Here is a 57,671-nt window from a genome sequence, read left to right on the forward strand (position 1 = left end):
ACAATTACAAAAAAAAGATATTTTCCAAAATCCGGTTAATTGACAGTTAACAGAGTCAAACCGATAATAGTTGCCATCAGGACATGAACGACATTAATAACAAACGTTATATTACCGGATAAATAAACAAAAATTATCTCAGGTAAAAATGTCGCCTGAATAATATTAATAATGTTTTTTCAAGTAATATATGAAAATGGTTTATTAATGGTTTAGGTTCATATTTATATATGATACATATATCAGTGTATTAAATTTATCAGCCCCATTTTGAATAATGACATCATAAAAAGATGTTATTTACGGGCGAAACTCACTTTAAGGCTTAATTATGAAACTCAATAATATCTTACTGGCATCATCTGTTATTACTGCGCTGTCTTTATCTTCATTTGCTAATGCGGGTCCGTTAAGTGATACCGCAAATATTAAATTCAGCGGTTCTTTTCAGGATGAAACCTGTGCTATTACAGTGGATGGATATGATGCAGAAAAAGCAACAGCGAATGTCTTATTAGGAAGCCATAAAGGTTCTGATTTAGCGGCTGTTTCTTCTGTAACGCCGGCGGTTAAGTTTTCTATGAATTTTGCAGCATGTGGCGGTATTTCTGTTGCACAGGTTAAATTTGTCGGCGGACAAAGCACTGCGGGTATTTTCGATGTAGCAGATAAGAATAAATCTGTTGTTGGTATCGGATTAAGTAAAACAGCCGATGGTACCGATTATTTCCAGACCGGCGCTGTTGTTGACCGTGTCGATATTAAAGATGGTTCAGCGATGAAGGATTATTTTGCCCGTTTCGTGAAACTCTCTGATGAAGAAATTGAAGAAGGCAATACCAGTGCAACTGTTCAGGTTGATGTGACCTACGGCTGATATACCCTTATTCATTCAAACTACAGGTTCGTTGGCTGAATCTTGAATGACGTTGGGTATACACCACCTAAGATGAGGGGGCTAATCACCATTAGCCTCATCCTTTCTCTCATAAGGCGAAGACAATGCGTAAATTATTTCCTGTTTTACTGACGGCTATGTTCTCATTTATTTCAGTGTCATCTCACGCAGGCGTAACACTGAGCGGTACCCGTATGGTGTATGACGGCAAACAAAAAGAATCTTCTGTCACAGTGAATAACCCGGATAAAACACCGTATCTGATTCAGTCATGGATTACGGATGCCGGTAAAGAGCAGGCAGCTCCGGAGTTTGTTATCACGCCGCCGTTATTTCGCCTCGATGGTGAGAAAAAAAATGCATTGCGGGTTGTGCTGACGAAAGACACATTAGCGCAGGATCGCGAAACACTGTATTGGTTAAATGTAAAAGCCATTCCGGCATCTGATCCCAATGCCAAAGATTCATTATTAATTTCAATTAACAGCCGGATTAAACTGTTTTACCGTCCTGCGGGATTAAAGGATTCAGATGCAGAAAGTGCCTATAAAGAGGTTACATTTTCTGTTCAGGGTAATCAGCTGACAGCAAAAAACCCAACGCCTTTTTATATTAATCTGGCAGAGCTTAAAATCGGAAATAAAGAGATTGAAGATGCCGGTGTTATTGCCCCTTTCAGTACTGAAAACTGGACATTATCCGGTCATGCAACATCGGGCACTGTAACCTGGAAAGCAATTAATGATTTCGGCGGAAAAACCGAATCAAAAAATGCGGCACTATAAATACAGTATTACCCCGGATAAATAAAAACATTAACCATACCACTACGTTATCCATTAATTAAGTCAGATTGAAATAAATAAAATGAAAAAACAATTAATGACATTACCGGAAAATAAAATACGGATGGGTAGCGTGCCGGGTAAAACACGGTTTTTATTAAATCCGGTTGCCCGCTTTATTACCGTAACTATTGCGGTACTGATGAGCACAACACACTTCGCACAGGCCGATGATTATTTTAATCCGGCGGCATTAAATAATATCAATGACGAGAATGTCGCTGATCTTGTCAACCTGGAGCAGTTCTCTCAGTCAGGAACACAATTGCCGGGTGATTATTACGTTACAGTTGTGGTGAATAATCAAAATATGGGTAGTGCCACGGTTCGCTTTATTCAGAATGAAAAAACGCAGGCATTAGTGCCGGTTGTGACGAAAGCAATGTTAAAAGAGTGGGGCATAAAAACAGATGCTCTGCCCGCATTTAAAGAATTATCCGATGATGAAGAGATTTCGGACACGGATGCCCGTATTCCTCAGTCACAGGCGCATTTTGTCTTTGAGCAGCAGCGCTTAAACCTGAGCATTCCACAGGCGGCGATGAGTCAGGAAGCCCGCGGGTTTACCGATGAATCACAGTGGGATCAGGGCTTACCGGCATTTTTGCTCAATTATACTGTTAATGGTGCGAAAACCTGGTATTCCCGTAGTAACAAATCGCAGGAAAACCAGTTTGTCAGCCTGCAAAGCGGCGTCAATCTTGGTGCATGGCGTGTCCGTAATTTCTCGACATACAGCCGTAACGGCGGAGAGAGTAACTGGTCGAATGTGAAAAACTATGTTGAGCGCAATGTTCAGTCTCTGCATTCCCGCCTGACCCTGGGTGATACGGCAACATCCGGTGATGTGTTCGAATCTGTTCCTTTCCGGGGAGTACGGATGTCATCTGATGATGCGATGCTGCCTGCCGGTCAGCGTGGTTTTGCCCCGGTTGTCCGTGGTATTGCGCAGAGCAGCGCGCAGGTTACTATTCGTCAGAATGGCTACGTTATTTATCAGACCTATGTGGCTCCCGGTCCGTTTGAAATTGCAGATCTGTACCCGTCTTCATACAGCGGTAATCTGGATGTGACAATTGAAGAAGAAGATGGCCGTGAGCGTACATTTGTGGTGCCGTTCTCTTCATTAGCCATGATGCAGCGTGAGGGCAGCCTGAAATATTCCCTGAACCTCGGTGAGTACCGTACCGGCACGGAAAATACCAAAGAGCCGCTCTTTTTTGAAGGCTCCGCTGCATACGGTATGCCGCTCAACACCACATTGTACGGCGGCACAATTTATTCGTCTGATTATCAGGCGTATTCTCTGGGCGCCGGTCTGAATTTAGGTCGCTTCGGTGCATTATCTGTCGATGCGATTCACGCTGTCACCACACAGACTGCGCGTGATGAAAAAGAAAAAGGGCAGTCATACCGCTTTCAGTACTCGAAAAGTATGATGCAAACCGGCACAACGCTGGCGCTGGCAGGATATCGCTACTCAACGCAAGGGTATTACGACTTTGCAGAGGCGAATGAAAATAATGGATTAAGTGCCCGTTATAACAAACGCACCCGTATTCAGGCCGATGTCAGTCAGTCCCTGGGTGATACAGCCGGCAGCCTGTATTTCTCTGCATACCAACAGAACTTCTGGGGGCAGGACGGGGAAGAGCGTACGGTTAACACCGGTTACAGCAATTCATTCCGCCGGGTGAATTACAGCGTTGCATACACCTATACAGATACCCCGGCAACGGATAAAGCGGACCATCAGTTTGCCGTGAATATCAGTATCCCGTTGGGTGGCAGCAATAATTATTCGCTTATCAGCAGTATGACGACGTCCCGCGATGGCGGAACTACTGCGATGGCAGGTTTCAGCGGCAGCGCACTTGAAAATAATGCACTGAGCTATTCGGTTCAGCAGGGCTATGACTTCCGTCAGCACAATAACAGCGGAAATGCCGGGCTCTCTTACCGTGGTGAAAAAGGTTTTATGAATGCCGGTTATAACTACGGAGACAACAGTCAGCGGGTTAATTACGGCGTGCAGGGGGGCGTAGTGGTTCATCCATACGGCGTGACACTCTCTCAGCCGCTGGGTGAAACCATTGCTCTGGTCCGGGCGCCGGCGCTGCGGGTGTTATCGTTCAGAACAAAAATGGCGTAAAAACAGATTCCCGTGGCTATGCCGTTATTCCTTCAGTGACTGCCTATACAAAGAATGATGTTGCATTAAATATTAACGGGATGGATGAGAATGTTGAACTGATGAACAACAGTACAACGGTTGTCCCGACACGCGGTGCGGTTGTATTAGCAGATATGCAGACCCGCATCGGCTCACGTCTTCTGCTGAAACTGACCCGTCAGGGAAATGCATTACCTTTCGGCGCAATAGCCTCAGATGCAGACAGTGATAATAGTGGGATTGTGGATGAAAACGGTGTTGTTTACCTCAGTGGTATGCCGGACAGCGGCAAGGTCAATGTGAAATGGGGCTCGCGTCCCGATGAGCAATGCACCGCAGATTACGCGCTGACCGCCGGGCAGTCAGAGCAGATTGTTAAGCAGGTCACGGCGCAGTGCCGGTAATTTTGAAACAGGAAAACAACAGATGAAAACAGTGAAAAACAACAGAACAATCAACCTGATGATTATCGCCGTGATGATGCAGGGAATGACCGCGGGGGCTTATGCCGCAGGACGCTCTGTTTCTCTGGATCTGGGATCACATACCTTTGAAGCAGGTGAGGTGGGTGATTTACAGAACCGTTTTCTGACCGATTGGGCAGAAGGCGGGACCGATACCAATATCTGTACAACTGACGGGCAGTATCAGAAACCGATTCAGGCCAGATTTAAGCGGGCTGATAATGCCGGAACAATCGCTGATCCGGTAACCGGTAAAACGCACACCATTCAGAAAACAAACATTGATGGTATCGGGCTGATCGCTTTTACCGATGCCGCGTATGGTGCGGGTAACCGCAGCAGCCGGACAAATTCCCCGGTAAGCAGTACCTGGACCGATATCAGTAGCCCGCAAAGTGGCGCAGAAGCAAAAGAGGGCTCACTGACCCGCTGGGGTTACCGGCTGGTGACTATTCCGGGAAAAGCAAAGCCCGGTACATACAATCTGAATCGTGATTTTAGTGAAGTTGCTGTTGCCTGTAACGGATCTCAGGGAACAGATACCGGTACTGTTCAGTTATCAGGCAAGGTCACTGTCCGTGCACCAACCTGCAAATTTCCTGATATCCGCGGAAGTATTGATATAAATATGAAATCGTTTGACTGGGCTGAAGTGGATAAAATGGCCTATAGGGAAACCTTTGGTGCGTCGGATGTAACCTGGAAGGTGCACTGTGATTCTCAGGCTATGCCAAAAGTGATGTTTACGGATAGGAACAATCCGGGCAGCTGGAGCGAGTATATTACGCTGACAAACCCGTCGGCACCAACAACCGCACAGGGTATCGGTTATCAGGTCGGGCTACATGGCAGTTCCCGCGGTTATTCGATGGGCACATTTTATGATATTGCTAACTCAGTCTCTGATAGTGGTAACTATTTTATGGTATTAGCCTTCCGGTATATAAAGGTAGCAGACAAAGTCAGGCCGGGTGAAGCGAATGCCATCCTTGATATGACAGTCACTTACCAGTGAAGAACAACAGAGTGCTAATGATGATAAAAAAAAACACGTATTTCATTTATCTTATTTGTGACGGCAGTATGCAATATGACCATCAGTTTTGCTGAAACAGTTGAAGTCCGGATCAACGGTCGGATCACCAGCAATACCTGTGAGCTGAAAACACCGGATACTCATGTTCAGTTGGGACATTGGTTTACCCACAGTCAGAGCGGGATTGGCAGTGGTGTTAATTCAGTTTCACCGGCAGTACCTTTTGCGCTGGAATTCAGCTGTCCGTCCGGTGCCGGCGTTAAAGCAAAACTGGACGGAAACCGCTATTCCCCTGATAGTCAGTATTACATCGGATTAGATAAAGGTGAAAACTCAGCAAGAGGGGTGGTTATTGAAGTTCATCACGAGAAATCATCAGGAAGCTGGCAGTCAGTTCGTTATGATTCGGCGATATCCCTGATAAGTAAAAGTTCTTCAGGAACAAATAAAGCTGAAATGAAGGCATTTTATCGCCAGGTTGATCCTCAGATTACCGGCGGTAGTGGCAACTCCTCAGTCACGATGACACTGGAATACCAGTAAAATACTATACCCTTATTCATTCAGGTTGCAGGTTCGTTGGCCGCACTCAGCCTGCCTGCATCCCGAATGACGTTGGGTATATATTAAATAATAACATTGGCTAATATTATGATGAATAACGCAACACAAAATGAACTCTATACAAATATACTGGCAGGGGAACTGCTCAGACAGCACCGCCGGACTGCGGGTTTAACCGGTTGTGAACTGGCTGCCCGTTGTGGTATCAGTCAGCAGCAGGTTTCCCGTTATGAGCGTGGTATTACTCAAATTACGGTCGATACTTTTCTGATGTTTTGTGCAGCACTGAAAATTGAACCGGGTTTATTTTTTCAGACATTACAGCAGCTCAGTGCGGCAGATAAGCAACTGGTCAGATATATGAAGAAATAAAAGGTTGTTTAATGAACAGTTGTGAATAATATTGATCGACTGTGAAACGACAACCAATCAATATTAATCATCACTCAAAATTATGCTATAAACAAAGGTATATAAAAAAGAGATAAGTGAATAAATAACCGGATAGCTATTCTGTGCTTATTTATGAATAAGTCATCTTGATTAGTACTGAAAATAATAAATTTGTTTATTTTATCGGCAGATTATCCACGGAGAGGATCCCAGATTTGCTGAAACCGTTTTGAGTTGCTTGCGGTATAAATAACCGTGTGTGAAATATTACGATGTCCTAAATAATCCTGTATTAACCTGGTATCCCGTCCTAAATCCGCCAGTGAATATCCGCAGGCGTGACGTAGCATATGTGGATGAGGTTCGACAGATATACGCGCATCTTTTCCGTATTTCTTTAACAGAGTATGCACCTGCTGCCGGGAAATAGCCCCGGTTTTCTGCGATAAAAATACCCATTCCAATTCCTGATTACGCCAGGTTTCTCTTTTAGCCAGCCAGGCTGTCAGCGCATCATATTCAATATCGATAAGTGGTTGCGTGGTAGATAATCCTCCTTTCAGACGCCGGACATAAATAAGGCGGCTCTCTAAATCAATATCAGAAAGAGAAAGATTACATAATTCGCTGACGCGGAAGCCATGCAGGTAACACATTAAAATCATACAGTAATTTCGTTCGGCGTAACGGCTTTTTTTTGCCTGTTCCAGGATGGCATTAACTTCAGAACGGGTGAGAAACTTACGTTTATTCATGATCATTCCTGTTTATTGTCCGATAAAATTATAAAAACCAGAGCTATCACTATAGCAAGTAATAAATATGAATAAAGACAATGGACAGGATGATAATGGCTACATGATGTTTACATATTGACAATATATTCATAAAGATTAGCAGGGGATTTGTCTTTTCAGCCTGATAAATTGATTTTTTCAGGTAATAAATCAGACGTTAATACCACCTATTTATAAAAAGACAAAATACATCAAACTGTTTGTAATTATTACTAAAGGCTTCCCCTTAGTCAAATATTGATGCTTTTACCTGATCGCTAGTCCATAAGTCATTAATTTTTAAAAGAATGATATTTTATTCTGCGCGCTGGTAGCGTCAGGTTCAGAGGACGATAATTATTTTGACATCATTCAAGAACCCAGATAAGTAAAAATACGTTATTAGCCTGTTTATTTACTCAAAAAAGGTTTATTAGCCAATATTTTCATCATTTATAGCTGTTAACTCCTAACGGAACAATTTGATGTATTTTGTTCCGTTTTTTTATTCATTTCATAACGGCACAAATATATTCATCAAATAACAATAATGCGGCTGTGAGTTCTCTGTTGGCTCATCTATATGGCGTACTGCCGCATTATTTTTAACATCAAAAAATAAATTGTAATTATAGGAAATAACATGACTTTTAATAAATTGGCATTAATTCTGGGCTTTGGTTTATCTGTGGTTGCCGGTTCTGCATCAGCAGCTGATCAGGGACACGGGACTGTCAAATTTACCGGCTCAATTATTGATGCACCTTGTTCAATTACGCCTGATACAGAAAATCAGACCGTTCCGTTAGGTCAGATTTCTACTGCGGCATTAAAAGATGGCGGCCGCAGTAATTCCCGTGACTTTAAAATCGGATTAGAAAATTGCACAACTGAAACCTATAAAACGGTACAAACCACATTTACCGGTTCCGAAGCTGCGGATATTTTAGCCGGTTCTCTGGGCATTGAAGGGATTGCAAAAAATGCAGCGGTTGTTATTACCGATGCGGGCGGCAAACAAATCAAATTAGGTACAGCAAGTGCTGCACAGGCACTGCGTGATGGTAACAACGACCTGAATTTTGCAGCTTATCTGCTGGGTTCTACCGCTGAAGCGGCAGTTCCGGGTGATTTCTCTGCTATCGCTACTTTCGCTCTGACTTACCAGTAATCAATTCCGGCGCAGGTCACGGAAGACCTGTGCCGGTTTTTAATTGTGCGCGTTTAGCGGAGACGGAAATGGGTAGCAACGTAATGACCCGGTGGCTGCTGATAATTGTTGTGTGTTTTTCTGCTCAGGTACCGGCGGGTGAAACCAAACAAGATGCAAAAACCAGCCTGCGGTTCGGTGCGGTTCAGATGCAGGGCTCAATTCTGGAGCCGGTTTGTACTATCTCAACAGCCAGCCGTGAACAAGTGGTGATGTTATCTGATGTCTCTGTGCCAATGCTGCGTGATGAGGGACAAGGGCCTGCGGATCATTTCTGGATCAGGCTGGCGGAATGCACAGTCCTGCCGGTGAAAGGACAGAATATTGAACGTTCCCGGTTTCTGGTGACCTTTGAGGGCGCGGAACAGGATGGTCATTTTCAGCTGACAGGTTCTGGCAAAGGGGCGTCTTTATCTGTTTCTGATCTTAACGGACATGAAGTTGTTCCGGGTCAACCCTTACCACCCGCAGATATTGATCCCGATAATATGGCGCTGCGCTATCAGGCGCGTCTGGTCAAAAACAGTGATGAACTTCAGTCCGGTTATTTCCGGGCAATATTGGGTTTCAAGCTGGAATATTATTAAACCGAGCTGATTGGATCCACTATGGTAATTCCGCTGAGTACCGGCCCGCGCCGGAGACTGACAGTTTTAATCTCATTTATTCTGGCCGGATTTATGCCGGCGGCTTATCCGGATAATCAGGATATCGACTTTAATACTGATATTCTGGATGTAAATGATAAACAGAATATCGATCTTTCTGATTTTTCCCGGGCGGGTTATATCATGCCGGGGACGTATGATTTTTTTATCAGGGTAAATAACAGTGAATTACCGGATATTTATCCGGTGCCTTATATCGTTCCGCCGGACGACCCTAAAGGGAGCGTTGCCTGCCTTTCACCTGCGCTGGTTGCTCAAACCGGACTGAAACCGGCATGGACAGAGCGTTTGCGCTGGTGGAATAACGGTCAGTGTCTGGATACCGCATCACTGCCCGGCATGTCTTTATCACCGAAACTGAGTGACAGTGTTCTGATTCTGACAGTACCGCAGGCCTATCTCGAATATACGGCGGCAAACTGGGATCCGCCATCCCGCTGGGATGAAGGTATTTCCGGTGTGATGTTTGATTACAATCTTAATGCCGGCGTGAATGACCCGGCACAAGGTAAGCAAACTCAGCAAGTTACCGGCAACGGGACACTTGGTGTGAATTTAGGTGTCTGGCGCGCCCGTGCCGACTGGCAGGGAAATTTCCGCCACAGCACCGGAACCGGTGAGCGCTCTGAGCGCAACTGGACATGGAGCCAGACCTATATTTATCGTGCTATTGCGCCATTACAGGCGAAACTGACGATGGGAGAGACATTCTCCCGCTCAGATATTTTTGATAATTTCCGCTACATCGGTATCAACCTGATGACCGATGACAATATGCTGCCGCCGAATCTGCGTGGCTATGCGCCGGAAGTCACCGGTGTGGCAAAAACAAACGCCAAAATTACTGTCAGCCAGCAGGGACGGGTTATCTATGAAACCCAGGTCGCCCCGGGACCGTTTCGTATTCAGGATATCAATGATGCGGTCAGCGGTAAGCTGGATGTCAGAGTCGAAGAACAGGACGGTTCCGTTCAGTCATTTCAGATGGATACGGCAAATATTCCGTATCTGACACGTCCGGGTCGCGTGCAATATAAATTGTCTGCCGGGCAGCCTTCAGAGATCGGACGTCATGCAAAAGGGCCGGTCTTCGGGATGGGCGAATTTTCACTCGGGGTCAGTAACGGCTGGTCCATATACGGTGGTTCGTTGGTCGCCGGTGATTACAATGCGGCTTCTCTTGGTGTGGGTCGTGATTTGATGGCCTTCGGGGCCATCTCTTTTGATGCAACACAGTCATTTGCACGTCTTCCCCGTGAAGACAAACAGTATCGCGGTGGTTCATACCGTCTGAGCTATTCCAAACGCTTTGAAGAGCTGGACAGCCAGGTCACGTTTGCCGGTTATCGTTTTTCCGAACGCGATTTTATGAGTATGAATCAGTTCCTGGACAGGCGTTACCACGACAATAGTGCGGATAATAATAAAGAGCTTTATACCATCATGCTCAGTAAGCAGTTCCCTGATATCGGGCTGAGTACCTATCTGAATTACAGCCACCAGACTTACTGGAATCGTCCGGATAATGACAACTATAACCTGTCATTGGCTAAATATATGGATATCGGCAGCTACAAAAATATCAATATCAGTCTGTCTGCGTACCGTAATAAATTTCAGAGCAAAAATGATGACGGTATGTACCTCAATATCAGTATGCCGTGGGGCGATCGCGCCACTGTCAGTTACAACAGTGTTATTAACCGTGGCGGAAATTCCCATAACGTCAGTTATTTCGACCGTCCGGATGATAACAATAGTTACCGTCTCGGCGCGGGGCTGAGCAGCAACGGCAAAGCATCCGCAGACGGATATTACATGCGGTATGCCGACAGCGCACTGGTGACTGCCAGCGCAAGTCATATCGACGGGGAATATACCTCAGCCTCTGTTTCTCTTCAGGGCGGGGTAACCATGACACCTCAGGGCGGCGCACTCCACCGGATCAACATGCCGGGCAGCGCACGGCTGCTGGTGGATACATCAGGCGTTGCCGGTGTTCCGGTAAGAAGTACCGGCGCACTCAGTTACACCAACCGCTTCGGTAAAGCGGTACTTCCGGATATGAATAATTACTTCCGGAACAGTGCCGGGATCGACATCAATAAATTACCTGAAAATGCAGAAGCACGCCGCTCGGTTCAGCAGGTGACCCTGACTGAAGGCGCAATCGGCTACCGTCAGTTTGATGTGTTATCCGGGCAGAAAGCGATGGCGACCGTTCGTTTGTCTGACGGCAGCACACCGCCGTTTGGTGCGGTAATTATGTCAGAAGATAAGCGCGAACTGGGAATTGTTAATGATGGCGGACAGGTCTATCTCAGCGGTATTAACAGCGCAGATGTACTGACGCTGCGCCGTGGCAGTGAGCCTGCATGCCGGATAACCATTCCTGAACTTCAGCCCGGACAATCACTGTCCACACTTTTACTGACCTGCAATATACAACCTGCCGCAGTGACTGAGAAAGTTGAACAACCGTCGCAACCTGTATCGCCTGTATTCCCTGTATCCGGCGGGAAATGGCTGAATACTGCGGTAAGCCCTGTTTTATCACCACCCACACGTAACGAAATGAGTGATTCACTATGATGTCAGTTAAACAAATCAGTATTACTGTGCTTGCCGCCGCCATGTTGACGACAACGATACAGGCACAGGCTGCGATTGCCCTGGATCGCACCCGTATCATTTTTAACGGCGCGGAAAAATCCGTCAGTCTGAATGTCAGTAATCTGAATAAAGAACTGCCGTATCTGGCACAGGGCTGGATTGAGGATCAGAGCGGTCAGAAAGTCTCAGCGCCGCTGGTGGTCTTACCGCCGGTGCAGCGTATTGAGCCGGGTGATAAAAGCCAGGTGAAAATTCAGGCGATACCGGACATAGCCGCACTACCACAGGACAGAGAAAGCGTTTTCTATTTTAATCTGCGGGAAATTCCCCCGCGCAGCAACCGGCAGAATGTCCTGCAAATCGCACTGCAAACCCGCATCAAGTTGTTCTACCGCCCGGAGGCGATTTACGCCACACAAACGGATCTGACCAATCCGTGGCAGGAAAAAATCACACTGACCCGCCGGGGAAATAATTATGAAGTCAATAATCCCACTGCGTATTACGTGACCATCGTCGATGCGCTGACCGGGTTACAGGGCAAAAGTCTGGATGGATTTACGCCCCTGATGGTTGCACCAAAAAGTCAGGGAACGCTCAGTCTCAGTGCTGCGGCGCTCGGAAATGCACCGGTTCTGACATACATCAATGATTACGGCGGTCGCCCGCAGTTGCAGTTCAGCTGTCAGGGAACACAGTGCAGTGTGGCAAAAACAGCAGCCGGTAACTGAGCCGACAGGAGATAACCATGGATGAGCGGATAAAAATAGAGCGGGTACGGTGGTTTCTCTGTTCCGTATTCTGTGTCTTTCCGCTGATAGCGTCAGCGGGAGCCTTACCACAGGCAGCAGCCGGTTTGCGGGGTGTTCCGGGGATAACCTATATCACCATCCGCGGCAATGTTATTGCGCCACCGCCCTGTGTCATTAACGGCGGCAATACAATTTTAGTGGATTTCGGTGAGGTGATGAGTACGCGCATTGACGGTGTGCGTTACCGGCAGCCGGTTAATTACAGCGCGGAATGTACAAAGATGCCGACGAATGCCATGACGCTGGCGATAACAGGGAATGCCGCCGGGTTTGATTCGGACGCACTGCGCACTGAAATCAGCGGATTAGGTGTGCGCCTTCTGTATCAGGGGCGTCAGCTTGGTCTGGGGGAAAAAGTGACCTTCACCTATCCCGCTTTCCCGGTACTGGAAGCCGTTCCTGTCCGCGACATCAGCGCGGTGCTTACCGGTGGTGATTTTGCGGCGACGGCCACGTTAGAGCTGGACTATCAGTAAGGAGCCTGATGATGACAACAACGAATAACAGGCGATTTGTGCATTACCTGCTGAGCGGATTGCTTTGTATTGCGGCAGGCAATGTCAGCGCGGATACCCCGAATATGAAACTGTTCGGCACGTTGCTGGTTCCGCCACCCTGCACCATCAGTGATAACGGCATGATCGATATCTACTTCGGGGACAATGTCGGGATCCACAAAGTGGACGGCATCAATTACAGCCGCCCGGTCAACTATACCCTGGTGTGTGAGGACAATATCAAAGGCTGGGATCTGGGGTTATCAGTCATTGGACCGGTAAGTGCCTTTGATGATGCGGCATTGCAGACCAACATCACCGATTTGGCTATCCGCCTGACACAGAACGGGCAACCTTTCACGCTGAACAAGCGCATTGCGGTTTCGCCGGATAATCCGCCGGTTATTCAGGCGGTGCCGGTAAAGCGGCCGGGCAGTACATTGCCGGAAGGCGTGTTTGATGTAACTGCCACATTACTGGCGGAATATCAGTAGGAGTGAATAAATGAAAACTGACAATCGGTGGCGGTGGCTTATCAGCGCGTGTTGCCTGTTGCTGTCGCTGACAGGTACGAAAGGGTTGGCGGCAGGCGATAACCTCCATTTTCACGGCATATTAGTGGATGAACCCTGCACCATACATCCGGGTGATGAAACGGTGGAGCTGCCGTTCGGCAATATTCCGGACAAAAACCTGTATGCGTATCAGCGCACGCCGTCAAAGGCATTCCGGATACGGCTGTCAGAGTGCGATACCTCTATCGGAAAGCGGGTCACTGTACTGTTTGCCGGTGATGAAAATCCGTTTATCAGCGGTGCGCTGGCAATCAGTCCCGGCAGTCAGGCAGCAGGTATTGCGGTCGGGCTGGAAAATGCAGACGGCAGCCCGCTGGCGGTGAATCAGGAATCACCTCAGATAGCGCTGAATGACGGGCTGACCTTGCTGAATTTTCAGGCATTTGTTCAGGGAGAGCCTGACGCGCTGGCGAATAAAACTATTAAACGCGGGCCGTTCAGCGCCATTGCGACATTTCATCTTAATTATGACTGACAGGTCACCGGGGTCGTTATGAATCTGTTTTTGAAAGCATTGGCGGCGGGTACGCTGCTCTGGTCGGCATCATCGGGTGCATCCATTTTTTCTTATATTACAGCGTCTTCAGGAAGCCCGACTAATGCTGTTTATACCTACGTTATTGAGCGCTGGGATCCGGAAGACAGTTCAGCCCCGAATCCCTGCTACGGATGGTCAACCTGTTGGATCAATATCAACCATAAACATGATGTTGATGGTTCGCCCGGTTCATCCGCAAAATCGATTGTTCGTGTCGAAAAATTCAGAACGTTAGCGGAGGTGCGTGAAGCTGTTTTACAGAATATCTCTCTGCCGTATCAGGGTACGGCAAAGCATGTCGGTCCGGCACTGAATTCTAATCAGGAATGTGTGGGATTGTTCTATGAATCGAAGAGTGACGGCTGGTCGAACGGTCGTCTGCTGCCGGGATCTCTGTGCGGAATAGCCCCGCCGCCGGTTGGCGCCTGTGAAGTGAACAGTGGTTCTGTCATCCTGGATTACGGGGATATAGATGAAGTCAGTCTGCCGGGGGCTGCCCGCAATCAGAGCATCACCGTGACCTGCAATCTGGATATGAACATCCTGGTGATTGCATCCGGTGCAGACAGCGGTCGCGTTCCGTTACGGGCGGATAACAGCCTGTATGCGGATCTCTTCCTTAATAACAATCCGGGTGAAAAAGGTGCGCCGATTTATGTTCCTGCCGGGGGGGAAACCCGGGTTGATGTGAAATCAGTCTTACAGACAAGAGGGCGGGTTGCTGCCGGGGCATTTGAAGGCTCAGGCTCAATAATCCTGGTTATGCCATAGTGCGTCTTTTTATAGTATGTCTCTGCCGGAACAGGCAGAGTCATACTCCCTTATTCATTCAGACCGCAGGTTCGTTGGCTGCGGGAAGCCAGTCTGCATCCTGAATGACGTTGGGTATAATCATATTAAGGTATAAAAATATGACTACAGAATATACAGAATCTTCCGTTAATGAATTTATCGGATACCGGATTTTTCGCAAACGCAAAGAACAAGGCTGGTCCGGTGAACGGCTGGCACGTCGTCTGGGAATTAGTCAGCAGCAGTTCTCGCGCTATGAGCGGGGACGCAGTCAGATTAATGTCAGTTTGCTGGTCAAAGCTGCTGAAATATTACAAACGCCGGTCAGCTGGTTTCTGGCTGATTGCTCAGGCCGACTCTCATACCGGGAGGAGATCAGGGTAAAGGCGGACATATATGCCGCAGAATCACTGCCGGAGTACGGGATATCAGCCCCGTCCCGGTATAACAGGAGAACTCATGAAGGAAAACAAACGTAAACACCTGATGCAGTCAGAGGTGGAAAGAATGATGACTGCTGCAGAAAATGGCCCGGACCCGGAACGTAACAGTTGTTTGCTGTGGATGTGTTTTGTCCACGGGTTCCGGGTCAGTGAATTGTGTCAGCTGAGTTTGTCTGACATGGATAGCGCGTCTGATAATCTCTATATCAGGCGGCTTAAAAACGGATTGTCCACAACACATCCCCTGAGCGGTACTGAAAAAAAACTGCTTACCCGCTGGCTGAATTGCCGTACACGCTATCCTTCCTCAGCTGAATATCACTGGCTGTTTTTATCCCACAAAGGCGGGCGGTTGTCCCGTTCACGTATTTACCGGATCTTCAAAATTCTGGGTGAGCAGGCGCAGCTATCTGTCGCTGTACATCCGCATATGCTGCGGCATGCCTGTGGTTATGCTCTGGCAGATAAAGGGGCGGATACAAGGCTGATTCAGGATTATCTGGGACACCGCAATATTCAGCATACTGTGTTGTACACCGCAGCAAATTCGGGGCGCTTTCGTGGGTTATGGGATTAGGATAATGTAACATAATAAACCAAAGTGTAGCTATATTATTCTGAGGTAATTTGTTTATCAATATTTAAATCTGTTAAATGTCAAAATAAGCTCAAAGAATCAACCAATTCTCACGATGATCGTTTTTTTATACATGATGTGTGTGATTTTCATCCCTTTATTACGCGCCTTTTGTTCTTTACGGATATTTCTTAACGAATCATGCTGATGCTTTTTTGTTAAACACACCTGACCTATACCTCTTTTATGCAAAATATTTCCCCTTAATTCGGTCCCCACCTTACTAAATCAGTTTTTCCTGTTTAATAATTCATTAAATTTCAGTGTGATACGAAAGATGCAACATTTTGGTTTATTTGGTTGCGTCTTGTGTATGAAAAATACACCGGCAGGATAGCCCTGAGCACTGAATCAACCGGATAGCAGGATGATTAATTTGTCTGCTGATGATTCAGGAATACAGACCATTGTGAATTTGTATCCGGAACATAAAAAGCTAAATATAGCTTATATATTAAATACGTAAGTATTTTTATCTGAAAAGTAAATCAGGAATGTTGATATGAGTATGAAAAAAAATTCTTCTCGCACTGGCGGTTTCTTCTGTTGTGGCAATGACAGCACAGGCGGATAACCAGGGTAGTGGCAAAGTTAATTTTAAGGGTGAAATTATTGATGCGGCATGTTCTATCGATGCGAACAGCCTGAAGCAGACTGTAGAGCTGGGTAGTGTGGCAAAAGTCGCGTTGTACAAAGGCGGCAAATCAACGCCGGTTGATTTCGCTATTCAGTTACGCAACTGTGATATCACAAGCAGTTCTACTACCACAGTGACTTTCAAGGGGATCGCCGGGGATTCAGCTGAAGGGCTGGATAACGCCTTTGCCGTGAGTGGTCCTGCTACCGGTGCACTGGGTGTTGTGGTAACGGATGCGGGCGGTAAGGTTATCGCACCGGGTTTAACATCATCAGCATTTACGTTGAATAACGGTGATAACGAACTGAATTTCAAAGCCTATATGCAGGGCGCGACAACTGCATCTTCTGTTGGTGTTGTTCCGGGTGCATTCACAGCAACAGCTGATTTCGTGATGGCGTATCAGTAATAACGAAATAGTGCTTACCCCGTACCGGTGTTCTGGTACGGGGTTCCGGTACGGAGAGCCGAAGTGAATATGACATTTGATGGTCCTGTGGATAACAACGGATTATCTGTGATGAAAGCCGATGCAAATTTTTTGCATGGCGGGGCAATTCGCCCGGTTATGCGGTTAAAACCTCTGACAGTCATTATTTTGGTTTCACTGTTATCTGCCGGTATTGCACGGGCAGAAGATGTCACCGAATTCAATACGGAAGTATTGGAGCTTAATGAACGCGGGCAAATAGACTTGTCACAATTTTCTCAGGCCGGTTATGTGATGCCCGGTGTGTATACATTAGGTCTGAAGGTGAATAACAGTACATTGGCGGAGCGGAGAATCCGCTTTTTGGCGCCGGATAATGACCCGCAAGGCAGTATGGCCTGTATCTCTCCGGACATGAGCGAAGAGCTGGGATTGATATCATCAGCCAAAAAACAACTGACCTGGTGGCATAACGGGGAGTGTGTTGATCCCGCATCACTGCCGGGTATGACACTGCGCGGTGACTTCGGGAAAGGTGCGCTGCGCGTCAATTTACCCCAGGCGTACCTTGAATACACCGCAGATAACTGGGATCCACCGTCCCGCTGGGATGAAGGGATCGCCGGGTTTATCCTGGATTACAACCTGAATACACAACTGACAAAACAGCGCGAAGCGGGAAAAAGTAACAGGCAGGATCTCAGCGGAAACGGGACTGTGGGTCTGAACGCCGGTGCCTGGCGCCTGAGAGCGGACTGGCAGGGGCGTTATGCGCGCACCAATAATGAAACTAATCAAAAGTGGGACTGGAACCGCTTCTATGCCTACCGCGCAATACCGTCATTACAGGCAAAACTGTCACTGGGGGAAAATTATCTGACCTCCGGCATGTTTGACAGTTTCCGGTATACCGGTCTGTCTCTGGATACGGACGATATGATGCTGCCGCCGAATTTACGTGGCTATGCACCGGAAGTGTCCGGGGTGGCGAAAACCAATGCCCGGGTCACTGTAAAGCAGCAGGGTCGGGTAATTTATGAAACAACGGTTGCGGCAGGCCCGTTTCAGATCCGTGATTTAAGTAATGCATTGTCCGGGAAACTGGATGTTGAAGTGACGGAGCAGGATGGCTCAGTACAGACTTTTCAGGTGGATGCAGCGAGTGTGCCTTATCTAACCCGTCCGGGTCTGGTGCGTTACAAAGTAGCACTGGGAAAACCCTCTGAATACGACCACCGGGTTAAAGGTCCTGAGTTTGTCAGCAGTGAATTTTCATGGGGTATCAGTAATGGCTGGTCACTCTATGGCGGCGGATTATTTGCCGGGAAATACACCGCTATTTCAGCGGGTATCGGGCGGGATTTGCTGATGCTGGGCGCATTATCTGCAGATATTACCCAATCACGGGCCAGTTTGCCGCAAGGCGAAACTAAAAAAGGGGGGTCATACCGGCTGAGCTATTCCAAGCGGTTTGATGCAACCAACAGCCAGGTGACATTTGCGGGATACCGTTTCTCAGAGCACGATTTTATGACCATGTCGCAATACCTGAGTTCCCGTCATCACAACACAGCCGCGACCGGTAACGGCAAAGAGATGTACACCATGACATTCAGTCAGGCGCTTAGCTCACTGAATACTAATGTATATCTGAATTTTAACCATCAGACCTATTGGGATCGCCCGGCAAGTGATAACTGGAACATTTCCACGTCTCACTATTTTGATATCGGGCAGGTAAAAAATATCAGCCTGAATTTGTCGGCTTACCGTAACAACCATGAGAATGGTCATGATGACGGAATGTATGTCGGGTTATCGCTGCCGTGGGGTGAAAGTGGCTCTGCCGGCTACAGCGGACAGTTCAGCAAAGGACAAAACAGTCAGTCCGCTGATTACAGCGATCAGATTAATGACCGGAGTAATTACCGCGTTACCGCCGGGCTCAGCAGTGATCACCGGACTATCGGAAACGGTTATCTCAATTACCGGGGCGATAAAGCAGAACTGACCGCAACAGCCGGTTTTGAAGGTGATCGCTACAGTTCGGCGGGTTTCACTGTGCGTGGTGGTTTTACGGCTACACCGGAAGGTGCGGCACTGCACCGCAGCGGTGTGATGGGAGGAACCCGCATGCTGGTGGATGCCGGTGGTGTGGCAGAGGTCCCGGTCAGAGGCGGGGGCGCAGAAACGACCACAAACTACTTCGGTAAAGCAGTTGTCAGCGATGTCAGCAACTATTACCGCAGCAGTGTCAATGTGGATCTGAATAAGCTGGGTGAAAATGCGGAAGCCACCCGTTCAGTGGTGCAGGGCACGCTGACTGAAGGCGCGATAGGTTTCCGCCGGTTCGGTATTGTGTCCGGGCATAAAGCGATGGCGGTACTCAGTCTGACTGAGGGAGATGTTCCGCCGTTTGGTGCGGTGGTGCAGAACAAGGATCACGTTCAGACAGGGATGGTCAGTGAAGACGGAATGGTCTGGCTATCCGGTATTAATCCGGGTGAAACAATGCAGGTGCTGTGGAGTGGGGAAACACAATGTGAAATTCGTTTTCCGCAAGAGATACCAGCCGGAAATCTGCTGTTACCTTGCTGGCCAGTTGCTGCACCGGCAGAGAAAATACCGGCCAATTTATCACCTGAAAAAACAGAAAAAACACTGCGCTGGCTGACAACCTCTGACGCGGAGAATACAAGAGAGAGTAAAAATGAAGAATAAATCAGGTAATTTTATATCACGCTATCTTCCGGCACTGATGCTGACAGGTGTATTAGCGGCACCAACGGGATACGCAGCGATAGCACTGGACAGAACCCGCATTATTTTAAACGGTGGTGAACGTGCTGAAAGTGTTGAAATATCTAACCAAAACAAAGAGTTTCCATATCTTGCGCAGGCATGGATTGAAGATGCTCAGGGCAATAAAATCAAAGATCCGCTTCTGGCGTTACCACCGATTCAGCGGGTGGAAGCCGGTGAAAAAAGTCAGGTTAAAATTCAGCCGATGACAGCGATGAACCTGCTGGCACAGGACAGAGAGAGTTTGTACTACTTCAATTTACGGGAAATCCCACCGAAAACGGATAAACCAAATACCCTGCAAATTGCATTACAGACCCGAATCAAACTGTTCTATCGTCCGGTTGCCTTAGCCGTTGAGCAGAATGCTAAACCGTGGCAGGAGAGCATCACACTGACGCGTCAGAATGATAAATACACCGTGAATAATCCCACTCCTTACTATGTCACGATTTCATCGGCATCAGCGGTATTTAAAGGGAAAGATGTCAGCGGGTTCAGTGCTGTCATGATCGCACCGAAAAGCAGTGAAACACTTGGTGGCAGTGCATCAGCGCTGGGAAGTTCCCCGGTACTGGGTTACATCAATGACTACGGTGGTCGTCCTAAATTAGTTTTTGCCTGTCAGGCCAATAGCTGCCTGGTAAAAGATGTTAAACCGGGCTGATGTGAAATCGCAGATCAGGAGCAAAAAAAATGAAAATATTCATTAAACATGTGGCTGTGTTGTGTTCCGGTCTGCTGATGTATTCGGCGGCACACAGTACGGATGTTGAAATCAAAGGCCGCCTGGTGTTTGAGCCGTGCACGCTGTCTGCGAAGAGTGAAAACATTTCTCTGTCGTTTGGCACAATAGTCAGAAATTATTTTTATACAGCGGACAAAACACCGTCGGAGCCGTTCACTATTGAGCTGGAAAATTGTGATACCGGCATCGGTAACGGAGCCTTTGTTACTTTTCGCGGTACAGAAAGCTCCGCGCTGCCGGGATTATTAGTGCCGGATAACGGCTCGTTACCGGGGCTTGCTATTGGTATTGAAACACCGGAAGGAAAACCGTTGCCGCTGAATAAAACCAGCCCGGCGTATGCACTGAGTGATGGCACGACCACACTGAATTTTCAGGGATATGTACAGGCAGAGCCGGATGCAATTAAGGATAAAACATTGGTAACAGGTGATTTGTCGGCGACTGCCACATTTGAAATCACTTATCCGTAGCCCGTTTTAGCGGATAACTGACAGGATACTGTAATGAATTTAGCGTGTGTATTTAACCGGCAGAATCTGTATACCCTGCTGCTTACCGGGGTGTTAACCGGCGCAGTCATTCCGGATGCATTTTCCGTTCCGCGTAAAGCTGGTGATGAAAATCGATTGAAAATTAATATTTCCGGCACAGTGGTTGCCACAGGGAGATGTGTATTCAGAAATCATGGTTCACCGGATATTGATTTCGGGGATATTCGGTTTTCCTCTGCATCCGGCGTGAATAATATTTCCGGCAGTTATGTAAGACCCCTTGATACTGATATGACGTGCACCGGTGATACAGCCGGAACGACATATTTCAGGCTGGACACCATAAATAACGGACCTATCGGTGATAACGGTCGTAAGTCATTACCGGTCAAGGTCGGCGGAATTATGGCAACAGATCCGAATTTGGCTATCCGTTTGTTAGTTAATGGTAAACAGCAGGATATAAATACAAATTTTACTATAGATACTCTGAATTTACCCAAGCTGGAAGTGGAATTAGTCCAGATCCATCCTGACGATATCAGTTGGGTAAACGGACAAAAAATTTCATCTGAAGCGATATTAACAATGAGTTTTGATTAGCAGGAGGAACTGTGAATAAGGAAAATATAATACGGTCTGTATTACCTGCATTTATTTTACTGACAGCATTGTCATCACAGGCAGGAGAAGGCCAGCTCGGGTCTGATAAAACATTTAGCTTCACCGGCACTCTGAGAGCTATGACCATTTGCACTATAAATAATAATCAGACAATTACCGCAGACTTTAAAAATGTCGGTATTAATAAGCTGGAGACAGACATTTACAGCCTGCCGCTCAATTACACATTGGATTGTCCGGAAATAAATTCTGCCAGTACTTTGCGGATGATATTTATGACATCCAGGCCAGTTCCATCTGATACATCGGCTATAGAAAGCGATGTCAGCGGCTTGCTGGTACGAATACTTAAAGACGGACAGCCGCTTGAGTTAAATAAGTTTTTTAAAATTGATAATGCCGCACAACCACCAAAACTGGAAGCCCGACTGGTTAAAGTGCCGGGAACGGATTTAACTCAGTCCCCGTTCCGGGCAACCGGGACACTGGTGGCGGAATATCTGTAGGAGTATGGAATGAAATTTATAATTATGCGTGGTTTGGCGCTGTTTTTTCTGATGATAATATCCCATGGTGCTTATGCTATTGGCTGGGTGGGTGCCAGCGGTACCTGTACTTCGGGGGGCAAAAATATTGTTGATATGGGACGCTATTGTGAGTGGCATCCGGGCACCGGAGCACATTATGGAAAAGGTCAGACAATTGGCTTTTTAATGTCTATGAATGGAAATGCCGGAGACCGGAATGCTTTTGTTCCCTACTCCGGAAACTTTCAATTAAAGCTCTATTGGTGCAGTCTTCCGGCGAATATGGATACCTGCAGTAAAGCAGAAGGAACGGTATTAATGACCGGAGATCGTATCTGGTTGGATTCATTACATTCGCTTAATGAGCAAAAAATATTTAATAATGATCAGACAAGAACAGCACCTTCCGCAGGCGGCTATTGTTTCACGATATCAGACCCGGATACCGGCTACGAATACCGTGGCAATATGGGCTATGGCCCTGACGGGCGGGGTAAATTTTGTGGGGATGCCTACAAACTCCCCGTTGAACCCCCGAAATGTACCTTTAATAGTGGTACTGATCCGGATATTCAATTAGGGCAGATGGAACGCAGTGATATCGCCGTCAAAGCGGGTACATCAACCCCGGTGACTAAAGATATTACCGTAAATTGCAGCGGTAATATTGAATATCACGCTAATATGAAACTGGAATACACCCCGATTTCTGTCAGTGGTACGCAGATAGTCAGTACCTCGACTAAAGGGTTGGGTGTGGCGGTTCTGTATAAAGGTAAAGCTATTCAGCAGGGGGATTCATTCCCGCTGAGTTATCAGCCCGGTATCAGTACCCTGACACTTGGTTTTGAAGCAGTACGCGATCCTGCTATGGCATTGGGCGATCTGAAAACCGGTGATTTTACGGCGAATGCTATTTTGGTATTCACGGAACAGTAACGGATGACTTTTATCCAAAATCCAGTCGGGTATGGTCTGAATCTATCTATGTCTTATCACGCTACCATTGTTATTACATACGCAGACAGAGTACCCGTTTGGTCTTTCCGGCCGGGTCTTGCTCTTACGGATATTCAAGCGCTGGCATCCGTACCTGAAATAGCGCTGATAACACAATATGAACGGGTTGAATTCGACCTGAACCTGAACAGATTAATGCGTTATAACCAGACACGTGATCCGAAGCTGTTAGAGTATTATCGTCTATGGGCTGAAGAATACCTTGATAAGCATACAGATCAAAATGTTTATTTTTCGCTGGTTATGATTTTACATCACCAGGGAAATATTATAGATGAACAAAAGTATTTATCACGAGCCAGAGAATTATTTCCGCAGGAAAATAAATTCGTCAGATGAATATAAATTATAATTTTATGCTGCGAAAACGGGCAACATTACTGGCGGTATAAATAACAGTATGCTGAATATTGCGGTGCCCCAGGTAATCCTGAATTAAGCGGGTATCCGTTCCCCGGTCTGCGAGTGCATATCCGCAGGCATGACGCAGCATGTGAGGGTGCGCGGCAATATTAAGGTGCGCGGATAATCCGCTGTCCCTGATAATACGGAATATCTGCTGACGTGATAACCGTCCGCCTTTACGGGAGAGAAATACCCATGGTTCAGTATGGTTGCATAATGATTTCCGTTGTTCCAGCCATTGTGCCAGTAAATCATATTCAACATCCTGTAATGGCTGGTTAGTACTTAATCCATTCTTCAGGCGTTTTATATGAATTGTTTTTTCATCCATATTAATGTCACTGAGAACTAAGCTGGTCAATTCGCTGGCACGTAATCCATGGCAGAAACAAACTGATATCAGGCATTGGTTACGGAGATGATTAATTGAGTCAGGTAATGATAATATAATGGAATGAACTTCCTGTTCACTCAGGTGTTTTCTTTCTTGCATAAGTAATCCTGGGGTTGACTGTTATTTAGGCGTAATAAATATCTTATTTTTAATTTATCATAAAAAATAAACTTACGCATTATCGTTGTAATGTTAGTCTGTGTTATTGTTTTTATATGTTGTTATTATTAGTCTGTGTTTCTACGTTGTTTATATATTTATGTTATTTTATTTGGTTTTTACTGTTTGTTTTTTGGTTCCTGTTCTTTATTTATTTTGTTTTTTTTGTATTTATATTTTCGATGTGTTTTTTTTGTGCATTATATTTATTGATATTTTTTAAACTACCTATTTTCTCCGTGAATAATTAACGGTTATTTATATTAATGAAATTTCATTTAACTACGTATTTTAAATGGTGAGGAAAATGACAGATGTAATCGAAAACCCGGATATCATTTCTATTAATGAATCTGTAGGATACCGGGTCTTCCGGAAACGAAAAGAACAGGGGTATTCCGGTCAGCAGGTGGCAGATCGTCTGGGGATCAGCCAGCAACAATTATCCCGTTACGAGCGGGGACGCAGTCAGATTAATGTTGGTTTACTGGTCAGGATCGCTGAAGTATTGCAAACACCGGTAGGTTGGTTTTTTGCAGATTACTCAGGTGTATTTACATATCGGGACGGCATCAGCATGAAGTCAGATATACTCACTGCGGAGTGTATGACTGATGGCAGAAAATATAAATTCTGAGCGGAGCCTCAGATTGTTGGCAACATCCCTGAAAAAACAGGCGGGGATGTTGTCAGCAATCTTTTCAGGAAAGAGAATCAGCTCTTTTTCACAAACTCAGATTTCAGTTTCATCTGACCAAAGCCATCGATTTTACAATCGATATTATGGTCGCCTTCGACTAAACGAATGCTTTTGACTTTTGTGCCGATTTTCAGCATGGAAGAACTGCCTTTGACTTTCAGATCTTTAATCACTGTCACGCTGTCGCCGTCTGCCAGTAAATTACCGTTGGCATCTTTGACAATAAGCTCGTCGCTGTCTGCTGCCGGTTCAGCATCATTCCACTCGTGGGCGCATTCAGGGCATACATACATTGCACCATCTTCATAAGTGTATTCAGAATTACATTTCGGGCATGAAGGTAATGACATAATGAGACTCTCAGATTTTTACAATGGGGAGCAGCAAACTGTCACGTCATGGCGTGATATTTGCCTGTGATTATCCGCACGGTCTTCAGTACGGTCGCCAGTATAGCGGGATCGGTACTGTTTTTCAGCTTTTACCGGATAAAGGGTGTGGTTATCAGGTTTTATCTGAACATCTGCATCCGGCGGCAGGAGGGGTTAATCATTACCCCAGCGGTTAAGAAATTCAGCAATATCATCAATTCGCTGTTTATTGATACCCGTCTCAGCCGCCATCTTTTTCTGTGTTTCCTCACTGATTTCTTCATTGTTCATCAGGCAGGTTATCAGCAACTGAAAATAGTGTGCCAGTGCATCGTACTCCTGTTCTTCCACCGGTACTTCCGATTCCAGTGCGTATTCATCTGCCATGTCATAATATTTATCAGCGACTATATTTTCCATAAATCCCTCCCGGGGTTAACGCTGCGGTCAGCAGCTGTTTGCATTGCCCGGCCCGGATAGCGCCGTACCGGCAGGAAACTGCCCGGATATCAGGGCGTGTATTACGCTATTGTATCTGATCCCGCCGCTTTTTCGCACCTTACTCCCGGTGTCGGCGTTAAATAAAGTGCAGTGGCCAAAAAATTCCGGACAGTACGTTAAGCCGGTTGCCTGGGTGAGGTCCTGATAGTAGCTGTGTGGCCTGCGCTGGCTGCAATATTCCATCAGATAACTGCTGATGTCTTTTGTTGCTTCACTCAGTGAACCGTATCCGTTTTCAGGTACCCACTTTAATTTCAGGCTGCAGAAAACGCGTTTCATCGGCGCACTTGCCGCCAGTTGTGTCTCCGGACTGAAGAACATAGCCCAACCAATATGGATATCGGGAAAGTACATGGTTGTTGTGTGTTGTATAACGGGCGCAGTGCGTGGTTCTGGGGAACAGAGCTGATGTAGCGCTTAGAGGAGGAATGAACAGACTAAGTTTGACTTTGACGGAGAAGATCTGTAAAACTCGCACGCATAAAAAAACAGACTTGCGCTAACAAGTCTGTTTTCTTGAGAGCTTTTTCAAACACGAGTAACAATGCTACGTTATGTTTTACCTTGCTCTTTTTCGCACCTGTCAGGATAACATCATGTTTAGCTGACAAGCCGGTTCTGAATTAATTGGTGCCCGGACGCGGAATCGAACCACGGACACGGGGATTTTCAATCCCCTGCTCTACCGACTGAGCTATCCGGGCAACGGGGCGCATTAAACCGTATTCCGTGGTTTGCGTCAATGCCTTTTTACCAAAAAAACATAAAAAAAAGTGCGTGTGTTCTCTTTTTATGCAAAAGGTGCGCAGATATTATCCGCGCAACGCATAAATCAGCTGAGCGCCCCGTTTTTACGGCAGCGGGCGATGGTCAGTACATCTTCTGCCAGCCGCCGGGCGGTGGCGATATCATCCTGACTGCGCGATATCAGCAGTTTGCTCAGGCAGCCTTCCAGAATCAGTTCTAACTGGTGTGCGACCATTTCACAGTCATCAATATCCAGCTCTCTGAGCAGCTCCAGCGTGAACGAAAAAGCACTTTGTTTCTGTTGGCAGGATAATTGGTGAATCGGGTGTTCAGCAGCCGGAAAGGCGCTGCATGCAGCGATAAACAGGCAGCCGGGGAAGCGGTTTTCTCTGACCCGTTCTGCAAGTGCGGTATAGCGCGCCAGCAGTTTATCTTCTCCGGATATAGATTCATCCAGCAGAACGCGGCGCTGCCAGATATCAATCTGGTTGCCGTGATAACGCAGGCAGTCATAAACCAGATCGTTATGGGTCGGCCAGAAAATACGCAGGCGGGCGGGATCGGTGTTCAGGTTTTGAATCAGAGTGATTTCCGGCATCAGTATGCCGTGGTTTTCCAGCAGACTCAGTGCCTGGTTGAGGACTTCTTCGCGTTGCACAGCAGGCTCTCCCTTTAAAGATAGCAATACTTTTCAGAATAACGTGAGAGCCCGGGAAAGGCGAGAGAGCGGTGAAAATAAAATAAGGATGATCCGCCCGGGTAGGGCGGATCATAAGAGGAAACGTTATAACACAAGGCTGCCTAACAGGAAGCCGAAGCAGACTGACAGGGTCACACCAATCGTTCCCGGGATAAAGAACGGATGGTTAAAGACCAGTTTACCAATGCGTGTGGTGCCGGTGTCATCCATCTGAACCGCTGCGACCAGAGTCGGGTAAGTCGGCAGGATAAACAAACCGGAAACCGCTGAGAACGATGCAATGGCGGTCAGTGGGGTGACACCCAGCGCAAGCGCCATCGGCATCAGTGCTTTGGCCGTTGCTGCCTGTGAGTACAGTAATGCGGAGCAGAAGAAGAAAATAACCGCCAGCAACCACGGATGTCCGGCAATTAAATCGCCCGCGGTCAGTTTGATCCAGTCCATATTGGCCTGAACAAACGTATCACCCAACCAGGCGACCCCGAGAATACAGATACAGGCGCTCATCCCGGCCTTAAAGGTGCTGGAATTGAGGATAACATCTGTTTCTACTTTACAAAGCAGTGTGATAAGCGTGGCGACACTGAGCATGATGATCAGAATCGCATTGGTTGTCGTCATGATAGGCTCTGACACCAGTCCGACACCTTTGCTGTTAATGATAGCGAAGGCGACAACAGACAGTACACCCAGCAGGAACAGAAATACGGAGAGTTTGGCAGCAGGCTTGATCACCGTTTTCTCACGGCGGTTCTGTTCAACCACACCTTCCGCAAGACGTTTCTGAAAGACAGGATCATTGGCCAGTTTGTCATCAAACAACCAGGAAACGATAAACGACATCAGAATGATCGCGACAAGGGTGGATGGGATCAGGATAAGCAGCAGATGCAGATAACTCACACCCATAGGCTCCACAACAGATGCCATATAAACGACTGCCGCAGAGATAGGTGATGCGGTGATCCCTATCTGGGCTGCGACGACAGCGGTGGAGAGCGGACGGCAGGGTTTGATCCCTTGTTCTTTCGCAACTTCAGTAATAACCGGCAGAGTTGCCAGTGAAATATTCCCGGTCCCGGCAAACAGTGTCAGAAAATAGGTAACAATGGGTGCGAGAATGGTGATGTAGCGTGGATTACGACGCAGCAGTTTTTCAGTTTGCTGAACCAGATAATCCAATCCGCCTGCAACTTGCATGGCAGATATTGCAGCGATAACAGCCATTATAATGGAGATCACGTCAAACGGGATACTGCCCGGTTTAACGCCGATAGCGGCAAGGGCAAGAACACCCAGACCACCGGCGAAACCGATGCCTATCCCGCCGAGGCGGGCACCAAGATAGATGGCCAGCAGTACGATAATAAATTCGATAGCCAGCATAATTGCTCCTGTAAAATCCCGGAAAGTAAATGTTAATTTTTTGTGCAGGGGAATAAAAAAGCACGTTACCTTGCGATGACGTGCTCTCTGTATCTGTCTTATTATTATGTGTTTATACCCTTATTCATTCAAACTGCAGGTTCGTTGACCGCGGTTAGCCAGCATGCATCCTGAATGACGTTGGGTATAGGTATATTAGTCATCAAAACGTTTTGCTTTATAAGCCGGATTTTTTAAGTTCTCAATAGAGAAAATATCGTCCAGTTCCGCTTCTGTCAGCAGTCCGCGCTCTAATACAACTTCACGCACACTCTTACCGGTTTCTGCACAAATCTTACCGACGATGTCCCCGTTATGGTGACCGATGAACGGGTTCAGATAAGTGACGATACCGATGGAGTTGAACACATAAGCTTCACAAATTTCTTTGTTTGCTGTGATACCGGAAATGCATTTTTCACCCAGATTACGGCAGGCATTATTCATCAGGGAGATGGATTCAAACATCGCCTGACCGATAGCCGGTTCCATCACGTTCAACTGTAACTGACCAGCTTCAGCCGCCATCGTTACACAGATATCGTTTCCGATAACTTTGAAACAAGCCTGATTAACCACTTCAGGGATAACCGGGTTCACTTTTGCCGGCATGATAGATGAACCAGCCTGCATTTCAGGCAGATTGATCTCTTTCAGACCCGTACGCGGACCCGATGAGAGCAGGCGCAGGTCATTACAGATTTTGGACAGTTTCACTGCCAGACGTTTCAGGGCGCTGTGCAGCATCACATAAGCACCGCAGTCTGAAGTGGCTTCAATTAAGTCTTCTGCCGGTACACATGGCAGACCGGTAACTTCTGCTAATTTTTCAACCGCCAGTTTCTGATAACCCGGCGCGGTGTTCAGTGCAGTACCAATTGCGGTTGCGCCGAGGTTCACTTCCAGCACGAGTTGTGCGGTGTAATGCAGGTTTTTGACTTCTTCTTTCATCAAAATGGCATAGGCGCGGAATTCCTGACCTAATGTCATCGGAACTGCATCCTGCAACTGTGTGCGACCCATTTTTAAAATATCTTTAAATTCAGTTGCTTTGGCGTCAAATTCACCTTTCAGATACTCAACTGATTTAATCAGGTTAGTGATTGAGTTATAAACTGCGATACGAAAGCCGGTAGGATAAGCATCGTTTGTGGATTGCGCTTTGTTCAGATGGTCATTCGGGTTGAGGAATTCATATTCCCCTTTTTTATGACCCATCAGCTCAAGGCCGATGTTTGCCAGCACTTCATTTGTATTCATGTTCAGTGAGGTACCGGCACCGCCCTGGAATACATCGACAGGGAACTGATCCATGCATTTGCCGTTGATAAGCATCTCGTCACAGGCTTTAATAATCGTATCGGCAATCGCACGCGGGATAGTGTGCAGCTCTTTGTTCGCCATGGCAGCGGCTTTTTTCACCATCACCATTCCACGGATAAATTCAGGAACATCATTGATTGTACGGTCGCTGATATAGAAATTTTCGATAGCCCGCAGTGTGTGGACACCGTAGTACACGTCGTCCGGCACTTCACGTTTGCCCAGCAGGTCTTCTTCGATACGAAAATTATTTGACATGAGAACCTTCTTTGGTTGAATGGTTGCCTTACTTAATAATCAAGGCAGCAATTATATTAATTTTTCCGATATTAATAGCGCGTATCACTCGGTTTTATAAATTCGCAATGATCATATGCTGAAATTGAGTTGAATCCTTTTAGCCAGATCACTTATTAACTGAAATATTTCCAACGTTATCACTTTTATGTGCGATAAATCACAAATGTTACGTGAGATTATCGCGACTGTGACGCTTGAAAAATAATGAAATGACCCCATCATTATGTACAACTAATATTAAAAATCGAATTTATCGTACGTCTCTCAGATGTAGCTCACAAAGGCTGATAAAGAGACGTTTTTTTACATCACAGGGCACCTTAATAAGGAAGACGTTATGCGTTGGTTCCCCCTCATTCTGATTTGTCTGCTTATCTACATAGAAGCCGTCATTTTTGTTTACGTTGCATCGGGAATCGGTGTGTTCATGACACTGGTTCTTGTAGTATTGACTTCCTGTTTCGGGGTTTCTCTGGTTCGCAACAAGGGTATGCGTAATCTGAGCCTGATTCAGCAAAAAATCCAGGCAGGCGAAAGCCCCGCAGCAGAGATGATCAAGAGCGTTTCTCTGGTACTTGCGGGTATTCTGCTGGTGCTTCCCGGGTTTTTTACCGATTTCTTAGGATTGTTGCTTTTATTGTCACCGGTACAGCGATTCCTGGTTTCCCGTGTGCTGCCGTACATTAAAGTATATCAGCCGCGTACAGGGCCGTTCTCCGGTTCTGCCGCAAATCAGGGGAATGTTTATGAAGGCGAGTTTGAGCATCGTCGTGACCATCCGGCACAGAGTCTCAATCAGCCTTCAGAGCCCGGTAATGATGACAACCGGAAGGACAAACTCTGATTTTTTGACTGGTTTCGGTAAAGATGACTAAATTTATCTTTTTTTTCGTCCTTACCCCCTTGAACTTTCCGGCGACTGACCCCATTTGCTGAATCATGGCAATGATAAATTAGTATCCGGCCTGAACCTTTAATCCACGTTATTTGATATGGACTTTTTATAGGAGATCTATCAATGAAAATTCGTCCTTTGCACGACCGTGTTATTGTTAAACGTAAAGACGCCGAAGCGAAATCTGCAGGCGGAATTGTCCTGACCGGCACAGCGGCAGGTAAATCCACCCGTGGTGAAATCCTTGCGGTAGGTAACGGTCGTATCCTGGAAAACGGCGAAATGAAACCACTCGACGTTAAAGTCGGTGATATCGTGATTTTCAATGATGGTTACGGCGTGAAAGCTGAAAAAATTGATAATGAAGAAGTGCTGATTATGTCTGAAAGTGACATCCTGGCGATTGTCGAAGCGTAATCATACCGTACTGAGTGTATTCAGATCTTCTTAAACCATAAAGCATTCGAAGGAATAGAAATAATGGCAGCTAAAGACGTAAAATTCGGTAACGACGCACGTATCAAAATGCTCCGTGGTGTCAATGTTCTGGCCGACGCAGTAAAAGTTACCTTAGGCCCGAAAGGCCGTAACGTTGTATTAGACAAATCATTCGGCGCGCCGGTTATTACAAAAGACGGTGTGTCTGTTGCACGTGAAATCGAACTGGAAGATAAATTCGAGAACATGGGCGCACAGATGGTGAAAGAAGTTGCCTCTAAAGCGAATGACGCTGCGGGTGACGGTACCACCACTGCAACTGTTCTGGCGCAGTCTATCATTACTGAAGGGCTGAAAGCCGTCGCAGCGGGTATGAACCCGATGGATCTGAAACGCGGTATCGATAAAGCCGTTATCGCAGCCGTTGCAGAACTGAAAAATATTTCTGTACCATGCTCTGATACCAAAGCTATCGCACAGGTAGGCACTATCTCTGCAAACGCAGATGAAACTGTCGGCAGACTGATTGCTGAAGCAATGGATAAAGTCGGTAAAGAAGGCGTTATCACTGTCGAAGAAGGCACCGGCCTGGAAGATGAGCTGGATGTTGTTGAAGGTATGCAGTTTGATCGCGGTTACCTTTCTCCGTATTTCATCAACAAACCGGAAACCGGTTCTGTTGAATTAGAAAACCCATACATCCTGCTGGTTGATAAAAAAATCTCTAACATCCGTGAGCTGCTGCCGGTTCTGGAAGGCGTTGCGAAAGCAAGCAAACCACTGATGATTATTGCAGAAGATGTTGAAGGTGAAGCACTGGCAACGCTGGTAGTCAATACCATGCGCGGTATCGTGAAAGTTGCTGCGGTGAAAGCACCGGGCTTCGGCGATCGTCGTAAAGCGATGTTACAGGATATCGGTACGCTGACTAACGCAACTGTCATTTCTGAAGAGATTGGCATGGAGCTGGAAAAAGCAACGCTGGAAGACCTGGGTCAGGCGAAACGCATCGTTATTAACAAAGATACCACCACTATCATCGATGGTATCGGTGACGAAGAGACTATCGCTGCCCGCGTTGGTCAGATCCGTCAGCAGATTGAAGATTCAACCTCAGATTACGATCGCGAAAAACTCCAGGAGCGCGTAGCGAAACTGGCAGGCGGCGTGGCTGTTATCAAAGTCGGTGCAGCAACTGAAGTTGAAATGAAAGAAAAACGTGCCCGTGTTGACGATGCCCTGCATGCAACCCGTGCGGCAGTTGAAGAAGGTGTTGTTGCCGGTGGTGGTACTGCGCTGGTTCGTGCTGCAAGCAAACTGCTTGAGCTGACTGGTGATAACGAAGATCAGAACGTAGGTATCCGTGTTGCGCTGCGCGCGATGGAAGCACCTATGCGTCAGATTGTTGAAAACGCCGGTGAAGAGCCTTCTGTCGTTGTGAACAACGTGAAGAAAGCAGATCAGGATAACTACGGTTATAACGCTGCCACTGAAGAGTACGGCGATATGATCGCAATGGGTATCCTGGATCCGACTAAAGTAACCCGTTCTGCACTGCAGTTCGCAGGTTCTATTGCCGGTCTGATGATCACCACTGAAGCGATGATCACTGAAGCACCTAAAGACGATAAAATGGATTTAGGCGGCGGTGGTATGGGCGGCATGGGTGGAATGGGCGGCATGATGTAATCATGTAGTCTGAACACTATTGCTTCCAAAAAAAAGCCTGTAACCTGATTGGTTACAGGCTTTTTTGTGCGTGTTAATTATTGGCGTATACCCAACGTCATTCAAGATGCAGGCAGGCGGCAAGGGAATACAGACGGGGAGCATACATCAGTATGTGACCCGGCTGGATGAGTACAGCCAACGAACCTGCAGTTTGAATGAATAAGGGTATATCCCATAATATCCCACTGTTTATCCAAGTTATGAGGTATTATCGGAAGGTATCGCTGCTGAAAATATGGGGATTGCCGGATATGCTGGATTTTCTGAAGAATTATGACAACTTAACCGTCAGTGAAAAAAAAAGTATTAAAATACCTTACGGAAAATATCGCCGATATCCCCTGGCTGAATATCAATGAATTAGTCGCCAAAACGTTTGTATCCAAAACGGTGATTATCAATTTATCCCAGAAGTTAGGTTTCAGCGGGTTTAAAGAACTCAAATTTCAGATTAATAATCATATCCTCTCACAAAATAAAGAAGATAAAAAAAAAACCGGCGTCCTATAAAAAACAGCTCGAAAATAATATCCAGAAAACCTTCACATTGATTAATGAAGATCAGATCCGGGACTGCGCGAAAACATTACATGGTTCACGGAATATTTTTCTTGTGGCAAGGGGAACCAGTAAAGCGGTAGGTTATTATCTTGAGCATTTATTGTTTTCTCTCGGGTTACACTGCTTTTTTATTAATGATTATAACCTTTCTGAGTCCTTTACCCGCCTTGTCAGCAAAGACGATACCGTGGTTTTAATTTCCCTTTCCGGTGGCACCAAAAAGATTATCGAAACCGCGAAAATCGTCCAGCTGAAAGATGCTCATATCATTAGTATGACCGCCTTCCATACCAATGAACTGACCACGTATGCGAATAATTCACTTTTTTGTTTTTCTGACAGTTATGACACCAAGCGGGATGATTCAAAGTCCAGAACGGGATTTTTTTATTTTGGTAGACTTATTAATTAATGAACTGGAAAATTTGCTGTAAATAAATCAACTTATTATTTGGCTTAAGTTAATTCAATGATTTCAATTCAACTGTTTTTCCTATTCTTAAAATAATTCTTCATTTAAATAATCATTAATATGTTTATTTAAAAATCAATATTACTCTGATTTTTAAATCGTTATCGTTTTTAAATGACCCAGGTCATAATTTAAGACCTGAGATAATATTTAAAACCGCACCATCATTTCATTTAAAAAATACAGTGCTAGTATCCGGATAACATCAATATTCTTCGTCATAAGGAAATAGTATGGCTAAAAGAAAGTTCGGGGACTCAATTCAGCGCTTTGGCCGGACGCTGCTCCTGCCAATCGGGGTTCTGGCGCCGATTGGTATGATACTGGGGATCAGTGGTGCGTTAGTACAAACCTACATGATCGCCCGGTTCCCTTTCCTCGGCAATGAAACGGTTAACGCACTGCTTGTCAGCATCCGCTCTATTGCAGGTGTTATTTTTGACAACATTCCATTGCTTTTTGCCATGGGGGTTGCTTACGGTATGAGTCAGCGGGATAAGGGGATCGCTGTCTTTGCCTCTGTGGTGGGCTATCTGTCGTTGATTATCACCATGAATATCTGGTTGGTGCTTACAGGTAAACTGGCGGATCCTGCTGTTATGGGGCAGGTCGGGCAAATTAAGGTTCTGGGGATCCAAACCTTAAATATCAGTGCCGCAGGAGGGATAATCACCGGTTTAATTGCTGCATGGGCAACGGATAAATTCTATAACCTTGAATTACCGACTGCCTTTGCTTTCTTTTCCGGTAAAAAGTCCGTTTCCATTATCATGGTAGGTCTTATGATCATGGTCGGTGCGACATTACCGTTTATCTGGGAAGTTCTGGTTCAGGGCTTAATGAAGCTCTCTGCCGTATTTTTAAGCCCTGTCGGTCCGTTCTTTACGGCGGGTGGTGAACGTCTGTTTATTCCGTTCGGTTTGCACCATGTCTGGAATGTGTTATTCAGATTTACCGAAGCAGGTGGTACGTATGTCATTGACGGACAAACCTTTGTCGGTGTTGTTCCGGCTTTAACTGAAGTGTTATTCAAGCAAGGTCCCGGCACTGAATACTGGGCGATGATGCCAAGCCTGACACGTTTCATGGCCCAGCAGCAAATGCTGGTCACCTTGTTCCTGTTCCCGGCAATCGCATTGGCTATCTATAAAACATCGAAAGCAGAGAACCGCGCTGAAGTTAAATCAATGCTGGTGACCATGGTACTGACCGCGATGCTTGGTAACGTCACGGAACCGCTCGAATTCACCTTCGTGTTTATTGCACCGCTGCTGTATTTAATCTATGCCATCATCGTGGGGATTGGTGCCGTATTACTGTCATTCGCAGGCGTCGCTATCGGTTATATCCGGGGTACGGTGTTCGATTTCACTATCTTTGGTTTGCTGTATGAGCGCACTAACTGGATATTCTTAGTCCTTATCGGTACCGGTTTAGCATTCGTGACTTTCTTCATCTTCCGTTGGGCGATTCTCCGGTTTGATATCAAAACACCGGGTCGTGAAGAGTCAAGTAACCTGAAAAACACGTTAATTAAAGAAAAACGCTATGGCGAAATCGCAGAGCTCCTCATTGAAGCCTTAGGCGGTAAACAAAATATCCATAATGTAGATAACTGTATTACCCGTATGCGTATTGATGTCGCAGAAGTGAATAAGATTAATAAAGATCTAATGGCGGAATCAGGATGTACTGCATTCTTCTTTCCATCGGCAAACCACGTCCATGTTGTTTACGGACCGAAGGTTGAATTTGTTCGCAATGCTGTTGATGAAGCAATGAAGAAATAAAAGGATATATGATGAGAGCTTTATATGATTCCAAAAGTAAAACTATTGATGATCGCGGCATAAAAGCGCTGCTGTCGGATGAAGCCAAATACAAAACCTGGCTGATGTTTGAATCCGTATTAGCTCAGGCGCAGGCAGAACTGGGATTTATTCCCCTGTCAGCCGCCGGTGAAATTAAAGAAAAGGCCGTCATTGAGAATATTGACTTTGAAGAGATGAACCGTATTTATCAGAAAATCGGTCATGGCTTCGTTCCTTTCTTAAAAGTATTAGTGAACGCGTGCTCTGAAGAGAGTGGTAAATATATCCATTACGGTATTACCACTCAAAATATTCAGCAGAGCTCGCAGCTGTATATGATGAAGACAGTCCATAATAAATTTATGCTGCTGTTAAGTGAAATCATTGAAAACTTATCGGGTCTTGCAGAAAAAACCAAACACATGGTGATGGCGGGCAGAACCCATGGCCGCCACGCTATCCCTATCACTTACGGTTATAAAGTGTCAGTGTGGATCAGCGATTTTATCGACTGCTGCCAGCGCATGAAAGAGTGTGAAAAGCGGGTATTCACTATCATGATGGGTGGCGCAGTTGGTGCATTTAACACCATGCCGGGCGTTGGTCCGGAAGTACAAAAGCGTGTTGCTGAACTGACGGGCATGTATGCGATGGAAGTACCGTCACGGAATCTGAGTACGCATAAATTAGAGTACATGGCGAACCTGGCACTGATGGCAAACATCTGCCATAAAATCGGTGAAGAAGTTTACAGCACTACGCTGGAAGAAATTGCGGAAGTATCCGAAGGCTTTACGAAAGGTACTGTGGGCAGCAGCACTATGCCGCACAAAATTAACCCGAAACTGGCTAAAGGAATTATCGCGAACTCTCAGAAGCTGTATTCACTACCGGGTGTCGGGATGTACTCTGCGGTCAGACCGTATGAGGGTGACAGCAGCAGCTATATGTTATTCGACGGGCTGATTGAGGAAGCACTCGAACTGACCACGGAAATTTTGTTAAGAACGGAAGAACTCACCAGAACTATCGTGCCTCATGAAGAGAGAATGCTGCATAACGTAATGAGAAACAAAGGGTTAGATAATACTGAGTATGTGATGATGAAGATGGCTGAGAAGTTGGGTAAAGATAAGGCACATTCATTACTGTATGAAGAAGCTATCAAAACCGCAGCAGACGGTGAGGACTTCTACACAAACCTGACTAAGAACGAAACTATTACCGCCGCATTCAGCAATGAAGAGATCAGAGCGATGCTGGATCCGCGCGCTTATATTGGTCTGTCCGTTGAAATTGCAGAAAAAGAAGCGAAGCGAGGTGTCGCCACCGCTCAGGAAATCAAAAAATATTATAAGTAATGTATTGTGCTGATACAGGGAAAAACAAGCCGGTGTTCTGGGGAAACTCAGAATACCGGCTTTTTCATGCGTAATTTACAGATGCGTGAGATAAGCCGGTAATTTTCGGTGATTAGTTTTTGAAGTCATTGCAACAAAGTGGTTAAATTGATGGTATAGATTTTTTCCAACCGTGAATGAGGAAAACCATGCGGATTAAAATGTTACCCGGTGCCCTGGCACTGTTATTACTGGCAGGCTGTACGACAACAACCGATATCAGTGCTGCAGGATCCCAGGTCCGCTTTTCCGAAGAGCAACCGGGCGCTGAGTGTCAGAAATTAGGTGAAGTGACCGGTGTACAAAGCAACTGGATGACCGGTGTCGGTAATGAAAGCAGCTCCATGCGCGGTGCAGCAAATGATTTACGTAACAAAGCTGCCGCAATGGGCGGGAATGTTATTTATGGTATCGGCAGCCCGTCAGAGTCAGCTATTGTATCCAGTCTGATTCCGGTAGATAGCAAGCTTACTGGCCAGGTTTACAAGTGTCCCTGATTACGCGTCATCCTTCCGTCCATAGCGGCGTTGGCTGCGTTCAGTGGCTCGGGTCACATACTTATGTATGCTCCCCGGGCCCCTTTACTTGCCGCCTTGCTCTGAACGAAATGATTTAGCGTATACACGTCATCCTTCAGCCTGTAGCGGCGTTGGCTGCGTTCATCCATCCGGGTCACATACTTGTGTATGCTCCCCGGATGTCTTCACTTGCCGCCTTGCTACAGACTGAATGATTTAGCGTAATCGCCCGGATATAGCTGAATACACAAAAACCACCGTCAATGTAACCGGTGGTTTTTTTTATTTCAGTAAAAGATAAAAAATACCAACCTGACGATAATAAACAGGATTGCACGCTAACACGGAATGGGTATTGGTAAGTGTACGTATCATGTGTAACATTTCTTATGATTCTGTGTGTTAAATCATTTTTGACTGCATAAGGAGTGTTATGTTCGGGTTAAGACCGATAATTATGGGCAAGGAAATGGCCCTGAATGGAGATAAAACAACAACGGGTGCAACCTGTATTGCAACAATTGAAACGGTGAGCTGCTTTAACAAGAAAGCATTGAGAGTCGGCGATCCAACAACGAAATGTCCGGAGTGTGGACAGGCTGGTGTTGTCGTATCAGGGCAGCAAGGTTTTTTAAATCATGGTAAGTTACAGGCTGTTCATGACTCAATTGTGGAATGCGGCTGCCCTGACGGAACCAATAAGGTTATCGCTTACAGTGACCCGGAAAATGCACAGAGCAGCAGTCTTACCACGCAATCTCCCGCTTTTTCAACGTCATCACAAAACAGCAGCAAGAGCCAATTTGTACCAGCAACAGCGCCCCCTTTAACTGATGAGAGCAAGAGTTCAGATAATATATTATATGAGGGAGTGTTTGTGTGGACGGAAACACATGGTTCGGGTCATTCCTTTATAACTATCCACAAAAACAACCAGGTTTCACTCTATTCTTACGGTCGCTATGGTACCCCGGGTCCTTTGACATTAACGGGTGACGGAATAATGTTATATATGACAGGTGAGGATGCTGGTAAATATATAAAGGATAATCTATATATTTTGAACTCCAGGGTATTTAAAATAACAGATGCAGATATTGATAAAACAAAAATGTATTTTAATAACCTTTGGAATTCAGGCGCTACCCCTGAATTTCCTGAATATGTGGATAAATTAATTCGCAGAAATGGAAGATCTATAGATGTTTACGATGTCACAGGTAATAACTGTACAACTCATATAGTAAAGGGGTTAAAGCAGTCTGGTACGAAGATATTTGAAGAAACGTATACGCCGATAAGAACGCAATATCCGATAGAGCGCGAGGAAGCATTCACTGTTCCTGTTTCCTTGCAAAATTATTTAGATAGAAAAAAAACATAATTTAAAAAAAACCTGATCTCATTGAAATTACAGAGGAATTTATGAGGGAATATCCAAACAATGAAAATTTAATGCCATCAGAAAAAGGTATTAAAGCTCAAATATTCGAATTGATAACATTCTCTGGCAGGATAGGGGGAGAGGTGACGAGTGTCGATGGTGGTGAAATGGGCGGTGGTATATTAGGAAGCAGTTATGATCAATAGAACGTTTTTTAAGATGGTTTTTAACTCTTGTATTAATTTTTGTATTTTATTTCGGGCTTGCTCTTTTTGATTTAGCATTCAATCTTGAATTTACATCCAGATTTAGTGTGATAAGTTCAGAAAATCCGATTAATTCATGGCAGGCATTTGTAATGAGTTTATTATCCCTTCATAATGCGGCTATGAGCTATGTCTATTTAGGTACGCCAATCTTGCTGGTATTACTATTTGTCATTCATAAAAAAGATCCGATAGAGCGGGAGGAAGCATTCACTGTTCCTGTTTCTCTGCAAAATTATTTAGATGGGAAAAAGGATAATTTTAAAAAGCTTGATGTTATTGAAGTGACAAGTGAATTTATGTCTCAATATCCAAATCATGAAAATCTGAAACCATCAGAAAAAGGCATAAAGACTAAACTATTTGAGTTGGTAACATTCTCCGCCAGGATGGGGGAGAGGTGACAAGTGTAGATGGTGGTGAAATGGGCGGTGGTATATTAGGGAGCAGTTATGATCAATAGAACGTTTTTGCGATGGTTTTTAACTGTCGTATTACTATTGGCCTATTTTATAGTACTGGCACTCTTTGACTTAGGGTTTAGTTTAAATTTTACCTATAACTATACTGTTTTAGGGGCTGATGACCCGGTTAGTGTTTGGCGGGCCTTCGTCGACAGATTGCTTGTAGACCATAATAATGTGATGAGCTATGTCTATTTAGGTACGCCAATCTTGCTGGTATTACTATTTGTCATTCATAAAAAGATACGATAATACCCCGGTCATTACAAAATTGATGGGGGCGCTCCCTCATTGGCATTGTGCCTGCTGGTAAGGTCAGGTAAGCGTTCAGTGAGACCTGATACCTGATAGATGATGGATTTATCACTTGCCGCCTTGCTACAGACTGAATGATTTAGCGTAATTGTCTGGATATAGCTGAATACACAAAACCGTTGGTGATATAACAGGCGTTTTTTTTATACCGAAGTATAAGGCACAGGTGACGGGCAAAAGAAACAGAAAGTATGCGAGCCATGGATGGCGAGCTGATTACGCGTCATCCTTTCGTCCATAGCCGCGTTGGCTGCGCTCAGTAGCACAGGTCACATACTGATGTATGCTCCCGGTGCCCCTTCACTTGCCGCCTTGCTCTGAACGAAATGATTTAGCGTATAAAAAAAAGAAAAGTGTTTACAGCGACTTTCTGTTTTTGCCCGTTACCGGTGTGGTCACCGTAATCTCTGGCTATATGGACATATGCTATTTAGCTAATCCTGGCTGGGGGCACTCATGAAAATCGGTTATAAATTTATACTTAACTCTGGCGAAGCTGAAGATCAACCGGTGTTTTGCTGGGCTCGCCGCCGATTTCACGGGTCAGGCGCGGCACCAGATAACCGGACACGCGCGGAAGAAGGTCACGCATTATCTGGCGGGCTTCATCATCACTAACCAGAAAATGTGCCGCACCCTGTACTTTATCCAGAACATGCAGATAGTAAGGCAGAATACCGGCGTCGAAGAGTGCATTGCTGAGATCGGCGAGAACACCGGCGTCATCATTGATACCGCGCAATAAAACGCCCTGATTCAGCAGTGTTACGCCATTTTTCCGTAACTGATGCATTTTTTTCTTTAATACATCATCAATTTCATTCGCGTGATTGATATGTGTGACTAAAATTATCTGTAACCGGGAGTCGTGCAGGCGGGCAGTCAATGCGTCTGTAATGCGCTCAGGGATGACGACCGGCAGACGGCTGTGAATACGCAGACGCAGAATATGCGGGATAGCTTCGAGTTGTGTGAGCAGCCAGTCCAGCTCATTATCTTTTGCCATCAGCGGATCACCGCCGGAGAAAATGATTTCATTGAGTTCAGGATGGTTAGCGATATAATCGAGCGCCTGTTGCCAGTTATGTCTGGTGCCCTTATTGTCTTCATACGGAAAGTGACGACGGAAGCAGTAGCGGCAGTTGACCGCACACCCGCCTTTTACTAAAAGCAGCGCCCGGTTGTGATATTTGTGCAGTAACCCCGGAACAACGTTGTGTTGTTCATCCAGCGGATCTTCAGAAAACCCGGGTGTCAGGTCAAATTCAGCCCTGTGCGTCATGGTCTGAAGCAGTAGCGGATCCTGCGGATTGCCTTTTTCCATCTTTGCGATGAACGGGCGGGGAACGCGCAGTGCAAATAACCGGCGGGCATCAAGGCCGGCACGCCAGTTTTCATCCTGTTCCAGACCCAGAATTTCCAGTAATTCGGTTGGATTGGTGACAGAATCAGCAAGTTGTTGTAGCCAGACTTCTCGGGCAAGTGGTTTTTGGGTTACAATATCGACCATTTTTTTGGCTATGCCATTTATTTAAAATTAGAGGATTTCCATGGCTACTTATAGTACCAACGATTTTCGCCAAGGTCTTAAAATTATGTTCGACGGCGAACCTTGTGTGGTTGTCGAGAGTGAGTTTGTTAAACCGGGTAAAGGCCAGGCATTCGCCCGTGTGCGTCTGCGTAAGCTGCTGACTAACCGTCTGCTGGAAAAAACGTTCAAATCAACTGACTCAGCCGAAGGCGCTGATGTTATGGATATGAACCTGACTTACCTGTACAACGACGGTGAGTTCTGGCATTTCATGAACAATGAAACCTTTGAACAGCTGGCTGCGGACGAAAAAGCGGTGGGCGATAACGCCAAATGGCTGATCGACCAGGCTGAATGTATCGTTACTCTGTGGAACGGTCGTCCTATCTCTGTTACTCCGCCGAACTTTGTTGAACTGGAAATCGTTGAAACGGATCCGGGTCTGAAAGGCGATACAGCGGGTACCGGTGGTAAACCGGCAACACTGAGCAGTGGCGCAGTGGTTAAAGTTCCTCTGTTCGTACAGATTGGTGAAACGATCAAAGTTGACACCCGTTCAGGTGAATACGTTTCCCGCGTAAAATAAGATTTTGATACCGAATTACAAAACCGTCGCTGATTCAGCGGCGGTTTTTTTTGTTTGGGTTTACGAGGGTGGTGACTCAATAATAAAGATATTGATAGTAAGTGGCATATTCCATTGTCTTTTCATCACCTGCGTTTGAATTAACTATTTTATTCTTTTTTTTACCGGGATATCAGCCTGACAGATTTTCAGTAAAATATGAAGCAGATGAAGTAAAAGAAGTGATAAAAAGCCGGTATATGAATGTTCATATACCGGCAGTTTGAATGACGTTGGGTATCCTCAGATAAGGATCAGCGGAAACAAAGATTATTTTTGTTATTGATACCGCCATCTTCAGAGGTAAACCCTGTGCAGCCGAGAATACTGTCAAACAATTCATAATGGAAAAATGTCCGTACCCGGCTGTTTTCCTTCAGATTATCAAACAGGCTTTTATTGTTTTTTATGTAAGTGTCTGACATCCAGACAATAAAGGGTACTTTAAACTGTTCATCCGGTGCGATATGGCGCGGTGTGCCGTGCAGACGGATACCTTCTCCGCCTCCCAGGGATTCGCCGTGATCTGAGGTATAAAATACAATGGCATTTTTGTCTTTTAATTTTTCTGTCAGATTGTGCAGAACATAATCTGTATACAAAATAGAATTATCATAGGCATTTATTTCTTCTTCACTGCTGCATTCCGTTTCAGTATCCAGACATTCAGGTAAAAACTTCCGGAATTCCGGTGGATAGCGTTTTGAGTAGAAGTGATGAGAGCCTTTGGTATGTAAAATAATTAAATTCATTCCGTTTTTACGGCGTGAAATAACATCATCGGCTTCATTGAGCAATAACTCATCATAAATAGATTTGCCGGATGAACTGTGTTTTGAGGTGATCATTTCCCGAACCAGATAATTATCCAGATCGAGTTTGTTATAAAACCAGACCTCACTCTGCATTGAAAATAACTCTGAGGTAAACCCGAGGTATTTCATCACAGAAAAGACATTGTTTTCCGTTAATGTCCGCTGTTCATTATCTTTCACGCCGCCTTCACGCACAAACATACAGCGCAGGGAGAGCTTTGTGGAGGTGTCGCAGGATTGCCCTTCAAAGGCAATAACGTTCGGATCTGCGGCAAGCAGCGGGGTGGTTTCCCGCTCATAACCCAGCAGTTGCATGTGATCCCAGCGTGCGGTTTCACCAATCACAAATACCACATACAAATCTTTATTTTGTGGTGCTGCGGTATAGGTGAACTCTTTCGCAGGGTCAAAAATATTGCTTTCATTAAACGTATCGTCATATTTGACAATCGCAAACTGGAATAAAGGAATAATCCAGTTAGAGGGTAAATAAGAATAACCCAGCCCGCCGCCATAGCTGGCAATATCAATGTTTTTTTCTTCTTCTATTACTTTCTGATGGCGATCTGCGGTTTTAATATAGGTAAAGACGACTGCCGGGATAATAACAAAGGTTATCAGAATGAGCAGCCATTTGCGTTTTTTTGTTCTGAATGACGGTCTTTTTTGCGGACCAGATAAGAATTAATGCGGGCAGGGACAGCAGGGCAAACCAGAGATAGAACTGATTATTCACCGCTTCCTGTGATAAATCGACATCTATTGTCAGGGTGGAAATTAAAATACCGTAGCCGATAACCACATCATAAAACGTAATGTAATAACTGCAGGCGACACTGATCAGGATAATGAGGCTACTGAGAATTTTAAAACTCAGCAGGCCGGTTGCAGCGATCAGTCTGAATAAGAAAAAGCTGAACAGGATATTAACGATGACTTCTGCAATGACATAAAACAACCCGTTGCTACCGGACAGTAATAACTGACTGTCGGCGCGGGAAAAATAGACAGCGTAGTTCAGAAAAAAACCGAGAAAAACGGCGAGGATAACAGAAATCGAGAGGTCGCTTCTTACTGCGTTTGACAATGGTCGCATGGGCATCGGGTATATCACTTAATCGGTAAAGAGATTTAGAGGTAGCATCAGTTACTTAGTTCAATATTTCTACGCCAATCATTTCATGTTTCTTGTCTCCTGTCATTTCCGACACGGGCGGTCACCGGCATTTTTTTGTCGTCATTAGTGTCGATTCGACAGCATTTTCACTAAAAACAAACATCTAACCTATTGATAATAATTCTATTTAAATAATGGCACGAAAAATGCTTAAGTGAGTGCATCAATCTTTATGACTCGTCTGATTTTATTGGAGGGTGAGGCGAATGAATCGCTTTGTTATTGCCGACCCACAACTCTGTATCGGATGTAATACTTGCATGGCGGCCTGTTCTGAGACGCATAAACAGCAAGGATTACAAACACATCCGCGACTGACTGTGGTAAAAATTGGGGAACTGACTGCGCCGATGCTTTGTCGCCAGTGTGATGATGCCCCGTGTGCCCGTGTGTGTCCGGTGAATGCCATCACACACGAAAATGACATGATCGTGCTGAATGAAAGTCTGTGTATCGGCTGCAAATTGTGTGGTCTGGTCTGTCCGTTCGGGGCAATTACCCCGTCAGGCAGTAAACCTGTCGATATGCCGGATTTCTTCGAACAGTATGTGCCGAAAGAAATGCTGCTGGATGTACCTGACAGCCTGCCGACCATGAACCCGTTCCTGGCGTGGAATGCCGGTATCCGCAATGTTGCAGTGAAATGTGACATGTGTGATTTCAGCGAAGAAGGCCCGGCGTGTGTGAAAGTCTGTCCGACCGATGCCCTCCATATTGTTGAAGAGAATCAGCTGGAAAGCGAAAGCGCGAAACGACGCACGGCATCTGTTGATGCTATGCCGCCGGAATTCGACGTTTTTGTCTCACGACAGGAGAATCCATAATGACATCGCTTGAACTGCTCTTGTGGTCGGTTTCCCTGTATACCGCAGGGGGCTTTATTTCGCTGCTGTTTAAACAGCAGGAAAAAATGGCGATTTATGTGGCCGGTATCACTGCCATTATCGGCGGTATTCTTGGTTTATTCAGCGCCATCCCGGTACTGATGAGCGGAGAAACACTGACATATTTTGCTCAGGGTCCGTTCCCGTTTGCTCATTTTGTTGTTCGTCTTGATGGACTCGCCGCCTTTATGGTGATGGTGATTTCACTGCTTGTGACAGTCAGCGCCTTGTATTCCCTTAATTATGTACAGGAATATATCGGACGTGGAGCATGGAGCATGGGGTTCTTCCTGAACCTGTTTATTGCGTCCATGGTCGCCCTTGTCGTGATGGATAACGCATTCTACTTCATTATTCTATTTGAAATGATGTCGCTGGCGTCATGGTTCCTCGTGATAGCCGATCAGGATGAAAAATCAATCCGCGCCGGTCTGCTCTACTTCTTTATTGCGCATGCCGGTTCTGTGCTGATTATGATCGCCTTCTTCCTGATGTGGCGTGAAAGCGGCAGCCTGGACTTCGATTCCTTCCGCCAGCTTACGCTCTCTCCTGCAATGGCTTCTGTTGTTTTCCTGCTGGGTTTCTTCGGCTTCGGCGCAAAAGCGGGTATGTTGCCGCTGCACAGCTGGCTGCCACAGGCTCACCCGGCGGCACCGTCTCACGCATCTGCACTGATGTCCGGTGTCATGGTGAAAATCGGTATCTTCGGGATCATCAAAGTCGGTATTGACCTGCTGGGTGCGACTCAGGGCTGGTGGGGAATTGTTGTGCTCGCCTTTGGTGCGGTATCGTCTGTCCTCGGCGTAATGTATGCGCTGGCGGAGCACGATATCAAACGTCTGCTGGCATGGCATACCGTGGAAAATATCGGGATCATCCTGATGGGCGTGGGTGTTGGTATGGTCGGTATGGCAAATGATATGCCGGTACTGGCAACCATTGGTCTGCTCGGGGCTATCTACCACTTACTGAACCACGCGGTGTTTAAAGGATTACTGTTCCTTGGCGCGGGTGCGGTTATTTACCGCGTTCATACCCGTGACATGGATAAAATGGGCGGTCTGGCAAAACTGATGCCGCTGACAGCCACTGCATTCTTAATCGGTTGTATGGCTATTTCTGCATTGCCGCCGCTCAATGGCTTTGTCAGTGAGTGGTACACCTATCAGTCACTGTTCTCTATGAGTCATGACGGTACATTCATCATGCGCATCAGTGGTCCGATTGCGATTGTCATGCTGGCAATCACCGGGGCATTAGCTGCCATGTGTTTTGTGAAAGTATACGGTGTCAGTTTCTGTGGCGGTCCGCGCAGTGAACAGGCAACGCATGCCCGCGAAGTGCCGTGGACAATGACGACAGCAATGTTAATCCTGGCAGCGGTGTGTGTGCTGCTGGGTGTGGGTGCAAGCGTGATTGCGCCGGTGCTGGCAAAAGTGGCGATGTCACTGACCGCGGCAACGGATGTGACGGTTGTTCAGGGCGCGATGCTGATACCGGACAGTGCATCTCAGGCGATGATTTCACCGGTAATGACCTTTGTTCTTCTGCTGGGGCTGCCTGTTATCCCGCTGGTTATCTATCTTGTCTTTAAAGGCAAACAGATGGATGCGCGCCGTAAAGGTGACGCATGGGCGTGTGGTTATGCCTGGGAAAAAGATATGTCAGTCTCTGCCGGCGGGTTTACTCAACCGCTGCGCTCTATGTTCGCGCCGCTTTACCGCATGCGTAAACAGCTTGATCCTTCCGCCCGCCTGGCGCGTGCCTTAGAGGTGACGACCATTGGTGCCGGGAAAGTTGAGCCATTCTGGGATGAACAGATCATTTATCCGCTGGTCCGCGGTATTAACCGCTTTGCCAAACGCATTCAATGTCTCCAGGGCGGCGACTTCAGACTTTATTGTCTCTATGTCGTCGCCGCGCTGGTGGTCTTGCTTGTCGTGATTGCGGCGTAAGGAGAGAAACCATGTCGATTCAGGAAACACCAACATTGATGACGGGGTTCTTTGCAGTAGTTCAGGCGATTGCCCTGCTGCTGCTTACGCCGCTGTTTACCGGCATTTCCCGTCAAATCCGCGCAAAAATGCACTCCCGTCAGGGACCGGGCATTATGCAGGATTACCGTGATCTTATTAAATTATTTAAACGTCAGTCTGTGGCACCGCGTGATTCAGGCGCTATCTTCCGTGTCATGCCGTATGTGCTGCTCAGCAGTATGCTGCTGCTGGCAATGGCACTGCCTGTGGTGACCTCCACATCACTGTTCAGTGGTGCGGGTGACATCATTATCGTGCTCTATATTTTTGCGCTGTTCCGCTTTTTCTTCTCATTGTCCGGCCTGGATACCGGCAGCCCGTTCGCCGGTATTGGTGCCAGCCGTGAGCTGACTCTCGGCGTATTAGTTGAGCCGACCTTGTTTCTCGGTCTGCTGGTGGTTGCGCTGATCGCCGGTTCAACCAACATCGGCACAATCAGTGCGGTGATGAGTGAAGGCTGGATCTCACCAACAGCGACATTGCTGGCATTGATTGCCTGCGGATTTGCGACCTTTATCGAAATGGGGAAAATTCCGTTTGACGTCGCGGAAGCAGAGCAGGAATTACAGGAAGGACCGCTGACCGAATATTCCGGTTCCGGTCTGGCAATGGTGAAGTGGGGGATTGGTCTGAAACAGGTGGTGGTTGCTGTTCTGTTTCTGTCTATTTTCTTCCCGTTCGGTAGTGCCGGTGTGATAACCGCAGGCAGTCTGCTGCTTGCTCTGGTTCTGATGCTGGTGAAACTGCTGGTGATTTTCGTTCTGGCATCGCTGGTCGAAAATAGTCTGGCCCGTGGTCGTTTTTTACTGACGCATCATGTGACCTGGTTAGGATTCGGCGTTGCGGCGCTCGGATTCGTGTTCTATCTCACCGGTCTGTAAGGAGCGACAAGCATGTTAGAAAATATTGCACTGGCGACCCTGATTATTCCGTTTATCGGGGCGTTGCTGGTCAGTTTCCTGCCGACGCGCATGGCTCCGTGGCTGAGTACATTAGTCGCGCTGCTGGCGTCTCTCGGTACGGCAGCTCTCGGCTGGATTTATCTCGACGGCGGTAAGGTTGCCACAACTATTGAACTGGTTCAGGCCGGTGATGTGGCGCTGTTTGGTTTCACCATTGATGGTGTAAGTACCCTGATAGCCTTCGCGGTGGTCTTCCTCGGCTTCCTGATTTGCCTGTACTCCACCGGTTACCTGACAGAAGGCAACCGCGAGCACGCGCACGGACCGACCCGCCGTTATTACGCCTTCCTGCTGATTTTTATCGGTGCGATGGCAGGTGTGGTGCTGTCCTCCACGATTTTAGGACAGTTATTGTTTTTTGAAATCACCGGAGGCTGTTCCTGGGCACTGATTGGTTATTATCAGACAGAAAAAGCGCAGCGTTCTGCGATGAAAGCCCTGCTGATAACCCATGTCGGTTCACTCGGTTTGTTCATGGCGGCAGCAACACTGTTTATCAGTACCGGTACTTTCGCACTGAGTGCGATTGGTCAGTTGGATGACGCACAGAGCCTGATTGTCTTCGGCGGGATTTTATTCGCGGCATGGGGCAAATCAGCGCAGTTACCATTACAAGCCTGGTTACCGGATGCGATGGAAGCACCAACACCGGTGAGTGCGTATCTGCACGCCGCGTCGATGGTCAAAGTCGGGGTGTATATCTTTGCCCGCGGCATTATGTCGTCAGACCATGTGCCGGAGATTATCGGCTGGGTCGGCGTCGTAATGGCTGTTATCACCATGATCTATGGTTTCATGATGTATCTGCCGCAAAAAGATATGAAACGTCTGCTGGCGTGGTCAACTATCACGCAACTGGCGTATATCTTCCTGGCACTGTCTCTGTCTATCTTCGGCTCTAAAGAAGCATTCGACGGCGGTATCGCGTACATCTTTAACCATGCGTTTGCAAAAAGCCTGTTCTTCCTGGTTGCCGGTGCGCTCAGCTACAGCTGCGGGACCCGTATGCTGCCCCGTTTGCGCGGTCTGGCAAAACGCTATCCGTTACTGGGTGCGGGTTTTTGTGTGGCAGCATTGGCGATTGCCGGTGTACCGCCGCTTAATGGTTTCTTCAGTAAATTTCCTATCTTCGCGGCAGGCTTCGCGTTATCTGAACAGTTCTGGATCTTCGCGCCAATCATGGTGCTGGTGTTGATCGAATCTGTTGCCAGTTTCGCCTGGCTGCTCTACTGGTTCGGGAAAGTCGTACCGGGTGAGCCAAGTGAAGATGTGGCCAATGGCGCGCCTGTGCCGTGGGCGATGCAGTGGGTTATCGGCCTGCTGATCATCATGTCCTTCGGCTCAAGTGTTATTGCCGTCAGCTGGCTCAGTTAAGGGAGAGAAAGTATGACTGGTTCAATTATTGTGAATAACCTGGCGGGGCTGATGATGATCACTTCGCTGCTGGTCATCGGTGCGAAGCGCCCGGTGGCCTCCTGCTGGTTCTATGCACTTCAGTCTCTGGTGCTGGTGGCGATTTTCGCCACTCTGTCGCAGACTCTGGATGCGCCGCAACTGGCAATGTGGGCAGGTACTGCGTTCGCGACAAAAGTTGTCCTTGTGCCGCTGATTATGGGCTACGCGTTTCGTAAATTGTCGGACCCGACAGCAGACGGCGGGGTGATAAGCCCGGCGGTTCTGATGCTGGCAGCCGCTGTGATTGTGGTGCTGTGCTGGTTTGTGGTCGAGCCGGTGAAACTGCCGATGGTCGCGGATCTGAAGCCGGCATTAGCCGTTTCGCTGGGACACTTCATGCTGGGGCTTTTGTGTATCGTGACACAGAAAAATATCCTCAAGCAGGCGTTCGGTTACTGCCTGATGGAGAATGGTTCGCACCTGACACTGGCTCTGCTGGCGTATAAAGCGCCGGAGCTGGTGGAGATTGGTATCGCGACGGACGCCATTTTTGCTGTGATTATCATGGCGGTTCTGGCACGTAAAATCTATCGCACGCTCAACACACTGAACGTGGATCAACTGACCGCGCTGAAGGGGTGATGAGATGAGCCAAACCATGTTGTTAACGTTATTAATGGCAACGCCGCTGGTGATTTCACTGCTGGCGTTTATCTGCCGCGCACTGGGCGGCGGTGCAAAAGCCGCTGTCACCCTGGTGCATACTGTGGGTATCGTGCTGCTGCTCGTATTTTCTCTGTGGATGGTTTACACCATCGGTGAAGAAGGCGATCTGCTGATGGCAGAGCGCTGGATCCATCTGGACAGCCTGGCGGGGTTATTCCTGGCTATCCTGGGTATTGTCGGCTTCCTGACAGGGCTTTACTCCATCGGCTATATGAATCATGAAGTGGCTGATGGTGAGATTAGTGTCGGAACACTCTGTAATTATTATGGATTTTTCCATCTGTTCCTGTTCACCATGCTGCTGGTTATCACCAGTAACAACCTGATCCTGATGTGGGCGGCGGTTGAAGCCACAACACTCAGTTCAGCGTTTCTGGTGGGGATTTACGGACAGCGCTCTTCTCTTGAAGCGGCGTGGAAATACATCATTATCTGTAGTGTGGGTGTGGCATTTGGTCTGTTCGGTACCATTCTGGTTTATGCAAACGCCGCAAGCGTGATGCCTGATCCGGAACTGGCTATCTTCTGGACGGAAGTGCTGAAATATACCTCACTGCTTGATCCGACTCTGATGCAACTGGCATTTGTGTTTGTGCTGATTGGTTTCGGTACAAAAACCGGGCTGTTCCCGATGCACGCCTGGCTGCCGGATGCGCACAGTGAAGCACCAAGCCCGGTATCAGCGCTGCTCTCAGCGGTTCTGCTGAACTGTGCGCTGCTGATTATCGTGCGCTACTACATCATTATCACCTCTGCTATCGGCGGTGAATTCACACAAACACTGCTGCTGGTCTTCGGGCTGCTCTCTGTGGCGGTTGCTGCGTTCTTTATCCTTATTCAGCGGGATATGAAACGTCTGCTGGCGTATTCCAGTGTGGAAAACATGGGGCTTATCGCAGTGGCTCTGGGTATCGGCGGTCCGTTAGGTGTGCTGGCAGCGCTGCTGCACACACTGAATCACAGCCTGGGTAAAACCCTGCTGTTCTGTGGCTCCGGTAACGTATTACTGAAATACGGCACCCGTGATATCAGTGTTGTCAAAGGTATGCTGCGTACCATGCCGTTTACCGCGGTCGTCTTTGCGGGCGGTGCGCTGGCACTGGGCGGTATGCCGCCGTTTAACGTCTTCCTGAGTGAGTTTATGGTGGTGGTTGCCGGTCTGGCAGCCAATCATTTCTGGCTGACGCTGCTCCTTTTGATCCTGCTCACTATCGTTCTCGGCGGGTTGGTTAGAATGGTATCGAAAACCTTATTCGGCGCACAGCCTGACTGTGTATCGCGCGGCGAATTAGGGCTCCTGACGACATTGCCGATGGCCATCCTCATAGTACTGATGCTGGTGATGGGCACCCACATCCCGCAGCCGGTCAGCCGTCTGCTCGAAAATGCCGCCACGATTGTCCTGACGGACAGTTCATTACCAGGCACAGAATTAACCACCCCGGACTACCGCTGGCCGTGGGGTGTTGATACAACATCCATATCATCGCAGGAGAAATAACGTGAGCTATCAGAATTATACAGATACCCTTCATGGCGTTCGTAAAGGCGCGGGCTATCTGGCACAGGTCCGCGAGAAATTTCCCCATGCGGTGCTGGAAGAAGAGTGGCAGACAGCAAACCAGCTGACTATCACCATCAAAACGGAAATGCTGCCGGAAGTGGTTGAGTTTCTGTACTACGGCTGCGGCGGCTGGCTGCCGGTGCTGTGGGGCAACGATGAACGCCCGCTGAACGGACAGTTTGCGGTTTATTACGCGCTCTCCATGGAAGAAGGCGAAAAATGCTGGGTGACTGTGAAGGCATATGTCAGCCCGATCACTCAGGAATTCCCGTCTGTGACACCGCGTGTACCTGCCGCGGTGTGGGGCGAGCGTGAAATCCGGGACATGTACGGGCTGCGCCCTGTAGGGCTGCCGGATGAGCGCCGTCTGGTGCTGCCGGATGACTGGCCGGATGATCTTTATCCGCTGCGCAAAGACACAATGGATTACCGTCAGCGTCCTGCGCCAACCACGGATACTGAAACGTACCAATTTATTAATGACAGTAAAGTAGACAGCCGCATTGTTCCTATTGGTCCGCTGCATATTACCTCTGATGAACCGGGGCACTTCCGCCTGTTTGTTGATGGTGAGCGGATTGTGGATGCGGACTACCGTATGTTCTATGTTCACCGTGGCATGGAAAAACTGGCTGAAACCCGCATGGGCTATAACGAAGTCACGTTTTTATCCGACCGCGTCTGCGGCATCTGCGGCTTCACCCACAGTGTGGCGTACACCTCTTCTGTTGAAAACGCACTGGGTATTTATGTGCCGCCGCGTGCGCACACTATCCGTACCGTGTTACTGGAAGTGGAGCGTCTGCACAGTCACCTGCTGAACATTGGTTTAGCCAGTCACTTTACCGGTTTTGATACCGGGTTTATGCAGTTCTTCCGTGTGCGTGAAAAATCAATGACCATGGCTGAATTACTGACCGGTGCCCGTAAAACCTACGGAACCAACCTGATCGGCGGTGTGCGTCGCGATTTCCTTAAAGAACAGCGCGTAAAAACTATTCAGCTGGTTCGCGAGATGCGGGCTGATGTTACACAGCTTGTGGATATGCTGCTGAGCACGCCGAACATGGAACAGCGTACTGTGGGTGTGGGTCGTCTGGATCCGCAAATTGCCCGTGATTACAGCCCGGTAGGTCCTATGATCCGCGCCAGCGGCTTTAAACGCGATGTACGTTTTGATCACCCGTTTGCAGATTACGGCAATCTGCCGAAAACCCTGTTTACCATGGACGGCTGTGATGTTTACTCACGCGTCATGGTGCGGGTGAAAGAGGTTCTGGATTCTCTGGCGATGATTGAATATGCGCTGGATAATATGCCTGAAGGTCCGATCCTGACAGAGGGCTTTACTTATCAGCCACATAAATTTGCTCTGGGTTACACCGAAGCACCTCGCGGGGAAGATATCCACTGGAGCATGCTGGGTGATAACCAGAAACTGTTCCGCTGGCGCTGCCGTGCGGCAACCTACGCTAACTGGCCGGTGCTGCGCTATATGCTTCAGGGAAATACCGTTTCCGATGCACCATTAATTATCGGCAGCTTAGATCCTTGCTACTCCTGTACTGACCGTGTGACGCTGGTTGATGTGAAAAAACGTAAAGCGAAAACCGTGGCATATAAAGAGATTGAGCAATACAGCATCACCCGTAAAAATTCACCGCTGCTGTAAGCCGGAGGGAATATCATGCTTAAATTATTTAAAACCCTCCGCAATGCGGGGACAGCAACCGTCAAATATCCGTTTAAACCACTGGAAGTCGCGCACGGCTTCCGCGGTAAACCGGAATATGACCCGGAACAGTGTATTGCCTGCGGCTCCTGTATTTCAGCATGCCCGGCGAATGCGCTGACGATGGAAACCGATCTGGAAAGTGGCGAGCGCCGCTGGCAGTTATTCCTCGGGCGCTGCATTTATTGTGCGCGTTGCGAAGAAGTGTGTCCGACCCGGGCCATTCATCTGACGGAAGAGTTTGAAACGGCAGTGATGAACAAAGCGGATCTCTATATGAAAGGGACATTCCGCTTACAACATTGCCGCCAGTGCGGAGAAGCGTTCGCACCGAAAAAATCGGTGGATTACGCGATGGCGCTGATGGTCGCGTCAGGTGTTGAAGAGAGCGGAATTGAAGCATTGCGGCCGATGTATGAAACCTGTCCTTCGTGTAAGCAGAAAAATAACCTGCGCAACAATGATCGCCAGAACTTCCGTCTGCATATTGAGGGAGCAAAATCATGAGTTTGCCGGAAATCCCAGTCAATCATTATGTCAGCAAACCTGTTCAGATAGATGAGCAGGTAGCGAAATTAAAAAGTACATTACTGAAAGATATCAAGCGTTCCGCATATGTTTACCGCGTGGACTGCGGCGGGTGTAACGGGTGTGAAATTGAAATTTTCTCCGCAATAACCCCTGTGTTTGATGCGGAACGTTTCGGGATCAAAGTCGTCGCCTCCCCGCGTCATGCTGATATCTTACTGTTTACCGGTGCGGTCACCCGCGCCATGCGTATGCCGGCGCTGCGTGCCTATGATTCAGCACCGGATCCGAAGATTTGCATCTCTTACGGTGCCTGTGGCTGCGGCGGCGGTATCTTCCACGACCTGTATTGTGTCTGGGGCGGCAGCGAGCACATTGTGCCGATCGATGTCTGGATCCCGGGCTGCCCGCCGACACCGGCTGCGACTATCTATGGCTTTGCGGTGGCACTCGGTTTGCTCAATCAGAAACTGAAAGCACAGGATCATGTTGAAGCGGAAGGCGAACGCGTTGAATTATTGCTGCCGTCGATTCCGCTGGCAACCCGCGTGATGATCGAGCGTGAAGCGCGCCGTCAGGCGGGCTATTTTCAGGGACGTGAAATCAGTGATCGTTTCCTGACCCTGCTGGAAAATGCAACACCGGAACAGGTGAAAAGCACCATGCAGGTCTGGCTGGATGAAGAACAGGATCCGCGCCTGCGCGAGATAGTGAATCGTCTGGTGACCGTATTACAACAAGGAGGCATTCATGCCTGAACAGACACCCAATCACGCGGACACTGACGGAAAAGTCATCTTCTGGTCGCTGAGACAAAAATTTGTCGACACAGATGATGATGTTCCTGAAGAGGCTCAGCAGGTGATGTATTACTCACTGGCAATCGGCCATCATGTTGGCATGATTGATTGTCTGAACACAGAGCTGACCTGCCCGCTGAGTGGTTATCAATCCTGGGTTCATGCGCTTCCCGAAGGGGAGGCGCGCCGTAAACTTCAGGGATTGATAACCTTCGGTGAAATCAATATTGATGCTTCGCACACCAATATGCTGGCGCTGGCACTTGATCCGCTGTTGAAAGATCAAAACCCGGACTTTCGTGAATGGAGCGCCACGCTTATCCGCCTGTTAGGGGAAATTGAGCGCGAACCGGCTATTTACCTGATAGTGAAGCGACGCCCATGAGTGAAATAACCGCAAAAAACGTCATGCTGGCTGTCGGAAACAGCATGATGGGTGATGATGCCGCAGGTCCGATGCTGTATGACCTGATGCAGGAGAACCCGGTCGACGGCTGGATTGCCATTAACGGCGGCAGCGCACCGGAAAACGTGGCGCATCAGGTGCGCGCACTGAAACCGGAACGTCTGTTGATCGTCGATGCTGCGGATATCGGTCTGAACCCCGGTGAAATCCGTATTATTGATCCGGATGATATCGCTGAAATGTTCATCATGAGCACGCATAATCTGCCGCTTAATTTTCTTATTGATCAACTGAAAGAAGATATCAGGGAAGTTATCTTTCTCGGCATTCAACCAGATTTGGTTGCTTTTTATATGCCGGTAAATGAGAAAGTGACCAGTGCTGTTCAGCAGGTTTATGCCGCGTTGCCGGACTGGCAGGATCTCGGCGGATTCACCTTGTTTGAAGGTGAGGAAGACGACAGCGACATTATGTAACTGTCTTTATGAGCAATAAGAACCGCCGTGATCTGAAATGATCAGGCGGTTTTTTTTTATAGTGTAATTTACCGGAATGCAGAAATCAGGGTTGAAATCAGATATCTTCCGGCAGGGCTTTTTTTTTATGGTACAGAGGATTTTTTTTTCTTCCGCTGATGAGACGTAATACCATGAAAAAATTAGTTGTTATTATCCCGCTTGCCCTGCTGCTGTCTGCTTGTGCAACCAAGCAATACCCGCAAACCCCGGCTGTTACTAAAGAAGAATCTGCACTGTTGCATTGTGACTCACTTAAACTTGAAATTGCAAAAGCGCGCAGTATTCAGGAAGACATTGAAAAAACCGGCGAATTTAACGGAAAAACTGTGTTGGGTTTTCTGGGGGATTTCGGGATTGGTAACGGGATAGCAAAAGGAGAGGCGCGGGAAAAAGTCTCTGCACGTCTGGGGCAATTGATGCGTCAGCAGGAAAATAACTGCCGCTGATGTATTGCTATGGCTGATAAATAAAAATACCGCAGAGATTTGCGGTATTTTTTTATGTCAAATCCGTCGGCTGTATCAGCAGCACTTAGGTCCGCCTTTGCTGCCGTAGCGTGCATCCTGGCGATCACGGAAAAACTCTTCATAGGTCATCGGCGTCTGATCAGGATGGGTATTTTTAATATGCTGTACGTAATTATCGTAATCGGGTACGCCAATCATCATTTTAGCGGTCTGCCCGAGATAACGTCCTGCTTTTGCGAGAGTATCAAACATAATTATAACCCTGAAACTGTCTTGCGGATGGAAAACCGGCGGTTGCCCGCCGGTATCAGTACAACAAGTATACCAGAGTTTAGTGCGCAGATTTGCTGTTTGCCACTAAATCGAGGTAGTTTTCCGGCATTGGCTCATAAGGTGTTTCATTATCGGTTGGTTTATCTGACTTCAGTGCTTTGAGCGCGGTCTTCACAGAGAAGATGGCAAGCACCACGACGACAACCATAAAGAACATCGTCAGACCGGCATCCAGACGGTTATTAAACACCAGTTGTGACAGTTGTGACTCAGTGTATTGCACCGGGATATTCCCGCTGTCAATCATTGCCTTGAATTTATTCGCGACAGCCAGGAAGCCGACGCGGGCATCTTCGCTGAACACTTTTTCCCAACCGGCAACCATGGTACAGATTAACAGCCAGGTCATCGGCACCAGTGCCACCCAGGCGTAAGCCTGGCGTTTCATCTTAAACAGAACCACAGCACACAGCATCAGCGCCATACCTGCCAGCATCTGGTTGGCAATACCAAACAGCGGCCACAGGGTATTGATACCGCCGAGCGGATCGACCACGCCCTGATGCAGGAAGTAACCCCACGCCAGCACACACAGCGCGGTGGCGGTCAGGTTTGCCGGTAGTGAGTCTGTCCGTTTCAGTGCCGGGGAAATCACGCCGAGCAGATCCTGCAACATAAAGCGGGCAGAACGTGTTCCCGCATCGACTGCGGTCAGGATAAACAGCGCCTCAAACAG

At 47.2% G+C, this 57,671-nt stretch carries 58 protein-coding genes, 1 tRNA gene and 3 pseudogenes (1 of these 62 only partly in view); 50 read left to right on the forward strand and 12 right to left on the reverse strand.

Going from position 1 to position 57,671, the window contains the following annotated elements; genetic code table 11:
- Positions 1-331: 331 nt before the first annotated feature.
- From AYY16_RS11680 to AYY16_RS11705, 7 genes and pseudogenes are all read left to right on the forward strand, one after another.
- Positions 332-877 carry a fimbrial protein gene (locus AYY16_RS11680; protein WP_067366525.1) on the forward strand — a complete coding sequence of 182 codons (546 nt, stop codon included), beginning with the start codon at positions 332-334 and terminating at the stop codon, positions 875-877.
- A 125-nt stretch (positions 878-1,002) separates the two neighbouring features.
- On the forward strand, positions 1,003-1,683 hold the full coding sequence (locus tag AYY16_RS11685; protein ID WP_067366527.1) for a fimbrial biogenesis chaperone: 681 nt from the start codon (positions 1,003-1,005) through the stop codon (positions 1,681-1,683).
- Positions 1,684-1,885: 202 nt separating this feature from the next.
- Positions 1,886-3,990, forward strand: a pseudogene (locus AYY16_RS11690) (fimbria/pilus outer membrane usher protein); the annotation flags it as partial.
- Between the two features lie 60 nt (positions 3,991-4,050).
- Positions 4,051-4,320, forward strand: a complete 270-nt coding sequence (locus AYY16_RS19790; protein WP_235846303.1) for a FimD/PapC C-terminal domain-containing protein — start codon at positions 4,051-4,053, stop codon at positions 4,318-4,320.
- A 22-nt stretch (positions 4,321-4,342) separates the two neighbouring features.
- Positions 4,343-5,395 (forward strand): fimbrial protein, encoded by a 1,053-nt coding sequence (locus AYY16_RS11695; protein WP_067366530.1) that lies wholly within the window; start codon positions 4,343-4,345, stop codon positions 5,393-5,395.
- Between the two features lie 75 nt (positions 5,396-5,470).
- Positions 5,471-5,959 carry a fimbrial protein gene (locus AYY16_RS11700; RefSeq protein WP_067366533.1) on the forward strand — a complete coding sequence of 163 codons (489 nt, stop codon included), beginning with the start codon at positions 5,471-5,473 and terminating at the stop codon, positions 5,957-5,959.
- Between the two features lie 108 nt (positions 5,960-6,067).
- The gene (locus AYY16_RS11705) at positions 6,068-6,352 is read left to right on the forward strand and encodes a helix-turn-helix domain-containing protein (protein ID WP_067367274.1); all 285 of its coding nucleotides are present in this window, start codon (positions 6,068-6,070) and stop codon (positions 6,350-6,352) included.
- Positions 6,353-6,564: 212 nt separating this feature from the next.
- On the opposite strand, the gene AYY16_RS11710 is transcribed toward AYY16_RS11705, so the two are convergent.
- Complete coding sequence (locus AYY16_RS11710) at positions 6,565-7,128, reverse strand: tyrosine-type DNA invertase (RefSeq protein WP_067366536.1); 564 nt, start codon at positions 7,126-7,128, stop codon at positions 6,565-6,567.
- Positions 7,129-7,792: 664 nt separating this feature from the next.
- Here AYY16_RS11710 and AYY16_RS11715 point away from each other — a divergent pair.
- The 18 genes from AYY16_RS11715 to AYY16_RS11805 all read left to right on the forward strand — a co-directional run bounded on the left by AYY16_RS11715 (position 7,793) and on the right by AYY16_RS11805 (position 23,555).
- A complete protein-coding gene (locus AYY16_RS11715) occupies positions 7,793-8,320 on the forward strand; it encodes a fimbrial protein (protein ID WP_067366539.1) in 528 nt (175 codons plus the stop codon).
- A 68-nt stretch (positions 8,321-8,388) separates the two neighbouring features.
- Entirely contained in the window at positions 8,389-8,946 is a 558-nt protein-coding gene (locus AYY16_RS11720) for a fimbrial protein (protein WP_067367277.1), read from the forward strand.
- Positions 8,947-8,967: 21 nt separating this feature from the next.
- Positions 8,968-11,619 carry an outer membrane usher protein gene (locus AYY16_RS11725; protein WP_067366541.1) on the forward strand — a complete coding sequence of 884 codons (2,652 nt, stop codon included), beginning with the start codon at positions 8,968-8,970 and terminating at the stop codon, positions 11,617-11,619.
- Complete coding sequence (locus AYY16_RS11730) at positions 11,616-12,371, forward strand: fimbria/pilus periplasmic chaperone (protein WP_067366544.1); 756 nt, start codon at positions 11,616-11,618, stop codon at positions 12,369-12,371. Before AYY16_RS11725 ends, AYY16_RS11730 begins: the two co-directional genes overlap by 4 nt.
- A 17-nt stretch (positions 12,372-12,388) precedes the next feature.
- Positions 12,389-12,928 (forward strand): fimbrial protein, encoded by a 540-nt coding sequence (locus tag AYY16_RS11735; protein WP_067366547.1) that lies wholly within the window; start codon positions 12,389-12,391, stop codon positions 12,926-12,928.
- An 8-nt stretch (positions 12,929-12,936) separates the two neighbouring features.
- Complete coding sequence (locus tag AYY16_RS11740) at positions 12,937-13,443, forward strand: fimbrial protein (RefSeq protein ID WP_223861219.1); 507 nt, start codon at positions 12,937-12,939, stop codon at positions 13,441-13,443.
- Positions 13,444-13,453: 10 nt separating this feature from the next.
- Positions 13,454-13,999, forward strand: coding sequence for a fimbrial protein (locus tag AYY16_RS11745; protein WP_067366550.1), 546 nt, complete (start codon positions 13,454-13,456; stop codon positions 13,997-13,999).
- A gap of 18 nt (positions 14,000-14,017) precedes the next feature.
- Positions 14,018-14,833 (forward strand): MrpH family fimbial adhesin, encoded by an 816-nt coding sequence (locus AYY16_RS11750; protein WP_067366553.1) that lies wholly within the window; start codon positions 14,018-14,020, stop codon positions 14,831-14,833.
- Between the two features lie 140 nt (positions 14,834-14,973).
- The gene (locus AYY16_RS11755; RefSeq protein ID WP_067366556.1) at positions 14,974-15,333 is read left to right on the forward strand and encodes a helix-turn-helix domain-containing protein; all 360 of its coding nucleotides are present in this window, start codon (positions 14,974-14,976) and stop codon (positions 15,331-15,333) included.
- Positions 15,314-15,874 (forward strand): tyrosine-type DNA invertase, encoded by a 561-nt coding sequence (locus AYY16_RS11760; RefSeq protein ID WP_067366559.1) that lies wholly within the window; start codon positions 15,314-15,316, stop codon positions 15,872-15,874. Before AYY16_RS11755 ends, AYY16_RS11760 begins: the two co-directional genes overlap by 20 nt.
- A gap of 614 nt (positions 15,875-16,488) precedes the next feature.
- Positions 16,489-16,980, forward strand: a complete 492-nt coding sequence (locus tag AYY16_RS11770) for a fimbrial protein (protein ID WP_156665006.1) — start codon at positions 16,489-16,491, stop codon at positions 16,978-16,980.
- A gap of 111 nt (positions 16,981-17,091) precedes the next feature.
- Positions 17,092-19,722 (forward strand): outer membrane usher protein, encoded by a 2,631-nt coding sequence (locus AYY16_RS11775; protein WP_067367282.1) that lies wholly within the window; start codon positions 17,092-17,094, stop codon positions 19,720-19,722.
- Complete coding sequence (locus AYY16_RS11780; protein WP_067366565.1) at positions 19,712-20,470, forward strand: fimbria/pilus periplasmic chaperone; 759 nt, start codon at positions 19,712-19,714, stop codon at positions 20,468-20,470. Before AYY16_RS11775 ends, AYY16_RS11780 begins: the two co-directional genes overlap by 11 nt.
- Before the next feature lie 29 nt (positions 20,471-20,499).
- A complete protein-coding gene (locus AYY16_RS11785) occupies positions 20,500-21,024 on the forward strand; it encodes a fimbrial protein (RefSeq protein WP_067366568.1) in 525 nt (174 codons plus the stop codon).
- A gap of 33 nt (positions 21,025-21,057) precedes the next feature.
- Positions 21,058-21,648: a hypothetical protein gene (locus AYY16_RS11790; RefSeq protein ID WP_067366571.1), complete on the forward strand. Its 591-nt coding sequence runs from the start codon at positions 21,058-21,060 to the stop codon at positions 21,646-21,648.
- 11 nt (positions 21,649-21,659) lie between these two features.
- On the forward strand, positions 21,660-22,175 hold the full coding sequence (locus AYY16_RS11795) for a fimbrial protein (protein WP_150384919.1): 516 nt from the start codon (positions 21,660-21,662) through the stop codon (positions 22,173-22,175).
- A gap of 9 nt (positions 22,176-22,184) precedes the next feature.
- Positions 22,185-23,135, forward strand: coding sequence for a fimbrial protein (locus AYY16_RS11800; protein WP_067366574.1), 951 nt, complete (start codon positions 22,185-22,187; stop codon positions 23,133-23,135).
- A gap of 3 nt (positions 23,136-23,138) precedes the next feature.
- Positions 23,139-23,555, forward strand: a complete 417-nt coding sequence (locus tag AYY16_RS11805) for a hypothetical protein (protein ID WP_067366577.1) — start codon at positions 23,139-23,141, stop codon at positions 23,553-23,555.
- Between the two features lie 7 nt (positions 23,556-23,562).
- On the opposite strand, the gene AYY16_RS11810 is transcribed toward AYY16_RS11805, so the two are convergent.
- Positions 23,563-24,114, reverse strand: coding sequence for a tyrosine-type recombinase/integrase (locus tag AYY16_RS11810; RefSeq protein WP_067366580.1), 552 nt, complete (start codon positions 24,112-24,114; stop codon positions 23,563-23,565).
- A 367-nt stretch (positions 24,115-24,481) separates the two neighbouring features.
- Between AYY16_RS11810 and AYY16_RS11815 the strand changes: the two genes are divergently transcribed.
- The gene (locus AYY16_RS11815; protein WP_067366583.1) at positions 24,482-24,811 is read left to right on the forward strand and encodes a helix-turn-helix domain-containing protein; all 330 of its coding nucleotides are present in this window, start codon (positions 24,482-24,484) and stop codon (positions 24,809-24,811) included.
- Positions 24,812-24,888: 77 nt separating this feature from the next.
- On the opposite strand, the gene AYY16_RS11820 is transcribed toward AYY16_RS11815, so the two are convergent.
- Positions 24,889-25,224 carry a zinc ribbon domain-containing protein YjdM gene (locus AYY16_RS11820; protein ID WP_067366586.1) on the reverse strand — a complete coding sequence of 112 codons (336 nt, stop codon included), beginning with the start codon at positions 25,222-25,224 and terminating at the stop codon, positions 24,889-24,891.
- Between the two features lie 23 nt (positions 25,225-25,247).
- On the opposite strand from AYY16_RS11820, the gene AYY16_RS11825 reads away from it, so the two are divergent.
- Complete coding sequence (locus AYY16_RS11825; RefSeq protein ID WP_067366589.1) at positions 25,248-25,442, forward strand: hypothetical protein; 195 nt, start codon at positions 25,248-25,250, stop codon at positions 25,440-25,442.
- On the opposite strand, the gene AYY16_RS11830 is transcribed toward AYY16_RS11825, so the two are convergent.
- The 5 genes from AYY16_RS11830 to aspA form a co-directional block, all read right to left on the reverse strand.
- Positions 25,420-25,665, reverse strand: a complete 246-nt coding sequence (locus tag AYY16_RS11830) for a DUF2543 family protein (protein WP_067366592.1) — start codon at positions 25,663-25,665, stop codon at positions 25,420-25,422. The genes AYY16_RS11825 and AYY16_RS11830 overlap by 23 nt on opposite strands.
- 709 nt (positions 25,666-26,374) lie before the next feature.
- Positions 26,375-26,450: transfer RNA gene (locus AYY16_RS11840), tRNA-Phe, on the reverse strand.
- Between the two features lie 128 nt (positions 26,451-26,578).
- Positions 26,579-27,151, reverse strand: coding sequence for a division control transcriptional repressor DicD (dicD, locus tag AYY16_RS11845; protein WP_067366599.1), 573 nt, complete (start codon positions 27,149-27,151; stop codon positions 26,579-26,581).
- A gap of 126 nt (positions 27,152-27,277) precedes the next feature.
- Positions 27,278-28,579: an anaerobic C4-dicarboxylate transporter gene (locus AYY16_RS11850; protein ID WP_067366601.1), complete on the reverse strand. Its 1,302-nt coding sequence runs from the start codon at positions 28,577-28,579 to the stop codon at positions 27,278-27,280.
- 195 nt (positions 28,580-28,774) lie between these two features.
- Complete coding sequence (gene aspA / locus AYY16_RS11855; protein WP_067366603.1) at positions 28,775-30,199, reverse strand: aspartate ammonia-lyase; 1,425 nt, start codon at positions 30,197-30,199, stop codon at positions 28,775-28,777.
- 379 nt (positions 30,200-30,578) lie between these two features.
- On the opposite strand from aspA, the gene AYY16_RS11860 reads away from it, so the two are divergent.
- The 10 genes and pseudogenes from AYY16_RS11860 to AYY16_RS20630 all read left to right on the forward strand — a co-directional run bounded on the left by AYY16_RS11860 (position 30,579) and on the right by AYY16_RS20630 (position 40,121).
- Positions 30,579-31,085 (forward strand): FxsA family protein, encoded by a 507-nt coding sequence (locus tag AYY16_RS11860; protein WP_067366606.1) that lies wholly within the window; start codon positions 30,579-30,581, stop codon positions 31,083-31,085.
- 174 nt (positions 31,086-31,259) lie between these two features.
- Positions 31,260-31,553 carry a co-chaperone GroES gene (locus AYY16_RS11865; protein WP_067366609.1) on the forward strand — a complete coding sequence of 98 codons (294 nt, stop codon included), beginning with the start codon at positions 31,260-31,262 and terminating at the stop codon, positions 31,551-31,553.
- A gap of 63 nt (positions 31,554-31,616) precedes the next feature.
- Entirely contained in the window at positions 31,617-33,263 is a 1,647-nt protein-coding gene (groL, locus tag AYY16_RS11870; protein WP_067366612.1) for a chaperonin GroEL, read from the forward strand.
- Between the two features lie 293 nt (positions 33,264-33,556).
- Positions 33,557-34,300 (forward strand): annotated as a pseudogene (locus AYY16_RS21540) (MurR/RpiR family transcriptional regulator).
- Between the two features lie 271 nt (positions 34,301-34,571).
- Complete coding sequence (locus AYY16_RS11880; RefSeq protein WP_067366615.1) at positions 34,572-36,128, forward strand: PTS transporter subunit EIIC; 1,557 nt, start codon at positions 34,572-34,574, stop codon at positions 36,126-36,128.
- Between the two features lie 11 nt (positions 36,129-36,139).
- Positions 36,140-37,510, forward strand: a complete 1,371-nt coding sequence (locus tag AYY16_RS11885) for a class-II fumarase/aspartase family protein (RefSeq protein ID WP_067366618.1) — start codon at positions 36,140-36,142, stop codon at positions 37,508-37,510.
- Positions 37,511-37,698: 188 nt separating this feature from the next.
- Positions 37,699-38,046, forward strand: coding sequence for a DUF4156 domain-containing protein (locus AYY16_RS11890; RefSeq protein ID WP_067366621.1), 348 nt, complete (start codon positions 37,699-37,701; stop codon positions 38,044-38,046).
- A 454-nt stretch (positions 38,047-38,500) separates the two neighbouring features.
- Positions 38,501-39,451 (forward strand): PAAR domain-containing protein, encoded by a 951-nt coding sequence (locus AYY16_RS19795; protein ID WP_082970711.1) that lies wholly within the window; start codon positions 38,501-38,503, stop codon positions 39,449-39,451.
- A gap of 41 nt (positions 39,452-39,492) precedes the next feature.
- Positions 39,493-39,657 (forward strand): hypothetical protein, encoded by a 165-nt coding sequence (locus AYY16_RS20450; RefSeq protein WP_162271056.1) that lies wholly within the window; start codon positions 39,493-39,495, stop codon positions 39,655-39,657.
- A 152-nt stretch (positions 39,658-39,809) separates the two neighbouring features.
- On the forward strand, positions 39,810-40,121 hold the full coding sequence (locus AYY16_RS20630; protein WP_067366624.1) for a hypothetical protein: 312 nt from the start codon (positions 39,810-39,812) through the stop codon (positions 40,119-40,121).
- 856 nt (positions 40,122-40,977) lie between these two features.
- On the opposite strand, the gene epmB is transcribed toward AYY16_RS20630, so the two are convergent.
- Positions 40,978-42,006, reverse strand: a complete 1,029-nt coding sequence (gene epmB / locus AYY16_RS11905) for an EF-P beta-lysylation protein EpmB (RefSeq protein ID WP_067366627.1) — start codon at positions 42,004-42,006, stop codon at positions 40,978-40,980.
- Between the two features lie 40 nt (positions 42,007-42,046).
- Here epmB and efp point away from each other — a divergent pair, with 40 nt between their 5' ends.
- Complete coding sequence (gene efp / locus AYY16_RS11910) at positions 42,047-42,613, forward strand: elongation factor P (RefSeq protein WP_067366630.1); 567 nt, start codon at positions 42,047-42,049, stop codon at positions 42,611-42,613.
- A 293-nt stretch (positions 42,614-42,906) separates the two neighbouring features.
- Here the strand turns inward: efp and eptB are convergent.
- Positions 42,907-44,563: pseudogene (gene eptB / locus AYY16_RS11915) on the reverse strand (kdo(2)-lipid A phosphoethanolamine 7''-transferase).
- 287 nt (positions 44,564-44,850) lie between these two features.
- On the opposite strand from eptB, the gene AYY16_RS11920 reads away from it, so the two are divergent.
- The 12 genes from AYY16_RS11920 to AYY16_RS11975 all read left to right on the forward strand — a co-directional run bounded on the left by AYY16_RS11920 (position 44,851) and on the right by AYY16_RS11975 (position 56,641).
- On the forward strand, positions 44,851-45,468 hold the full coding sequence (locus AYY16_RS11920; RefSeq protein WP_067366633.1) for a 4Fe-4S dicluster domain-containing protein: 618 nt from the start codon (positions 44,851-44,853) through the stop codon (positions 45,466-45,468).
- Positions 45,468-47,483: a hydrogenase 4 subunit B gene (hyfB, locus tag AYY16_RS11925; RefSeq protein WP_067366636.1), complete on the forward strand. Its 2,016-nt coding sequence runs from the start codon at positions 45,468-45,470 to the stop codon at positions 47,481-47,483. The genes AYY16_RS11920 and hyfB overlap by 1 nt, the downstream gene beginning before the upstream one ends.
- 11 nt (positions 47,484-47,494) lie before the next feature.
- Positions 47,495-48,445, forward strand: coding sequence for a respiratory chain complex I subunit 1 family protein (locus AYY16_RS11930; protein WP_067366639.1), 951 nt, complete (start codon positions 47,495-47,497; stop codon positions 48,443-48,445).
- Positions 48,446-48,457: 12 nt separating this feature from the next.
- On the forward strand, positions 48,458-49,900 hold the full coding sequence (locus tag AYY16_RS11935; protein ID WP_067366642.1) for a hydrogenase 4 subunit D: 1,443 nt from the start codon (positions 48,458-48,460) through the stop codon (positions 49,898-49,900).
- A gap of 12 nt (positions 49,901-49,912) precedes the next feature.
- A complete protein-coding gene (gene hyfE, locus AYY16_RS11940; RefSeq protein WP_067366645.1) occupies positions 49,913-50,563 on the forward strand; it encodes a hydrogenase 4 membrane subunit in 651 nt (216 codons plus the stop codon).
- Positions 50,564-50,567: 4 nt separating this feature from the next.
- Positions 50,568-52,148: a hydrogenase 4 subunit F gene (locus AYY16_RS11945; protein WP_067366649.1), complete on the forward strand. Its 1,581-nt coding sequence runs from the start codon at positions 50,568-50,570 to the stop codon at positions 52,146-52,148.
- A 1-nt stretch (position 52,149) separates the two neighbouring features.
- Positions 52,150-53,883 carry a hydrogenase large subunit gene (locus tag AYY16_RS11950; protein WP_067366652.1) on the forward strand — a complete coding sequence of 578 codons (1,734 nt, stop codon included), beginning with the start codon at positions 52,150-52,152 and terminating at the stop codon, positions 53,881-53,883.
- 15 nt (positions 53,884-53,898) lie between these two features.
- Positions 53,899-54,450: a hydrogenase 4 subunit H gene (gene hyfH, locus AYY16_RS11955; protein ID WP_067366655.1), complete on the forward strand. Its 552-nt coding sequence runs from the start codon at positions 53,899-53,901 to the stop codon at positions 54,448-54,450.
- Positions 54,447-55,229 carry an NADH-quinone oxidoreductase subunit B family protein gene (locus AYY16_RS11960; protein WP_067366658.1) on the forward strand — a complete coding sequence of 261 codons (783 nt, stop codon included), beginning with the start codon at positions 54,447-54,449 and terminating at the stop codon, positions 55,227-55,229. Before hyfH ends, AYY16_RS11960 begins: the two co-directional genes overlap by 4 nt.
- Positions 55,222-55,656 carry a formate hydrogenlyase maturation HycH family protein gene (locus AYY16_RS11965; protein WP_067366661.1) on the forward strand — a complete coding sequence of 145 codons (435 nt, stop codon included), beginning with the start codon at positions 55,222-55,224 and terminating at the stop codon, positions 55,654-55,656. The genes AYY16_RS11960 and AYY16_RS11965 overlap by 8 nt, the downstream gene beginning before the upstream one ends.
- Positions 55,653-56,153, forward strand: a complete 501-nt coding sequence (gene hycI / locus AYY16_RS11970; protein WP_067366664.1) for a hydrogenase maturation peptidase HycI — start codon at positions 55,653-55,655, stop codon at positions 56,151-56,153. Before AYY16_RS11965 ends, hycI begins: the two co-directional genes overlap by 4 nt.
- Positions 56,154-56,326: 173 nt before the next feature.
- Positions 56,327-56,641, forward strand: coding sequence for a hypothetical protein (locus tag AYY16_RS11975; RefSeq protein ID WP_067366667.1), 315 nt, complete (start codon positions 56,327-56,329; stop codon positions 56,639-56,641).
- A 75-nt stretch (positions 56,642-56,716) separates the two neighbouring features.
- Here the strand turns inward: AYY16_RS11975 and AYY16_RS11980 are convergent, their stop codons facing one another.
- Positions 56,717-56,914 (reverse strand): YbdD/YjiX family protein, encoded by a 198-nt coding sequence (locus tag AYY16_RS11980; protein WP_067366670.1) that lies wholly within the window; start codon positions 56,912-56,914, stop codon positions 56,717-56,719.
- A 79-nt stretch (positions 56,915-56,993) separates the two neighbouring features.
- On the reverse strand, positions 56,994-57,671 hold the end of the coding sequence (gene cstA / locus AYY16_RS11985; RefSeq protein ID WP_067366673.1) for a pyruvate/proton symporter CstA. The gene runs 1,425 nt beyond the window's last position; the window shows 678 of its 2,103 coding nt (coding positions 1,426-2,103); the start codon falls outside the window, past its right edge — the gene reads right to left on this strand; it ends in the stop codon at positions 56,994-56,996.

The organism is Morganella psychrotolerans (assembly GCF_001676155.1).
GTDB classification, from domain to species: domain Bacteria; phylum Pseudomonadota; class Gammaproteobacteria; order Enterobacterales; family Enterobacteriaceae; genus Morganella; species Morganella psychrotolerans.

Bases quoted from the DNA above. Each gene is read 5' to 3' on its own strand.
- AYY16_RS11680 (WP_067366525.1), top strand. From the start codon at position 332: ATGAAACTCAATAATATCTTACTGGCATCATCTGTTATTACTGCGCTG.
- AYY16_RS11685 (WP_067366527.1), top strand. From the start codon at position 1,003: ATGCGTAAATTATTTCCTGTTTTACTGACGGCTATGTTCTCATTTATT.
- AYY16_RS19790 (WP_235846303.1), top strand. From the start codon at position 4,051: ATGCAGACCCGCATCGGCTCACGTCTTCTGCTGAAACTGACCCGTCAG.
- AYY16_RS11695 (WP_067366530.1), top strand. From the start codon at position 4,343: ATGAAAACAGTGAAAAACAACAGAACAATCAACCTGATGATTATCGCC.
- AYY16_RS11700 (WP_067366533.1), top strand. From the start codon at position 5,471: ATGACCATCAGTTTTGCTGAAACAGTTGAAGTCCGGATCAACGGTCGG.
- AYY16_RS11705 (WP_067367274.1), top strand. From the start codon at position 6,068: ATGATGAATAACGCAACACAAAATGAACTCTATACAAATATACTGGCA.
- AYY16_RS11710 (WP_067366536.1), bottom strand. From the start codon at position 7,128: ATGAATAAACGTAAGTTTCTCACCCGTTCTGAAGTTAATGCCATCCTG.
- AYY16_RS11715 (WP_067366539.1), top strand. From the start codon at position 7,793: ATGACTTTTAATAAATTGGCATTAATTCTGGGCTTTGGTTTATCTGTG.
- AYY16_RS11720 (WP_067367277.1), top strand. From the start codon at position 8,389: ATGGGTAGCAACGTAATGACCCGGTGGCTGCTGATAATTGTTGTGTGT.
- AYY16_RS11725 (WP_067366541.1), top strand. From the start codon at position 8,968: ATGGTAATTCCGCTGAGTACCGGCCCGCGCCGGAGACTGACAGTTTTA.
- AYY16_RS11730 (WP_067366544.1), top strand. From the start codon at position 11,616: ATGATGTCAGTTAAACAAATCAGTATTACTGTGCTTGCCGCCGCCATG.
- AYY16_RS11735 (WP_067366547.1), top strand. From the start codon at position 12,389: ATGGATGAGCGGATAAAAATAGAGCGGGTACGGTGGTTTCTCTGTTCC.
- AYY16_RS11740 (WP_223861219.1), top strand. From the start codon at position 12,937: ATGATGACAACAACGAATAACAGGCGATTTGTGCATTACCTGCTGAGC.
- AYY16_RS11745 (WP_067366550.1), top strand. From the start codon at position 13,454: ATGAAAACTGACAATCGGTGGCGGTGGCTTATCAGCGCGTGTTGCCTG.
- AYY16_RS11750 (WP_067366553.1), top strand. From the start codon at position 14,018: ATGAATCTGTTTTTGAAAGCATTGGCGGCGGGTACGCTGCTCTGGTCG.
- AYY16_RS11755 (WP_067366556.1), top strand. From the start codon at position 14,974: ATGACTACAGAATATACAGAATCTTCCGTTAATGAATTTATCGGATAC.
- AYY16_RS11760 (WP_067366559.1), top strand. From the start codon at position 15,314: ATGAAGGAAAACAAACGTAAACACCTGATGCAGTCAGAGGTGGAAAGA.
- AYY16_RS11770 (WP_156665006.1), top strand. From the start codon at position 16,489: ATGACAGCACAGGCGGATAACCAGGGTAGTGGCAAAGTTAATTTTAAG.
- AYY16_RS11775 (WP_067367282.1), top strand. From the start codon at position 17,092: ATGAAAGCCGATGCAAATTTTTTGCATGGCGGGGCAATTCGCCCGGTT.
- AYY16_RS11780 (WP_067366565.1), top strand. From the start codon at position 19,712: ATGAAGAATAAATCAGGTAATTTTATATCACGCTATCTTCCGGCACTG.
- AYY16_RS11785 (WP_067366568.1), top strand. From the start codon at position 20,500: ATGAAAATATTCATTAAACATGTGGCTGTGTTGTGTTCCGGTCTGCTG.
- AYY16_RS11790 (WP_067366571.1), top strand. From the start codon at position 21,058: ATGAATTTAGCGTGTGTATTTAACCGGCAGAATCTGTATACCCTGCTG.
- AYY16_RS11800 (WP_067366574.1), top strand. From the start codon at position 22,185: ATGAAATTTATAATTATGCGTGGTTTGGCGCTGTTTTTTCTGATGATA.
- AYY16_RS11805 (WP_067366577.1), top strand. From the start codon at position 23,139: ATGACTTTTATCCAAAATCCAGTCGGGTATGGTCTGAATCTATCTATG.
- AYY16_RS11810 (WP_067366580.1), bottom strand. From the start codon at position 24,114: ATGCAAGAAAGAAAACACCTGAGTGAACAGGAAGTTCATTCCATTATA.
- AYY16_RS11815 (WP_067366583.1), top strand. From the start codon at position 24,482: ATGACAGATGTAATCGAAAACCCGGATATCATTTCTATTAATGAATCT.
- AYY16_RS11820 (WP_067366586.1), bottom strand. From the start codon at position 25,224: ATGTCATTACCTTCATGCCCGAAATGTAATTCTGAATACACTTATGAA.
- AYY16_RS11825 (WP_067366589.1), top strand. From the start codon at position 25,248: ATGGGGAGCAGCAAACTGTCACGTCATGGCGTGATATTTGCCTGTGAT.
- AYY16_RS11830 (WP_067366592.1), bottom strand. From the start codon at position 25,665: ATGGAAAATATAGTCGCTGATAAATATTATGACATGGCAGATGAATAC.
- AYY16_RS11850 (WP_067366601.1), bottom strand. From the start codon at position 28,579: ATGCTGGCTATCGAATTTATTATCGTACTGCTGGCCATCTATCTTGGT.
- aspA (WP_067366603.1), bottom strand. From the start codon at position 30,199: ATGTCAAATAATTTTCGTATCGAAGAAGACCTGCTGGGCAAACGTGAA.
- AYY16_RS11860 (WP_067366606.1), top strand. From the start codon at position 30,579: ATGCGTTGGTTCCCCCTCATTCTGATTTGTCTGCTTATCTACATAGAA.
- AYY16_RS11865 (WP_067366609.1), top strand. From the start codon at position 31,260: ATGAAAATTCGTCCTTTGCACGACCGTGTTATTGTTAAACGTAAAGAC.
- groL (WP_067366612.1), top strand. From the start codon at position 31,617: ATGGCAGCTAAAGACGTAAAATTCGGTAACGACGCACGTATCAAAATG.
- AYY16_RS11880 (WP_067366615.1), top strand. From the start codon at position 34,572: ATGGCTAAAAGAAAGTTCGGGGACTCAATTCAGCGCTTTGGCCGGACG.
- AYY16_RS11885 (WP_067366618.1), top strand. From the start codon at position 36,140: ATGAGAGCTTTATATGATTCCAAAAGTAAAACTATTGATGATCGCGGC.
- AYY16_RS11890 (WP_067366621.1), top strand. From the start codon at position 37,699: ATGCGGATTAAAATGTTACCCGGTGCCCTGGCACTGTTATTACTGGCA.
- AYY16_RS19795 (WP_082970711.1), top strand. From the start codon at position 38,501: ATGTTCGGGTTAAGACCGATAATTATGGGCAAGGAAATGGCCCTGAAT.
- AYY16_RS20450 (WP_162271056.1), top strand. From the start codon at position 39,493: ATGAGGGAATATCCAAACAATGAAAATTTAATGCCATCAGAAAAAGGT.
- AYY16_RS20630 (WP_067366624.1), top strand. From the start codon at position 39,810: ATGAGTTTATTATCCCTTCATAATGCGGCTATGAGCTATGTCTATTTA.
- epmB (WP_067366627.1), bottom strand. From the start codon at position 42,006: ATGGTCGATATTGTAACCCAAAAACCACTTGCCCGAGAAGTCTGGCTA.
- efp (WP_067366630.1), top strand. From the start codon at position 42,047: ATGGCTACTTATAGTACCAACGATTTTCGCCAAGGTCTTAAAATTATG.
- AYY16_RS11920 (WP_067366633.1), top strand. From the start codon at position 44,851: ATGAATCGCTTTGTTATTGCCGACCCACAACTCTGTATCGGATGTAAT.
- hyfB (WP_067366636.1), top strand. From the start codon at position 45,468: ATGACATCGCTTGAACTGCTCTTGTGGTCGGTTTCCCTGTATACCGCA.
- AYY16_RS11930 (WP_067366639.1), top strand. From the start codon at position 47,495: ATGTCGATTCAGGAAACACCAACATTGATGACGGGGTTCTTTGCAGTA.
- AYY16_RS11935 (WP_067366642.1), top strand. From the start codon at position 48,458: ATGTTAGAAAATATTGCACTGGCGACCCTGATTATTCCGTTTATCGGG.
- hyfE (WP_067366645.1), top strand. From the start codon at position 49,913: ATGACTGGTTCAATTATTGTGAATAACCTGGCGGGGCTGATGATGATC.
- AYY16_RS11945 (WP_067366649.1), top strand. From the start codon at position 50,568: ATGAGCCAAACCATGTTGTTAACGTTATTAATGGCAACGCCGCTGGTG.
- hyfH (WP_067366655.1), top strand. From the start codon at position 53,899: ATGCTTAAATTATTTAAAACCCTCCGCAATGCGGGGACAGCAACCGTC.
- AYY16_RS11960 (WP_067366658.1), top strand. From the start codon at position 54,447: ATGAGTTTGCCGGAAATCCCAGTCAATCATTATGTCAGCAAACCTGTT.
- AYY16_RS11965 (WP_067366661.1), top strand. From the start codon at position 55,222: ATGCCTGAACAGACACCCAATCACGCGGACACTGACGGAAAAGTCATC.
- hycI (WP_067366664.1), top strand. From the start codon at position 55,653: ATGAGTGAAATAACCGCAAAAAACGTCATGCTGGCTGTCGGAAACAGC.
- AYY16_RS11975 (WP_067366667.1), top strand. From the start codon at position 56,327: ATGAAAAAATTAGTTGTTATTATCCCGCTTGCCCTGCTGCTGTCTGCT.
- AYY16_RS11980 (WP_067366670.1), bottom strand. From the start codon at position 56,914: ATGTTTGATACTCTCGCAAAAGCAGGACGTTATCTCGGGCAGACCGCT.